General features: G+C 70.9%; 48 protein-coding genes, 3 pseudogenes and 2 riboswitches (1 of these 53 running past the window's edge). Of the genes and pseudogenes, 25 read left to right on the forward strand and 26 right to left on the reverse strand.

What is annotated here, in order from left to right:
- On the reverse strand, positions 1-752 hold a 752-nt coding region (locus tag ACWC5O_RS26465; protein ID WP_450781087.1), incomplete at its 3' end, for a maltotransferase domain-containing protein.
- A gap of 338 nt (positions 753-1090) precedes the next feature.
- Here ACWC5O_RS26465 and ACWC5O_RS26470 point away from each other — a divergent pair.
- Positions 1091-3709, forward strand: coding sequence for a glycosyltransferase family 1 protein (locus ACWC5O_RS26470; protein WP_450592433.1), 2619 nt, complete (start codon positions 1091-1093; stop codon positions 3707-3709).
- Positions 3710-3712: 3 nt separating this feature from the next.
- Here the strand turns inward: ACWC5O_RS26470 and ACWC5O_RS26475 are convergent, their stop codons facing one another.
- The 6 genes and pseudogenes from ACWC5O_RS26475 to ACWC5O_RS26500 form a co-directional block, all read right to left on the reverse strand.
- Positions 3713-4234 carry a DUF1990 domain-containing protein gene (locus ACWC5O_RS26475; RefSeq protein WP_450592435.1) on the reverse strand — a complete coding sequence of 174 codons (522 nt, stop codon included), beginning with the start codon at positions 4232-4234 and terminating at the stop codon, positions 3713-3715.
- 71 nt (positions 4235-4305) lie between these two features.
- On the reverse strand, positions 4306-5970 hold the full coding sequence (locus tag ACWC5O_RS26480) for a M4 family metallopeptidase (protein ID WP_450592437.1): 1665 nt from the start codon (positions 5968-5970) through the stop codon (positions 4306-4308).
- A 252-nt stretch (positions 5971-6222) separates the two neighbouring features.
- Positions 6223-8262 (reverse strand): M4 family metallopeptidase, encoded by a 2040-nt coding sequence (locus ACWC5O_RS26485; RefSeq protein ID WP_450781089.1) that lies wholly within the window; start codon positions 8260-8262, stop codon positions 6223-6225.
- 263 nt (positions 8263-8525) lie between these two features.
- Complete coding sequence (locus ACWC5O_RS26490; RefSeq protein WP_450592316.1) at positions 8526-10289, reverse strand: ABC transporter ATP-binding protein; 1764 nt, start codon at positions 10287-10289, stop codon at positions 8526-8528.
- A complete protein-coding gene (locus ACWC5O_RS26495) occupies positions 10286-12022 on the reverse strand; it encodes an ABC transporter transmembrane domain-containing protein (protein WP_450592314.1) in 1737 nt (578 codons plus the stop codon). Before ACWC5O_RS26495 ends, ACWC5O_RS26490 begins: the two co-directional genes overlap by 4 nt.
- 103 nt (positions 12023-12125) lie before the next feature.
- Positions 12126-12284: pseudogene (locus ACWC5O_RS26500) on the reverse strand (ATP-binding cassette domain-containing protein); the annotation flags it as partial.
- A 208-nt stretch (positions 12285-12492) separates the two neighbouring features.
- Between ACWC5O_RS26500 and ACWC5O_RS26505 the strand changes: the two are divergent.
- A complete protein-coding gene (locus ACWC5O_RS26505) occupies positions 12493-14319 on the forward strand; it encodes an ABC transporter ATP-binding protein (RefSeq protein ID WP_450592313.1) in 1827 nt (608 codons plus the stop codon).
- A complete protein-coding gene (locus ACWC5O_RS26510) occupies positions 14316-16190 on the forward strand; it encodes an ABC transporter ATP-binding protein (RefSeq protein WP_450592312.1) in 1875 nt (624 codons plus the stop codon). The genes ACWC5O_RS26505 and ACWC5O_RS26510 overlap by 4 nt, the downstream gene beginning before the upstream one ends.
- 21 nt (positions 16191-16211) lie before the next feature.
- Here the strand turns inward: ACWC5O_RS26510 and ACWC5O_RS26515 are convergent, their stop codons facing one another.
- From ACWC5O_RS26515 to glgX, 5 genes and pseudogenes are all read right to left on the reverse strand, one after another.
- On the reverse strand, positions 16212-17456 hold the full coding sequence (locus ACWC5O_RS26515) for a hypothetical protein (protein WP_450592311.1): 1245 nt from the start codon (positions 17454-17456) through the stop codon (positions 16212-16214).
- 23 nt (positions 17457-17479) lie between these two features.
- A pseudogene (locus ACWC5O_RS26520) lies at positions 17480-18205 on the reverse strand (dolichyl-phosphate beta-glucosyltransferase); the annotation flags it as partial.
- 140 nt (positions 18206-18345) lie between these two features.
- A complete protein-coding gene (locus ACWC5O_RS26525; protein WP_450592309.1) occupies positions 18346-18876 on the reverse strand; it encodes a hypothetical protein in 531 nt (176 codons plus the stop codon).
- A gap of 11 nt (positions 18877-18887) precedes the next feature.
- A complete protein-coding gene (locus tag ACWC5O_RS26530) occupies positions 18888-19394 on the reverse strand; it encodes a SigE family RNA polymerase sigma factor (protein ID WP_450592307.1) in 507 nt (168 codons plus the stop codon).
- A 112-nt stretch (positions 19395-19506) separates the two neighbouring features.
- Positions 19507-21762, reverse strand: a complete 2256-nt coding sequence (gene glgX, locus ACWC5O_RS26535; RefSeq protein WP_450592306.1) for a glycogen debranching protein GlgX — start codon at positions 21760-21762, stop codon at positions 19507-19509.
- Between the two features lie 247 nt (positions 21763-22009).
- On the opposite strand from glgX, the gene ACWC5O_RS26540 reads away from it, so the two are divergent.
- The 6 genes from ACWC5O_RS26540 to ACWC5O_RS26565 all read left to right on the forward strand — a co-directional run bounded on the left by ACWC5O_RS26540 (position 22010) and on the right by ACWC5O_RS26565 (position 28827).
- A complete protein-coding gene (locus ACWC5O_RS26540; RefSeq protein ID WP_450590506.1) occupies positions 22010-23233 on the forward strand; it encodes a L,D-transpeptidase in 1224 nt (407 codons plus the stop codon).
- A gap of 155 nt (positions 23234-23388) precedes the next feature.
- Positions 23389-24630: a L,D-transpeptidase gene (locus ACWC5O_RS26545; protein WP_450590505.1), complete on the forward strand. Its 1242-nt coding sequence runs from the start codon at positions 23389-23391 to the stop codon at positions 24628-24630.
- Positions 24631-25043: 413 nt separating this feature from the next.
- On the forward strand, positions 25044-25811 hold the full coding sequence (locus ACWC5O_RS26550; RefSeq protein ID WP_450590504.1) for an enoyl-CoA hydratase/isomerase family protein: 768 nt from the start codon (positions 25044-25046) through the stop codon (positions 25809-25811).
- A 286-nt stretch (positions 25812-26097) separates the two neighbouring features.
- Positions 26098-26601 (forward strand): ATP-binding protein, encoded by a 504-nt coding sequence (locus tag ACWC5O_RS26555; protein ID WP_450590503.1) that lies wholly within the window; start codon positions 26098-26100, stop codon positions 26599-26601.
- A gap of 223 nt (positions 26602-26824) precedes the next feature.
- A complete protein-coding gene (locus tag ACWC5O_RS26560) occupies positions 26825-27640 on the forward strand; it encodes a polysaccharide deacetylase family protein (RefSeq protein WP_450590502.1) in 816 nt (271 codons plus the stop codon).
- The gene (locus ACWC5O_RS26565) at positions 27640-28827 is read left to right on the forward strand and encodes a YVTN family beta-propeller repeat protein (protein ID WP_450590501.1); all 1188 of its coding nucleotides are present in this window, start codon (positions 27640-27642) and stop codon (positions 28825-28827) included. Before ACWC5O_RS26560 ends, ACWC5O_RS26565 begins: the two co-directional genes overlap by 1 nt.
- Here the strand turns inward: ACWC5O_RS26565 and ACWC5O_RS26570 are convergent.
- Entirely contained in the window at positions 28794-29453 is a 660-nt protein-coding gene (locus ACWC5O_RS26570) for a GNAT family N-acetyltransferase (protein WP_450590500.1), read from the reverse strand. The genes ACWC5O_RS26565 and ACWC5O_RS26570 overlap by 34 nt on opposite strands.
- 236 nt (positions 29454-29689) lie before the next feature.
- On the opposite strand from ACWC5O_RS26570, the gene ACWC5O_RS26575 reads away from it, so the two are divergent.
- Positions 29690-29902, forward strand: coding sequence for an EF-hand domain-containing protein (locus tag ACWC5O_RS26575; protein ID WP_450590510.1), 213 nt, complete (start codon positions 29690-29692; stop codon positions 29900-29902).
- Positions 29903-30000: 98 nt separating this feature from the next.
- On the opposite strand, the gene ACWC5O_RS26580 is transcribed toward ACWC5O_RS26575, so the two are convergent.
- On the reverse strand, positions 30001-30924 hold the full coding sequence (locus ACWC5O_RS26580; RefSeq protein ID WP_450590499.1) for an AraC family transcriptional regulator: 924 nt from the start codon (positions 30922-30924) through the stop codon (positions 30001-30003).
- A 102-nt stretch (positions 30925-31026) separates the two neighbouring features.
- Between ACWC5O_RS26580 and ACWC5O_RS26585 the strand changes: the two genes are divergently transcribed.
- Together ACWC5O_RS26585 and ACWC5O_RS26590 are read left to right on the forward strand one after the other, a co-directional pair.
- Positions 31027-32019 carry a zinc-dependent alcohol dehydrogenase family protein gene (locus ACWC5O_RS26585; protein WP_450590498.1) on the forward strand — a complete coding sequence of 331 codons (993 nt, stop codon included), beginning with the start codon at positions 31027-31029 and terminating at the stop codon, positions 32017-32019.
- Between the two features lie 100 nt (positions 32020-32119).
- Positions 32120-32797, forward strand: a complete 678-nt coding sequence (locus ACWC5O_RS26590; RefSeq protein WP_450590509.1) for an NADPH-dependent F420 reductase — start codon at positions 32120-32122, stop codon at positions 32795-32797.
- A 3-nt stretch (positions 32798-32800) separates the two neighbouring features.
- On the opposite strand, the gene ACWC5O_RS26595 is transcribed toward ACWC5O_RS26590, so the two are convergent.
- The 6 genes from ACWC5O_RS26595 to ACWC5O_RS26620 form a co-directional block, all read right to left on the reverse strand.
- Positions 32801-33358: a GH25 family lysozyme gene (locus tag ACWC5O_RS26595; RefSeq protein ID WP_450590497.1), complete on the reverse strand. Its 558-nt coding sequence runs from the start codon at positions 33356-33358 to the stop codon at positions 32801-32803.
- Positions 33359-33449: 91 nt separating this feature from the next.
- Positions 33450-34490 (reverse strand): phosphatidylinositol-specific phospholipase C domain-containing protein, encoded by a 1041-nt coding sequence (locus ACWC5O_RS26600; RefSeq protein ID WP_450590496.1) that lies wholly within the window; start codon positions 34488-34490, stop codon positions 33450-33452.
- A 195-nt stretch (positions 34491-34685) separates the two neighbouring features.
- Positions 34686-35669, reverse strand: a complete 984-nt coding sequence (locus ACWC5O_RS26605) for a hypothetical protein (protein WP_450590495.1) — start codon at positions 35667-35669, stop codon at positions 34686-34688.
- Positions 35670-35760: 91 nt separating this feature from the next.
- Positions 35761-35949, reverse strand: coding sequence for a YbdD/YjiX family protein (locus tag ACWC5O_RS26610; protein WP_450590494.1), 189 nt, complete (start codon positions 35947-35949; stop codon positions 35761-35763).
- Positions 35946-38114: a carbon starvation CstA family protein gene (locus tag ACWC5O_RS26615; protein WP_450590493.1), complete on the reverse strand. Its 2169-nt coding sequence runs from the start codon at positions 38112-38114 to the stop codon at positions 35946-35948. Before ACWC5O_RS26615 ends, ACWC5O_RS26610 begins: the two co-directional genes overlap by 4 nt.
- A gap of 50 nt (positions 38115-38164) precedes the next feature.
- Positions 38165-38386, reverse strand: a complete 222-nt coding sequence (locus tag ACWC5O_RS26620; protein WP_450590492.1) for a DUF3311 domain-containing protein — start codon at positions 38384-38386, stop codon at positions 38165-38167.
- A gap of 168 nt (positions 38387-38554) precedes the next feature.
- On the opposite strand from ACWC5O_RS26620, the gene ACWC5O_RS26625 reads away from it, so the two are divergent.
- From ACWC5O_RS26625 to ACWC5O_RS26635, 3 genes are read left to right on the forward strand one after another with little or no spacing between them, the layout of a single operon-like run.
- Positions 38555-40117, forward strand: coding sequence for a sodium:solute symporter family protein (locus ACWC5O_RS26625; protein WP_450590491.1), 1563 nt, complete (start codon positions 38555-38557; stop codon positions 40115-40117).
- Positions 40114-40746: a sigma-70 family RNA polymerase sigma factor gene (locus ACWC5O_RS26630; protein ID WP_450590490.1), complete on the forward strand. Its 633-nt coding sequence runs from the start codon at positions 40114-40116 to the stop codon at positions 40744-40746. Before ACWC5O_RS26625 ends, ACWC5O_RS26630 begins: the two co-directional genes overlap by 4 nt.
- Complete coding sequence (locus ACWC5O_RS26635; protein ID WP_450590489.1) at positions 40743-41063, forward strand: hypothetical protein; 321 nt, start codon at positions 40743-40745, stop codon at positions 41061-41063. The genes ACWC5O_RS26630 and ACWC5O_RS26635 overlap by 4 nt, the downstream gene beginning before the upstream one ends.
- 4 nt (positions 41064-41067) lie before the next feature.
- On the opposite strand, the pseudogene ACWC5O_RS26640 reads toward ACWC5O_RS26635, so the two are convergent.
- The 5 genes and pseudogenes from ACWC5O_RS26640 to gcvT all read right to left on the reverse strand — a co-directional run.
- Positions 41068-41223, reverse strand: a pseudogene (locus ACWC5O_RS26640) (DNA-binding protein); the annotation flags it as partial.
- Between the two features lie 132 nt (positions 41224-41355).
- Positions 41356-42723: an L-serine ammonia-lyase gene (locus ACWC5O_RS26645; protein WP_450590488.1), complete on the reverse strand. Its 1368-nt coding sequence runs from the start codon at positions 42721-42723 to the stop codon at positions 41356-41358.
- Positions 42724-42836: 113 nt separating this feature from the next.
- Positions 42837-44117 (reverse strand): serine hydroxymethyltransferase, encoded by a 1281-nt coding sequence (gene glyA / locus ACWC5O_RS26650; protein WP_450590487.1) that lies wholly within the window; start codon positions 44115-44117, stop codon positions 42837-42839.
- A 14-nt stretch (positions 44118-44131) separates the two neighbouring features.
- Positions 44132-44509 carry a glycine cleavage system protein GcvH gene (gene gcvH / locus ACWC5O_RS26655; RefSeq protein WP_450590486.1) on the reverse strand — a complete coding sequence of 126 codons (378 nt, stop codon included), beginning with the start codon at positions 44507-44509 and terminating at the stop codon, positions 44132-44134.
- A gap of 116 nt (positions 44510-44625) precedes the next feature.
- On the reverse strand, positions 44626-45744 hold the full coding sequence (gcvT, locus tag ACWC5O_RS26660; protein WP_450590485.1) for a glycine cleavage system aminomethyltransferase GcvT: 1119 nt from the start codon (positions 45742-45744) through the stop codon (positions 44626-44628).
- 41 nt (positions 45745-45785) lie between these two features.
- Positions 45786-45898, reverse strand: a riboswitch (glycine riboswitch).
- Positions 45899-45996, reverse strand: a riboswitch (glycine riboswitch). It lies immediately after the preceding riboswitch.
- A gap of 177 nt (positions 45997-46173) precedes the next feature.
- On the opposite strand from gcvT, the gene ACWC5O_RS26665 reads away from it, so the two are divergent.
- The 10 genes from ACWC5O_RS26665 to ACWC5O_RS26710 all read left to right on the forward strand — a co-directional run bounded on the left by ACWC5O_RS26665 (position 46174) and on the right by ACWC5O_RS26710 (position 57442).
- A complete protein-coding gene (locus ACWC5O_RS26665) occupies positions 46174-46842 on the forward strand; it encodes an AAA family ATPase (protein ID WP_450590484.1) in 669 nt (222 codons plus the stop codon).
- A gap of 73 nt (positions 46843-46915) precedes the next feature.
- The gene (locus tag ACWC5O_RS26670) at positions 46916-47707 is read left to right on the forward strand and encodes an enhanced serine sensitivity protein SseB (RefSeq protein WP_450590483.1); all 792 of its coding nucleotides are present in this window, start codon (positions 46916-46918) and stop codon (positions 47705-47707) included.
- A gap of 228 nt (positions 47708-47935) precedes the next feature.
- Positions 47936-48697 carry an enhanced serine sensitivity protein SseB C-terminal domain-containing protein gene (locus tag ACWC5O_RS26675; protein WP_450590508.1) on the forward strand — a complete coding sequence of 254 codons (762 nt, stop codon included), beginning with the start codon at positions 47936-47938 and terminating at the stop codon, positions 48695-48697.
- Between the two features lie 298 nt (positions 48698-48995).
- Positions 48996-49994, forward strand: a complete 999-nt coding sequence (locus tag ACWC5O_RS26680) for an ABC transporter permease (RefSeq protein WP_450590482.1) — start codon at positions 48996-48998, stop codon at positions 49992-49994.
- A gap of 56 nt (positions 49995-50050) precedes the next feature.
- On the forward strand, positions 50051-51769 hold the full coding sequence (locus ACWC5O_RS26685) for an ABC transporter substrate-binding protein (protein WP_450590481.1): 1719 nt from the start codon (positions 50051-50053) through the stop codon (positions 51767-51769).
- 90 nt (positions 51770-51859) lie between these two features.
- Positions 51860-52870, forward strand: coding sequence for an ABC transporter permease (locus ACWC5O_RS26690; protein ID WP_450590480.1), 1011 nt, complete (start codon positions 51860-51862; stop codon positions 52868-52870).
- Positions 52867-53952, forward strand: a complete 1086-nt coding sequence (locus ACWC5O_RS26695; protein WP_450590479.1) for an ABC transporter ATP-binding protein — start codon at positions 52867-52869, stop codon at positions 53950-53952. The genes ACWC5O_RS26690 and ACWC5O_RS26695 overlap by 4 nt, the downstream gene beginning before the upstream one ends.
- Positions 53949-55244, forward strand: a complete 1296-nt coding sequence (locus ACWC5O_RS26700; protein WP_450590478.1) for an ABC transporter ATP-binding protein — start codon at positions 53949-53951, stop codon at positions 55242-55244. The genes ACWC5O_RS26695 and ACWC5O_RS26700 overlap by 4 nt, the downstream gene beginning before the upstream one ends.
- A 99-nt stretch (positions 55245-55343) precedes the next feature.
- On the forward strand, positions 55344-56735 hold the full coding sequence (locus ACWC5O_RS26705; RefSeq protein ID WP_450590477.1) for a M1 family metallopeptidase: 1392 nt from the start codon (positions 55344-55346) through the stop codon (positions 56733-56735).
- A gap of 47 nt (positions 56736-56782) precedes the next feature.
- Entirely contained in the window at positions 56783-57442 is a 660-nt protein-coding gene (locus ACWC5O_RS26710) for a trimeric intracellular cation channel family protein (RefSeq protein ID WP_450590476.1), read from the forward strand.
- Here ACWC5O_RS26710 and ACWC5O_RS26715 read toward each other — a convergent pair.
- Positions 57351-57671, reverse strand: the end of a protein-coding gene (locus ACWC5O_RS26715) for an alpha/beta hydrolase (protein ID WP_450590475.1). 945 nt of this gene lie beyond the right edge of the window; 321 of the gene's 1266 nt are visible here — the last part of the coding sequence; its start codon lies beyond the right edge, outside the window — the gene reads right to left on this strand; the stop codon is at positions 57351-57353. The genes ACWC5O_RS26710 and ACWC5O_RS26715 overlap by 92 nt on opposite strands.

Below are 57671 nucleotides of genomic sequence, written 5' to 3' on the forward strand. Positions count from 1 at the left end.
AACTCGTACCACGACCCGTACAGGGCCCGCTCCCGCTCCACGAGCAGCGGCATCGCGTCGGACGCGGTGACCAACTCCCGCAACGGGTGACGGGAAAGCACCGCGTCCACCTCCGGCGACAGAGCCGCCGCGAGCCGCCACGCGGCCGGGCGGTCCTCCTCCCGCAGCGCGGCGGCGGCCGTAAGGACGACGCCCCGCTGCTCCTCGGGGACTCCGGCGGCCGCCCGCTCGTGCAGCCGTGCGCCCTCCTCCAGGACCAGGCCGGTGTCGATGCCCGCCGGGATCTTGATCCGTGCGTGGTGCCGCCAGGTGGCGACCGGGTCCGACCAGGCCTCCACCGTGTAGGTCCAGCGTCCGGGCGCGTCCGGGGTGACGGTGGCGCCCAGCCGGTCGGTGCCCGGGGCGAGTTCACGCATCGGGGTCCAGGGGCCCGGTCGGCCCTGGGGGTCCCGCAGGACGACGTTCGCGGCGACGGCGTCGTGCCCCTCCCGGAACACGGTGGCCGACACCTCGAACGACTCACCGGCCACCGCCTTGGCGGGCCTGCGCCCGTGCTGGACCACCGGGCGCACGTCGAGGACGGGGATACGGCCGAGAGTGGTCGGCTCCGGCGGGGCGGGACGCCGCCGGGGCGGGGCCGGAGCCTCCTCGAGGAGTTCCTCGGCCGGCTTTCCGGTTTTCTTGCCCGAAGTTTTCCTTCCGGCTGCCTTGCTGGGTGTCGTGGGTGCTGACGAGTGGTGCGTGGCGGGCATGACCGCTCCTGTCCGCTTCAACGTGGGTGTGGGCGGATGGCTGTGGGGAGGTGGGTCCTGCAGGTGGGGCGTGGTGCTGCAGTGGGGCGTACCGGAGGAGCCTTCCCACCCTGTTCGGGTGGGCAATCCGGCACTTTGTTAACTACTCACGCGTATGTCTACGCACAAGACCGGCCCCTTTTTCCGGTTTCCCGCCAGGGTGGCGATTACGCCCCCGCGCGCCCCGACACCCGCGCCTGCTACGTCCCCACCGACGCCCCGGTAACCACTAACGTCGACCCTGACGACGAGACGTACGGCGCCGTGCGTCTCACCCCGTAACGCGTCCGAGGTGGAATGTGAAGGCGATCCGTCGGTTCACCGTCCGTCCCGTTCTCCCCGAACCCCTCCGGCCGCTGAGCGACCTGGCGCGCAATCTGCGCTGGTCCTGGCATGCGGAAACGCGCGACCTGTTCCAGTCCGTCGACCCCGAACGCTGGGCCGGCGCCGGAGGCGACCCGGTGCGGCTGCTGGGCGGGGTGCGCCCGGCCCGGCTCACCGAGCTGGCCGGGGACCGGCGGTTCCTGCGCCGGCTGACCGCGGCCGTCGACGACCTCAACGACTATGTGACCGGCGACCGCTGGTACCAGCAGCAGGACGACGGGCTGCCCGCCGCCGTCGCCTACTTCTCGCCCGAGTTCGGCATCACGGCCGCGCTGCCCCAGTACTCCGGCGGTCTCGGCATCCTCGCCGGCGACCATCTCAAGGCGGCCAGCGACCTCGGGGTCCCGCTGATCGGTGTCGGCCTGCTCTACCGGCACGGGTACTTCCGCCAGACCCTGTCCCGGGACGGCTGGCAGCAGGAGCACTACCCGGTGCTCGACCCCCATGAGCTGCCCGTCAGCCTGCTGAAGGAGGCGGACGGCAGCCCCGCCCGGGTCTCCCTCGCGCTGCCCGGCGGCCGGGCGCTGCACGCCCGGATCTGGCTGGCGCAGGTGGGCCGGGTGCCACTGCTGATGCTCGACTCGGACGTGGAGGAGAACGACCTCGGCGAACGCGGGGTGACCGACCGGCTGTACGGCGGCGGCAGCGAGCACCGGCTGCTGCAGGAGATGCTGCTGGGGATAGGGGGTGTCCGGGCCGTGCGGACGTACTGCCGGCTCACCGGGCACCCGGAGCCCGAGGTGTTCCACACCAACGAGGGACACGCCGGCTTCCTCGGCCTGGAGCGGATCGCCGAACTGTGTGACCGGGAACTCGACTTCGACTCGGCGCTGGAGGCCGTACGCGGCGGGACCGTGTTCACCACGCACACCCCGGTCCCGGCCGGGATCGACCGGTTCGACCGGGAGCTGGTCGCCCGGCACTTCGGGCCGGACGCCGAACTCCCGCGCATCGACGTGCAGCGGATCCTGGCGCTCGGCATGGAGACCTACCCGGGCGGCGAGCCGAACCTGTTCAACATGGCCGTGATGGGGCTCAGGCTGGCCCAGCGGGCGAACGGGGTCTCGCTGCTGCACGGGCAGGTCAGCCGCGAGATGTTCGCCGGTCTTTGGCCGGGATTCGACGCCGAGGAGGTGCCGATCACCTCCGTGACCAACGGGGTGCACGCCCCGACCTGGGTGGCCCCCGAGGTGCTCCGGCTCGGCGCCCGGGAGATCGGCGCCCAGCGGGCCGAGGACGCGCTGAGCGTCGGCGGCTCCGAGCGCTGGGACTCGGTCGCGGACATCGCGGACCAGGAGATCTGGGAGCTGCGCCGCACCCTGCGCGAACAGCTGGTGCTGGAGGTGCGGGAGCGGCTGCGCGCATCCTGGCGGCAACGCGGTGCCGGGGACGCGGAGCTGGGCTGGATCGACGGTGTGCTCGACCCCGAGGTGCTGACGATCGGGTTCGCGCGGCGCGTGCCGTCGTACAAGCGGCTCACGCTGATGCTGCGCGACCGGGACCGGCTGATGGAGCTGCTGCTGCACCCGGAGCGGCCGATCCAGATCGTCGTCGCGGGCAAGGCGCACCCGGCGGACGACGGCGGCAAGCGGCTGGTGCAGGAGCTGGTGCGGTTCGCCGACGACCCGCGGGTGCGGCACCGGATCGTCTTCCTGCCCGACTACGGCATGGCGATGGCGCAGAAGCTCTACCCCGGCTGCGACGTCTGGCTGAACAACCCCCTGCGCCCGCTGGAGGCCTGCGGCACCTCCGGGATGAAGGCCGCGCTCAACGGCTGCCTCAACCTCTCGGTGCTGGACGGCTGGTGGGACGAGTGGTTCCAGCCGGACTTCGGGTGGGCCGTCCCGACCGCCGACGGCGCGGGCACCGACCCGGACCGCCGTGACGACATCGAGGCCGCTGCCCTGTACGACCTCCTCGAACAGCGGGTCACCCCGCGCTTCTACGAGCGCGGCCGGGGCGGGCTGCCCGACCGCTGGATCGACATGGTCCGCCAGACCCTCACCCTGCTGGGCCCGAAGGTGCTGGCGGGCCGGATGGTCCGTGAGTACGTCGACCGTCTGTACGCGCCCGCCGCCCAGTCCCACCGCGCGCTGACCGAGGACACGGCCCGCGAACTGGCCGTCTGGAAAGCCAGGGTGCGGGCCGCCTGGCCCCGGGTGAGCGTCGACCACGTGGAGACGACGGCCACGCCGGCCACCGCGGAACTGGGCTCGACCGTGGGGCTGCGGGTGCGGGTGGGGCTCGGCGACCTCGGCCCGGACGACGTGGAGGTGCAGGCGGTCTCCGGCCGGGTCGACGCGCAGGACCGCATCACGGACGCCACGGTGGTCCCGCTGAAGGCGACCGGCGCCCCGGACCTGGAGGGCCGCCGCCTCTACGAGGGCCCGCTCTCCCTGGACCGCACCGGCCCCTACGGCTACACGATCCGCATCCTCCCGACCCACCGCCTGCTCGCCTCGGGCGCGGAACTGGGCCTGGTGTCGGTGCCGTCGGAGGACGCGGTGGAGGGGGCGGGGGTGCTGATGCGGTGAGCGTCAGTCCTTGAGGTCCCGGGTGGCCAGCTCCCTCAGGACCTTGCCGCACCTGCGGGCGTAGGCGTGCTGGAGCCCGCGTGTCGCGGCCCCGCCCGCGCGGGCGTACCACTTGTGGGCGCGGCTGAAGGCGGCCACCGTCAGCCAGACGGTGCCGTCGCCGGTGCGGTCGACCACGAAGGCCTCCTCGCCGCACTCGGGGTGGCCTTCCAGGGTGCCGTAGGCCCAGCCGGCGCGGCGGGGCTCCTCGACGGTCCAGACGACGCGGCAGGGGGCCTTGATGAGGCCGGCCAGGGTGACCGTGACGTCGACGTCGGGGGCCGCGCGGTCGGCGGTGGCGTCGATGCCCACGCCCGTCACGCGGTGCATCTCCCAGGTCAGGACCGCCTCGGCGGCCCGGCGGAAGACCTCGGGGCCCTCGCCGAGACGGGTGCGTTCGAGTAGCGGGCGGTAGCCGGGCGGGCAGAAGGTCAGGTCGTCGCGGGTCGCGCCGACCGGCTCGTAGGTGAAGGGCGCCGGGGACATGGGTCACAAGGGTAGGGCGGTACCCGGGACGCCTTACGCCCGGGTACCGCCCTACCTCAAGTGAGGTGTGACTAGCTGACGTTGACCGCCGACCAGGCCGCCGCCACCGCGTTGTACTCGGTGCTGCCGGAGCCGTACAGCGCCGACGCCGCGCTCAGGGTCGCCGTACGGGCGCCCTTGTAGTTCGTCGTCGAGGTCATGTACGTCGTCAGCGCCTTGTACCAGATCTGCAGCGCCTTGGCGCGGCCGATGCCGGTGACCGTGGAGCCGTTGGACGTCGGCGAGTTGTAGGTCACGCCGTTGATCGTCTTCGAGCCGCTGCCCTCGGACAGCAGGTAGAAGAAGTGGTTGGCGACACCGGACGAGTAGTGGACGTCCAGGTTGCCGACCGAGGAGGACCAGTAGTCCGCCGAGCCGCCGTCCTTGCTGGGCTTGTCCATGTAGCGCAGCGGGGTGCCGTCGCCGTTGATGTCGATCTTCTCGCCGATGAGGTAGTCACCGGGGTCCGAGGCGTTGTTCGCGTAGAACTCCACACCCGTGCCGAAGATGTCCGAGGTGGCCTCGTTCAGGCCGCCGGACTCGCCCGAGTAGTCCAGACCGGCGGTGTTCGAGGTGACACCGTGGCTCATCTCGTGGCCGGCCACGTCCAGCGAGGTCAGCGGGCTGGTGTTGCCGGTGCCGTCGCCGTAGGTCATGCAGAAGCAGCTGTCGTCCCAGAACGCGTTGACGTACTGGTTGCCGTAGTGCACGCGGGAGTAGGCGGCGGTGCCGTCGTTCTTGATGCCGCTGCGGCCGAAGGTGTTCTTGTAGAAGTCCCAGGTCACCTGGGCGCCGTAGGCGGCGTCGACGGCCGCGGTCTGGTCGGCGGTGGAGCTGGAGGCCGAGCCGGTGCCCCACGTGTTGTCCGAGTCGGTGAACAGCGTGCCCGCGGACGAGGTGGTGGTGTGCTTCTTGTTGTACGTCTTGTGGCCGCCACGCGTGGTGTCGTACAGCTGGTACGTCGAACCCGACAGCGTGGTGTTCAGGCTGACCGTGCCGGAGTAGAGGCTCTTGCCGGTGCCGGTCGCGTTCTCGACGCCCTGGTACTCGAAGAGCTTCTTGCCGGTGGCGGCGTCGGTGATGACGTGCAGCTGGTTCGGGGTGCCGTCGTCCTGCAGGCCGCCGACGACCGTCTCGTAGGCGAGGACGGGCTTGCCGGAGCCGGCCCAGATCACCTTGCGGGCGCCGTCCGCGGCGGTCTTGGCGGAGCCGAGGGTCTTCGCGGCGCCCAGCGCCTGCTTCTCCGCCTTGGCGGCGGTGATCTGCGGCTTGAGCGAGGCCACCTTGATGGCGGACTTGTTCGCCTTGGTGACGCCTTCGGCCTTGCCCGACTTGGCGGTGTGGACGACCAGGTCGCCGCCGAGCACCGGCAGGCCCGCGTAGGTGCGCTCGTAGCGGGTGTGGACGGTGCCGTCGGCGTCCTTGACGACGTCCTTGACGACGAGCTTCTCCTTGGCGCCGAGGCCTATGTGCTGCGCGGTCTGAGCCGCGTCGGCCTGCGCCTGCTGGATCAGGGTGGTACGGGCAGCGGCGGACAGCGCGGTCGGGGCGGCGGCCGGCGACTTGGCGGCGGCGGCCTCGGCCGGGGTCTGGGCGTGGGCGCTGGTGGTCAGACCGGTGGAGAGCAGGGCTCCGGCCGCGACAGCGGTGGCGATGGCCAGAGTGGTGCGCTTGTGACGCGCGTAGAGGGGGCTCACAGAAGCTCCTTCTCGTGGGGGAGTCCGGGCAGTGTGGGGTTACTGGCCGGAGTGTGTGGCGTTGCGAAGTTGCTGTGCTGCTGCGGCGGGTGGAGAGAGAGTGACATCAGGGGCGCGTACATGTCAGGACCCCAAAGTGATGTTGGCCGAAATTCGACTGTCTGGTGAACGTTTCAGGAATGTAAAACGGGCGCCGTCCGAGGGGGTCGAACCCCCGGACGGCGCCCTGTTCCGGTGCTGGTGGCGTGCCGTTTACGGGAACGTCAGCTTCCAGCTGTTGATCGTGCCGACGTCCTGCGCGGCCTGGTCCTGGACCTTCAACTTCCAGGTGCCATTGGCCGATTCGGAGGAAGCGTTGACCGTGTAGGTCTCGTTGACGTTGTCCGCCGAGTCGGAGGACGAGAAGTTCTTCAGGCGGTACGAGGTACCCGACGGACCGACCAGGTCGATCACCAGGTCACCGCGCCAGGTGTGCGTGATGTCCACGCTCACCTGAAGGTTGCTTGGCGCGTTTCCGCTCCTGCCGGAGACGGTGATGCTCGAGGTGACCGCGGGCCCGTTGTCCGGGATCGACACCGGCGAGGTGTTCTCGTACGAGGTGCCGCCGCCCCCGCCGCCACCGGAGCGCGAACCGACCGCCACGCCTGCCCAGGCGTCCTGCACCGCCTTGTACTCGGCGCTGGAGGTGCCGTACAGCTCGCCGGCCGCCGCGAGGGTGCCGGTGCGGGCGCCCGCGTAGTTGGTGGTGGAGGTCCACTTGGTGGTCAGCGCCCGGTACCAGATCTGCAGCGCCTTGTCGCGGCCGATGCCGGTGACCGGAAGGCCGTCCGCGGTGGGCGAGTTGTAGGTGACACCGTTGATGACCTTGGTGCCGCTGCCCTCGCTCAGCAGGTAGAAGAAGTGGTTCGCGGGGCCCGAGGAGTAGTGCACGTCGAGGTTGCCGAGCCCCGAGTACCAGCTGTCCTTGGACGCGCCGTCCTTGCTGGGCTTGTCCATGTAGCGCAGCGGGGTGCCGTCGCCGTTGATGTCGATCTTCTCGCCGATGAGGTAGTCGCCGACGTCCGAGCTGTTGTTGGCGTAGAACTCCACGCCGGTGCCCATGATGTCGGAGGTGGCCTCGTTCAGGCCGCCGGACTCACCGCTGTAGTCGAGGCCGGCGGTGTTGGAGGTGACACCGTGGCTCATCTCGTGGCCCGCGACGTCGAGGGAGGTCAGCGGGTCGGCGTTGCCGGAGCCGTCGCCGTAGGTCATGCAGAAGCAGCTGTCGTCCCAGAACGCGTTCACGTACGCGTTGCCGTAGTGGACGCGGGAGTAGGCGCCGACGCCGTTGTTCTTGATGCCGCTGCGGCCGAAGGTGTTCTTGTAGAAGTCCCAGGTGACCGCGGCGCCGTAGTGGGCGTCCGCGCCCGCGGTGGCCGCGTTGGACGTGGTGCCGTTGCCCCAGGTGTCGTTGGTCTGGGAGAACAGCGTGCCGGTGCCCGAGGTGCCGTGGTTGAGGTTGTACGTCTTGTGGCTGCCGCGCGCCCCGTCGTTCAGCGTGTAGGTCGAGCCCGACTGGGTCGTGGTCAGCGTCACCTGGCCGCTGTACTGGGTGTTGCCGACGCCGGTCCTGATGCCCTGGTACTCGAAGAGTTTCTTGCCGGTGGCGGCGTCGGTGACGACGTGCAGCTGGTTCGGGGTGCCGTCGTCCTGGAGCCCGCCGACGACGGTCTCGTACGCGAGGACAGGCTTGCCGTTGCCCGCCCAGATCACCTTGCGCACGCTGTCCGCGGCCGACTTGCTGCCACCGAGGGCCTTGGCCCGCTGCACGGCCTGCTTCTCGACCGAGGCCTTCGACACGGCCGGGGTGAGGTCGGTGACCTTCAGCGAGGCGTTGTCGGCCTTGATGACGGACTTCGTCGCGCCGGACTTGGCGGTGTCGACGACGAGGTCGCCGCCCAGCACGGGCAGACCCGCGTAGGTCCGCTCGTAGCGGGTGTGCACAGTCCCGTCGGCGTCCTTGACGACGTCACGGACGACCAGCTTCTCCTTGGCCCCGAGGCCTATGGACCGCGCCGTGGCGGCCTTCTCGGCGTCCGCGTGCCGGATCAGCTCGGCGCGCTGCGAGGGCGTGAGCTTGAGGGCCACATGGGCGGGGTTGACCTTGCCGGCCTGCGGCTTCGCCGGGGCGGCGCTCGCGGCGCCGGACTGGACGGCCGCGGCGATCAGGGCGGCGACACCCGCGAGGGCGACGGTGGCGGTGCGGCGGTGCGCTGTGTGGGAGGTGCGTCTGCGAGAGGTGCTACTCAACACTGACTCCTTCTGCGTGACCGCGGGTCGCGCGGCCAGGGGAGACCGGACGGTGGGTTGGGACGTCCGGGCAGAACAGGGCATTACGCGAAACCACGTGCAGGTGCAGAGCCGGCTCACGCGAGCATGGGGAACTGTGGGGTTGCTGTGAGTCGGCCGTGGGAAGAGTGGCAGGGGATCACGGCATCTGTCAGGACCGCGTCAGAAACTTGGCTGGAAATGGTTCGTTGACCGGATGTTCATGTTCGGTATGCGGACTGTTCCTTTCAGTCCGATGCCTCCCCGTGCCAGGTGCGCCACAACGCCGCGTACGCCCCGTTCGCGGCCACCAGTTCCTCGTGGGTGCCCAGTTCGGTGAGGTGGCCGTTTTCCATCACCGCCACACGGTCCGCGTCGTGGGCCGTGTGGAGGCGGTGGGCGATGGCGATGACCGTGCGGGACTCCAGGACCGCGGCCAGGGCACGTTCGGTGTGGCGGGCCGTGGTGGGGTCGAGGAGGGCCGTGGCCTCGTCGAGGATGAGGGTGTGGGGGTCGGCCAGCACGACCCGGGCCAGGGCGAGTTGCTGGGCCTGGGAGCCGTCGGTGGGGTGGCCGTTCGGGCCGAGCGGGGTGTCGAGGGCGGAGGGGAGGGCGCGGACCCAGTCGTCCGCGCCCACTGCCGTCAGGGCGGCCCACAGGTCGGCGTCCGTGGCGGTGGGTTCCGCGATCAGGAGGTTGTCGCGGACCGTGCCGAGGAAGACGTGGTGCTCCTGGGTGACCAGCACGACCTGGCGGCGCAGGCGTTCCGGTTCCAGAGACGCGATCGGTACGCCGCCCACCGTCACCGTGCCCGCCCCGGGCGTGTCGATGCCCGCAAGGAGCCTGCTGAGCGTGGTCTTGCCGGCGCCCGACGGGCCCACCACGGCGAGTCGTTCACCGGGGCGCACCGTCAGGTCCACCCCGCGCAGCACCTCACCGCCCCGCTCGTACGCGTACCGCACCCCGCGCACGTCGATCCGGTCGTCCGCCGGCTCCGGACAGCCGCCCTCCGCCTCCGCCCGGGGCGCCTGCGCCAGCCCCTCGACCCGCGCGAACGAGGCACCGCTGCTCTGCAGTTGCTCCACCCGCATCAGGATCTGGTCCAGCGGTTCCGTGAACTGCCGCAGATACAGCGCCGCGGCCACCACCGCCCCGACACCCACCGCACCCCGCTCGTGCAGCCACCCGCCGAGCAGCAGCACACCCACCACCGGGACGCTGTACGTCACCTCGACCGCGGGGAAGAACACCGACCGCAGACGGAGGGTGTAGAAGCGGGTCCGGCGGGACTTCTCCAGCGCGTCCCGGTTCGCCGTGATCCGCCGCCGCCGGAGCCGGAACGCCTCGACCGTCCGCGCCCCGGCCGCGGTCGCCGCCACGATCTCGGCGACCTCCGAGGTGGCCGCGCCCTCGGCGAGGTAACCGTCCCTGGCCCGGCGCAGATACCAGCGCAGCGCCAGCCAGATCGGGGTCAGACCCAGCACGCCGAACAGCCCCAGCACCGGGTCGAGCGCGAACACCGCACCGAGCACGAACAGCGCCTGCACGGTGCACACCAGCAGCTCCGGTCCGACGTCCCGCAGCGTGGTGCCGACGGTCGTCACGTCGGCCGTGCCGCGCGCGGTCAGGTCGCCGGTGCCGGCCCGCTCCACCGTCGAGGCGGGCAGCGCCAGCACCCGGTCGACGTACTCCTCGCGCACCCGGGCCAGCGTCCGCTCCCCGAACCGGTGCCCCACGTACCGCGCCCAGCGCGCCAGCAGCAGCTGGGCCAGCGAGCAGAGCAGGATCCACAGCGCCAGCCGGTCCACCGCCCCGACCCCGTGTCCCGCCCGCACCTCGTCGATGATCCGCCCGACCAGCCACGGCCCGGCGAGCCCCGCCCCGGCCGACAGCGCGTTGAGCACCAGCGCGGCGCCGAACGCCGGCCGGTCCGCCCGCAGCAGCCGCCCGGTCGCCCGCCGCACCCCGGCCCGGTCCGCGACCGGCAGCAGCCCCGTGTCCGTCGTCGTCACCGTACGGCCTCCTCGGCAGCGTCAGCAGTGTCAGCAGCGTCATCGGGGTCCCGCGCCACCAGCGCCCGATACCCGGGCTCCGCCACGAGCAGCCGCTGATGCGGGCCGCTCGCCGTCACCTTGCCGTCGACCAGGAACAGCACCGTGTCCACACGGTCCAGCACCAGCGGCGACGTGCTCACCACCACCGTCGTACGGCCCTCCCGCGCCGTCCGCAGCCGCTCGGCGACCGTGGCCTCCGTGTGCGCGTCCAGCGCCGAGGTCGGCTCGACGGCCAGCAGTACCTCGGGGTCCGCCAGCAGCGCCCGCACCAGCCGGATCCGCTGCCGCTGCCCACCGGAGAGGCTGCGCCCCTGCCCGGTCACGGCCGAGTCCAGCCCGTCCGGCAGCCCGCGTACGACATCCTCGGCCGCGGCCGCGTACACCGCCCGGCGCAGCGCGGTCTCCTCGGCCGGGTGCTCGGCGGCCACGACCTCCCTCAACGGTCCGGCGAACAGGTCCGCCTCGTTGTCCGCGACCAGGATCCGGTCCCGCACGTCGGCCAGCGGAACCGCGTCGAGCCGTACCCCGCCCCAGGTCGCCTCGGTGGGCCCGTACCGGCCCAGGCGGTCGACCACGGCGGCGGCCTCCGCGGGCCGGACGGCGGCCAGCGCGACCAGCCGGCCCGGCGCCACCCGCACCCCGGACGCCGGATCGCACAGCTCGGCCGGCCCGTCCGGTGCGGCCAGCGTGCCCGTGTCCGGCTCCGGTTCCAGCCGCAGCAGCCGTACGACCCGGCGGGCGGCCACCACGCCCCGGTTCAGCTCGTAGGCCATCTGCACGAAGAACGCCACCGGCCCGATCAGCACCGCCACATAGCCGTACACCGCCACCAACTCGCCCACGCTGATGGACCTCTCGGCCGCCAGCCGGGCCGCGAGCCAGGTCACCACGGCCAGGAACAGCGTGGGCAGCCCGACCCCGAGCGCCTGCACCCAGCTGGCCACCGCGCCCACCCGATAGCCCTGCGCGCGCAACCGCTGCGAGTCCTTCCGGAAGGCGTCCGAGAACAGCCCCTTGCCGCCCAGCCCGTTCAGGACACGCAGCCCGCCCGCGAGGTCGCCGATGCGCGCCGCCAGCACGCCCTGCCGCTCCCGGTACTCGCTCTCCGCACCCTGCAGCCGCAGCGTCAGCGGCCCGGTGAGCAGCGCGATCACCGGCACCCCGAGCAGCACCACGGCGGCGAGCGGCGCCGAGATCGCCAACAGCAGCCCCGCCACGACGACGTACACCACGATCGAGCCCACCCCGGGCCCGACCACCGTCAGCGCCTGCGCGAGGGTCGCCACGTCACCGACCCCGATGGTGACGACCTCCCCGGCCCCGGCCCGGCGCGACAAGACCGCCCCCAGCCGGGCCGCCTGCCCGACGACCAGCTTGACTGTACGGAAGTTGGCGTCCATCCGCACCCGCGTCATCGTGCGGTGCCGCATGATGCTCAGCCAGGCGTTCAGCGCCCCGACCCCGAACATCGCAGCGGTCCACCAGCCGAGTACCCCCAACCGCCCCGGTACCAGCCCGTCGTCCACGGCCCGCGCCATCATGTACGGCTGCGCCGCCATCAGTACCATCCACGTACTGCCCAGCAACGCCCCGGCCAACGACCGCACCGGCTGACGCAACACCAGCCACCACAGGTAGTGCCACCCGCCCCGAATGTCGGGCGTGCCGGGATCCTCGTAGGCGTCGATCATCCGTCCCCCGTTCCGCTCGACACTCGCGGACAGCGGTCCTGACCGGAGACGTCGAACGTACTCAGCGTAAGGATGGTTGCTCCATCGAATAAACCGCGGGCGCGGTCGGCTCGTCCGGTACGACGATCCGGGGGGTGCCGATCAGGGCCAGTGCGATGAACAGGCGCTGCTGCTGTCCTCCGGAGAGCTTGGCGAAGCGCGTGTCCGACTTCGGGGCCAGCCCCAGCCGTTCGGCCGGCGTCCGCCGGTCGGCGGGGTCCGGCACATCGGCCGTCGCGCTCGAAGCGGCATCGTCCGATCGGCTGACGGCGGGCTACGACCCCCCTGTGCACGGACCGTCGACTCCCGCGTACGGCTCCTCGGATCCCTTGTACGGCTCCTCGAACGCGCAGGTCGTAGGACCAGCGACCGACCGGGGTCCGGCCAAAACTCGGTGGGCGATGTCAGTGCGGATCCGTAGGCTCGCGATGATGCCCACGACACGTGCAACCACCGAGGACCGCTCCGCCGTACGCACCCTTCTGCGGCTGTGGCCGTACGTCCGCCCCGTGCGGGCCCGGCTGTTCACGGCCGCGTTCGTCGCGATCGTCGCCTCCTGTACCGGACTGGTGATCCCGCTCGTCCTGAAATGGCTGGTCGACGGACCGGTCGCCGACCGGGATCCGGCGGGGGTGTGGCTCGGCGCGTTGTACCTGTTGCTGCTCGGGTTCGCCGAGGCCGTCCTGTTCGGCATACGGCGCTGGCTGGTGGCCCGGCCGTTGTCGCACGTCGAGGCGGAGATGCGGGCGGGCCTGTACGGCCGTCTGCAGCGGCTGCCCGTGTCCTTCCACGACCGCTGGGCGTCCGGCCAGTTGCTCTCCCGGGGCACCACCGACCTGATGCTGCTGCGCATGTTCCTCGCCTTCCCGCTGACCTTCCTGCTGGTCAACGGGGTGACGATTCTCGTCGGCGTGGTGATCATGCTGATGCAGGACTGGGTGCTCGGGCTGGTCATCCTCGGGCCGGCCGTCCCGGTCATGTGGACCTGCGTGGTCTTCGAGCGGCGCTACGCCGAGGTGGCGCGGCGCGCCCAGGACCAGGTCGGGGACCTGACCACGGTGGTCGAGGAGAGCGTGCTCGGCATCCGCATCATCAAGGGCTTCGGCCGGCACCGCAGCCAGGCGCGGGCGTTCCGGGAGCTGTCGGGCACGCTGCGCGGCACGGAGCTGCGCAAGGCGCGGCTGCTGGCGACCATCTGGGGCGTCATCGTGACGCTTCCCGAGGCGGCGATCGGGGCGGCGCTGGCGCTCGGCGCGGTGCGGGTGGCCGACGGGGACCTGTCCGCGGGCACGCTGGTCGCCTTTCTGAGTACGGCACTCGCGCTGCGCTGGCCGGTGGACTCGATCGGCTTCCTGCTGGCGATGAGTCAGGAGGCGGCGACGGCGACCGAGCGGTACTTCGAGGTGATGGACGAGGTGCCGGAAGACGGGTCGGCCGGGGGTGGGGCGCGCGACTCGGCGCTGCGAGGTGTCGCCGCGCAGGGACTGCGTTTCGAGAACGTACGGTTCCGCTACCCCGACGCCGCCCCGGACTCCCGACCCCTCCTCGACCACATCGACCTCCACATCCGCCCCGGCGAGTCCATGGCCCTCGTCGGAGCCACCGGCAGCGGAAAGACGACCCTCACCGCCCTCATCCCCCGTCTCCACGAGCTGACCTCCGGCCACATCACCCTGGACGGAGTCGACATCACCGCGATGTCCCGGGAGGAACTGCGTGCCAAGGTCGCCGTAGCCTTCGAGGAGCCCACCCTGTTCTCGGCGAGCGTCGGTGAGAACGTGCTCATGGGAGCCGGGGACGACGCCGCAGAGGCCGACCTGGACCGTGCCCTCGCCGTGGCGCAGGCCGAGTTCGCGCACGCGCTCCCGCAGGGCACCGGCACCCAGGTCGGCGAACAGGGCCTGAGCCTGTCCGGCGGCCAGCGCCAGCGCCTCGCGCTGGCCCGCGCGGTCGTCGGCCGGCCGCAGTTCCTCGTGCTGGACGACCCGCTGTCCGCCCTGGACGTGCACACGGAGGCCGCCGTGGAGGCCGCGCTGCGGCACGTCCTCGCGGACACCACCGCGCTGATCGTGGCCCACCGCCCGTCCACGGTGCTGCTCGCCGACCGGGTCGCCCTGCTGTCGGGCGGCCGGATCACCGCCGTCGGCACGCACCAGGAACTGCTGCGCACCAACGCCGAGTACGCACACCTGATGTCCGGTGAACACGGTGAACACGGCGAACACGGCCAAGAAGGGGAACGAGGGGACCTCCGATGACCACCACCACGACCGCCGCCCCCGCCACGGACAACGACGACGAACTCCCCCGCCCCAAGGACACCGGCGGCGCAGGCGATCCCTTTGACCAGGACGTCCTGCCCGCCCCGCCCGGCGCCACCGCCTCCCTCCTGCGCTCACTGCTCGCGCCCATGAGGGGCCGGGTCGCGCTCACCACCGTCCTGCTGCTGCTGCTGCTGCAGCAGGCGGCGGTGCAGGCGGGCCCGCTGCTGGTGGCGTACGCCCTCGACACCGCCGTACCGGCGTTCCGGGACCACGACCACGGCCCGCTGGTCGCGGTCGGCGTCGGCTATCTGCTGTGCGCGCTGCTCTCCGGCGGGCTGCAGTTCGCGTTCATCGAGGCCTCGGCCCGGGTGAGCCAGGACGTGCTGCTGGACCTGCGCGGCCGCATCTTCCGGCACGCGCAGGCGCTGAGCGTCGACTTCCACGAGCGATACACGAGCGGTCGCCTGATCTCCCGCTCCACGACGGACGTCGAGTCGCTGCGCGAACTCCTCAACGAGGGGCTCCAGGAGCTGGTGACCGTCGTGCTGTCCTTCCTCTACATCTCTGCGATGCTGCTGTGGCTGGATCTCGGCCTCGGCGCGGTCGCGGTGGCCTCCTTCGTGCCGCTGTACCTGCTGGTACGGATCTACCAGCGGCGCGCGGGGCGGGTGTACCGCGCGCGCTCCACGGCGATCGCGGCGGTGATCGTGAAGTTCGTGGAGACGATGAACGGCATCCGCCCGGTGCGCGCGTTCCGCCGGGAGGCCGCCAACGACGCCGAGTTCGCCGTCCTCAACAGGCGCCACGAGCGGTCGAACGGGGACGCCCTGCTGGAGATGGCCCGGTACGTGGTCGGGTCCCGCCTGGTGGCCAACGCGGCGGTCGCCGCGATCGTCCTGTGGGGTGCCTACCGGGTGGCGTCCGGCTCGCTGGCGCTGGGTGTGCTGGCGGCGGCGGTGCTGTATCTGCGGCGGCTGTACGACCCCATCGACCGGCTCGGCATGTTCCTGAACTCCTACCAGTCGGCGGCCGCCTCCCTGGAGAAGATCGCCGGGCTGCTGGCGCAGACGCCGTCCGTGCCGGAGTCGTCGGCGCCCCGTGAACTCCCGCCGCCGAAGAGCGAGTTGCCGGGGCGCGAGGTCGTCTTCGACGGGGTCCGCTTCGCCTACCGCACCGGCGGCGAGGTGCTGCCCCGCTTCGACCTGACCCTCCCGGCCGGGCAGACCGTCGCCGTCGTCGGCTCCACCGGCGCCGGCAAGTCGACCCTGGCCAAGCTGCTCGCCCGCTTCTACGACCCCTCCGACGGCCGAGTGCTGCTGGACGGCGTCGACCTGCGCGAGCTGGCCGTGCCCGAACTGCGCCGCGGGGTCGTCATGGTGACCCAGGAGGCCTTCCTGTTCTCCGGCACGGTGGCGGACAACATCGCGATCGGCCGGCCCGACGCCACCCGCGAGGAGATCGAGCGGGCCGCGAAGGCGATCGGCGCGCACGAGTTCATCCGCGCCCTGCCCGACGGGTACGACACCGACGTACGCAAACGCGGCGGGCGCATCTCGGCCGGACAGCGCCAACTGGTCTCCTTCGCCCGGGCGTTGCTCGCCGACCCGGCGGTCCTGATCCTGGACGAGGCGACCAGCTCCCTGGACGTCCCGGGCGAACGGGCCGTCCAGCGGGCGATGTCGACGGTCCTGCGGGGCCGTACCTCCGTGGTGATCGCCCACCGCCTCTCCACCGTGGAGATCGCCGACCGCGTCCTGGTCATGGAGCACGGCCGGATCGTCGAGGACGGTCGCCCCGACGAACTCATCGCGGGCACGGGCCGGTTCGCGGACCTGCACCGGGCGTGGCGGGACAGCCTGGCTTAGCTGTGCAAGCCGGACCGGCGGTTACGGCACCCCGAGTTCGAACAGCGCGTACCCCGCGTACGAGCCGGAGGCCACGGCGGCGATGCCGAGGAGGACGCACTGCATGCGCAGGCTGAGGCGGCGCATGGCGACGGCGAGGGGGATGAACAGGGGGAAGCAGGGGAGCAGGTAGCGGGAGACGTTGGCGAAGATCTGCTGACTGCCGAGGACCAGGGCGATGGTGAGGACGGTGTGGACGACCAGCACCGCCGGTGGGCGCAGCCGCAGGAGGAGGGGGAGGAGGGCGAACGCCAGCAGGACGACCCCGACACCGATCACGTCGGCGAAGGGCCAGGCGGACAGGTACGTGAAGTGGCCCACGGGGACGGACGTCAGGACGTCGAAGGTCTGCTCGCCGTAGTCGAAGCTGTGCGCCCACGCGCCCGACTGGAGCTTGAAGTAGCCGCCGTAGTCGCCCATCCGGTGGCCCACCCAGCCCAGGTAGCCGAGCAGGCCGAGGGGGGCCAGGGCCATGGCGAGCAGTGGGCGCAGGACGCCGTCGCGGCGGTCGCGCAGCGCGCACAGCGCGGCGACGCCGAGCGCCGCGATCAGCGCGGCGGCCGTGGGACGGTTGAGTCCGGCCGCGAAGGTGAGGGCCCCGGCGGTGAGCCAGCGGCGGGTCATGACCGCGTAGCAGGCCCAGGCGGCGAGGGCGACGTAGAGGGAGTCGGAGTAGACCGCCCACTCCACGCCGGAGCCGGGCCAGACCGCCCACAGCCCGGCCGCCGCGAGACCGGCCCGCCGGCCGCCGAACCGGTCGGCGACCGCGTAGATGCCGAGGGCGGCGACGAAGGAAGCGAGGATGGAGACCAGGAGGCCTGCGCCGAAGGGGCCCAGCCCGGTGACCGCGGATGTCAGGCGCATCAGGGCCGGGTAGAGAGGGAAGAACGCCGCCGAGTTGCCCTCCAGGGTGATCAGGCCGGTGGCGCCGGGGATGTGGACGAGCTTCGGGTCGTAGCCGTGCAGCGCGATCTGCTGGTACCACCAGCCGTCCCAGGTGGCCAGGACGTCCCAGGTGTGCGCTCCGCCGCCGAAGCGGGGGTGTTTGGTGCGGAAGTCACCGGCCGAGTCCAGCAGGTACATGAAGGAGCAGAAGCCGGCCAGCTTCAGGGCGCCGTAGAAGGCGAGGACCGGGCCGTGGTGGCGGGCGGCGGCGCGCAGGCGCTCGCGGAGGCCGGGCGGGCGGGTCGGGACCGGCGTGGGTATGCGGTCGAGGGTCACGGTCATGCGGCGCTCGATCCCGTACGGCGGCCGCGGACCAGTGCGCGGCGCATCCGGGCGATCCCGCGCAGGTCGGCCAGCGCGGTGGCGAGGATGTCGACCCGGCTGTCGGGGTCGTCCACCCAGTCCACCGGCACCTCGTGGATCCTGAGGCCCGCCCGCTCGGCGAGCACCAGCAGTTCGGTGTCGAAGAACCACTCCCCGTCCCGCACCAGCGGCAGCAGCCGCTCGGCGACATCGCGCCGCACCGCCTTGAACCCGCACTGCGCGTCGGAGAAGCCGACGGAGAGCGTGCAGCGCAGCAGGACGTTGTAGCAGCGGGAGATGACCTCACGCTTCGGGCCGCGCACCACCTGGGCGCCGGGCGCGAGGCGGGTCCCGATGGCCAGGTCGGAGTGGCCCGAGATGAGCGGTGCGACCAGCGGCAGCAGCGCCGCGAGCCCGGTGGACAGGTCCACGTCGGTGTACGCCAGCACGGGCGCCCGCGAGCCCGACCAGGCCGCGCGCAGAGCCCGCCCGCGCCCCTTCTCGGGCAGCCGTATGCACTCGACCTCGGCCAGCTCGTCCGCGAGCCGGGCGGCGATGCGCGGGGTGCGGTCGGTGCTGGCGTTGTCGGCCACGGTGATCCGGAACGGGTAGGGAAACGTGTCCCGCAGGTGCGCGTGCAGCCGCCGGACGTTCGGCTCCAGGTCCTGCTCCTCGTTGAACACCGGCACGGCCAGGTCCAGGACGGGCTCCTCATGATGGGTCGGCAGCGGGGCGCGGCGGGGCAGGGGAGTCCTTGCCGGTGTCGCCCGACGCGGGCGGAGATTTATCACGTAGGTCCCTTGTGTCCTCGAGTGCGAGGCGCGCCGAGGGGGCGCGCGGCGGTGAAGTGACGCAGGAAGGCGGCGCGTTATCCGGTCGGGCCGGCCGTCTGGGAAGGGGAGTCCGACGAGTCGCCCGCGGGGCTCGCGGTGTCCGTGGGCGGCGGTGCGGTCTCCGTGGCCCGGTTCGTGGGGGTCGCCGTGGCCGTGCCGGTGGCCGGCGGGTCGGAGGCCGGGGCGGTGGTCGTCGACGTCGCGGGCGGTACGGAGGTCTCCATGGTCCCGCCGGGATTCGGTGCCCCCGTGGTCGCGGTCGAACTGGGCGGCGGGCTGGGCGAGTCGTCCGGTGAGGGGGACGTGCTCGGGGTGGGCGCCGGGCTGACGACGGGCCGTGGGTGGGGCGCGCTGGGCCGGTCCGTGGCCGGTGTGTGCGGCCACAGGAACAGGCCGAGGCCGAGGCCGGCGACCGCCAGCACGGACCCGGCGGCCCGGCGCGCCGCCCGCACCCGGCGCCGGGTGCGCACGCCGGCGTACAGCCGGTCCTGGTGCCTGGCCTCGAAGGGGCTGTGTTCCTGGGTGCTGTGCATCAGCTGCGTCAGCTGCCGTTCGAAGTGATCCATGGCTTCTTTCCTCACCCCACCGGCTCGATGACGTCGGCCAGGAGCCGGCGCAGCCGGGCCACCCCGCGCGCGGCGTGGGACCGGGCCGTGCCCACCGGGCAGCCCAGGGTCTGAGCGACCTGCCGGTCGGGCAGGTCCTGGTAGTAGCGCAGGACGACGGCGGCCCGCTGCTGCGGCGTCAGCTGGGCGAGCGCCGCCTCCAGCCGGGAGCGCTCGGCGACGGTCGCGGACATGTCGCCGGCCGTCGCCACCTCGGGCAGCTCCTCGACCGGCCGCTCGCCCCACCAGCGCCGGCGGGCCGAGCGGGCCGCGGCCCGGGCCAGTACCTTGCGCACATACGCCTCCGGCGCCTCGTCGGCGACCTTCGGCCAGACGAACCAGAGCTTGACCAGGGACTCCTGCAACAGGTCCTCGGCGCGATGCCGGTCGCCTCCGGTGAGCAGACGTGCGAGATGGAGCAACACCGACCAGCGGGCCGTCACGAACGCGTCGTACTCACCTGCCCGAGCCTGCTCCATTCCCGCGGTCCCCGTTCTCGCCGACTGTCTCCACAGGGGGAAAGGCCCTGGGCTGCCTCCGGCGCTGCACCCGGCAGACGTGATCCGCGTCACGCACAGGGTTCACACAGCGTCAGCCGACGCGCAGCAGCAGCACGGCCCGCGCCGGCACCGTGATCTCCGTACCGGCCGGGTGGACCGTGCCCGGCGCCTCGGCCTGCTCCTCGCGCGAGGTGTCGACCACGACCTCGTACCGCTCCGCCCAGGGCGCGCCCGGCAGGACGAAGCCCGTGGGGCGGTCGCCCGCGTGCAGCACGGTGAGGAAGCTGTCGTCCAGGACCGGCGCGCCCCGCTCGTCCCGTCCCGGGATGTCCCGTCCGGACAGATACATGCCAAGCGTGGCGGCGGGTGCGTACCAGTCGCCCTCGGTCATCTCCTCGCCCCGGGAGGTGAACCAGGCCAGGTCCCGCAGTCCGTCCGCCGAGTGGGCGCGGCCGGAGAAGAAGGCGCGGCGGCGCAGTACGGGGTGCCGGTGGCGCAGGGCGATCAGCCGCGAGGCCAGGTCGAACAGGGGGCGCCAGGCCGGGTCGTCCAGCAGGGACCAGTCCAGCCAGCTGATCTCGTTGTCCTGGCAGTAGGCGTTGTTGTTGCCGCCCTGGGTGCGGCCGAGTTCGTCACCGGCGACCAGCATGGGCACACCCGTGGACAGCAGCAGGGTCGTCAGGAGGTTCCTGAGCTGCCGGCGCCGCAGTGCCCGTACCCGCTCGTCGTCCGTCTCCCCCTCCGCCCCGCCGTTCCAGGAGCGGTTGTCGTCCGTGCCGTCCCGGTTGTCCTCGCCGTTCGCCTCGTTGTGCTTGGTCTCGTACGACACCAGGTCGCGCAGGGTGAAACCGTCGTGTGCGGTGACGAAGTTGACCGAGGCGTAGGGGCGGCGGCCGCCCCAGGCGTACAGGTCGCTGGAGCCGGACAGGCGGTACCCCATCTCCCGTACGTCGGGCAGGGCGTGGCGCCAGAAGTCCCGCACGGCGTTGCGGTAGCGGTCGTTCCACTCCGTCCACAGCGGCGGGAAGGCGCCCACCTGGTAGCCGCCCGAGCCGATGTCCCACGGCTCGGCGATGAGCTTGACCCGGCGCAGCACGGGGTCCTGGGAGATGACCGCCAGAAAGGGCGACAGCATGTCGACGTCGTGCATCGAGCGGGCGAGGGCCGCCGCCAGGTCGAAGCGGAAGCCGTCCACGCCCATCTCCGTCACCCAGTAGCGCAGCGAGTCCGTGATCAGCCGCAGGACCTGGGGCTGGACCACGTGCAGGGTATTGCCGCAGCCGGTGTAGTCGGCGAACCGGCGGGCGTCGTCCTGGAGGCGGTAGTAGCCGCGGTTGTCGATGCCCTTCAGGGAGAGCGTGGGACCCAGCTCGCCCGCCTCGGCGGTGTGGTTGTAGACCACGTCGAGGACGACCTCGATGCCCGCCGCGTGCAGCGCGCGGACCATCCGCTTGAACTCGCCGACCTGCTGGCCCGTCGTACCGGAGGCCGCGTAGGCCGCGTGCGGGGCGAAGTAGCCGATGGAGTTGTAGCCCCAGTAGTTCTTCAGGCCGCGGCGCAGCAGATGGTCCTCATGGGCGAACTGGTGCACGGGGAGCAGCTCGACGGCCGTGACGCCCAGCTTCACCAGGTGCTCGATCGCGGCCGGGTGCGCCAGACCCGCGTACGTGCCGCGCAGTTCCTCGGGAACGCCGGGGTGCAGCTTGGTGAAGCCGCGCACGTGCAGCTCGTAGATGACCGAGTCCGCCCAGGGCGTCTTGGGGCGCCGGTCGTCGGCCCAGTCGTCGTCATCGTGGACCACGACGCCCTTGGGGACGTACGGCGCCGAGTCCCGGTCGTCGCGCACGGTGTCGGCGATGTGCTGCTCCGGCCAGTCCCGGACGTGCCCGTACAACTCGGGTGACAACCCAAAAACGGCGTACTCGCCGTCCACCGCCCGCGCGTACGGGTCCAGCAGCAGCTTGGCCGGGTTCCAGCGGGCGCCGGTCCACGGGTCCCAGCGGCCGTCGACGCGGTAGCCGTAGCGCTGCCCCGGCATCACGCCCGGGACGAAGCCGTGCCAGATCTCGTGCGTCAGTTCGGTCAGCGGGACCTGCGTCTCCCGGCCCCGCTCGTCGAACAGACACAGCCGGACCGCCTCCGCCCCGCCCGCCCACAGCGCGAAGTTGGTGCCCGCGACCCCGTCCGGGCCGACCCGGAACCGGGCCCCCAGCGGAGTCGGCGCACCCGGCCACGCGGGCGGGGCGGCCGGCAGGGCGCGACGGGCGCCGTCCACCACGGCCGCCGGGTGCCCGCTCTCGGCGGCCCGCCCCTCGGCCAGTGCCCGCTGCTCGGCTGCGCTCGTCACCTGGCGGCCCCTCTTTCAGTGGCTCGCCCCCGGGGCGCGGTCGGCCGCGCCGAAGGGCCGGGCGTGCCCGGGACCGGAAGGGTCCCGGGCACGCCCGGCCGCCCGGTACGGCTGCGCCCCGACGGCTCCGACGTGGGCTGGGGGTGCCCCCTCTGGGGGAGGCTCCCCGTCGTCCTCCCCACTGTTCTGCCCAGCCCTGGCGTCGCACTCACGTTTCCCCGGAGCGTGCCCGGTCGTTGAGTCCCACGTGAGGCACGTACAAGGGCGCGCACGGCGCGCGGGGGCCGCACTGGCCGCCGTACTGACATGGGCGGGTCTGCTGGCCGGCTGTACCTCGGGCAGCCCCGGCGGACTGGACATCGACCGGGTCCTCGGCAAACACCCGGGCCCCGAGGACGTCATCCGGGTCACCCCCGACGACGGTGGCACGGCCGTCAAACCCGGCGAGCGGCTGCGGGTACGGGTGCCCGACGGGCGCCTGGAGAAGGTGAAGGTCGTCAAGTCCCAGGACGCGCAGGACTCCCCGGTCCCCGGGCACGTCAGCGCCGACGGGCTCAGCTGGGAACCGGACGACAAACGGCTGGCGCTCGCCGCCAAGTACACCGTGGACGCGGTCGCGCTGGACGCCCAGGGCCGCCGCTCGGCCCGGCACACCACGTTCACCACACTCGTCCCCGCGGAGCGGTTCATCGGCTACGTCACCCCCGAGAACCGCTCCACCGTCGGCACCGGGATGATCGTCTCCCTCTCCTTCAGCCGGGAGATCACCCACCGCGCCGCCGTCGAACGGGCCGTACGGGTCACCGCGAAGCCGCCCGTGGAGATCCGCCCGCACTGGTTCGGGAACAACCGCCTGGACTTCCGCCCCGAGCGCTACTGGAAGCCCGGCACCGAGGTCACCGTCGACCTCGGCCTCAGGGACGTCGAAGGGGCGCCCGGCGCCTTCGGCCTGCAGGACAGGACGTTCACCTTCACCGTCGGCCGCAGCCAGGTCTCCCTGGTGGACGCGGCCGAGCACATGATGCAGGTGCGGCGCGACGGGCAGCTGCTGGCCACCGTGCCGATCACCGCGGGTGCCCCCAAGACCACCACCTACAACGGGAAGATGGTGGTGATGGAGATGCTCGAGGTCACCCGCATGAACAGCCGGACGGTCGGCTTCGGCGGCGAGTACGACATCCCCGACGTCCCGCACGCCATGAGACTCACCGACTCCGGCACCTTCCTGCACGGCAACTACTGGTCCCCGGACGCCCCCGGCCGGGTCAACGTGAGCCACGGCTGCGTCGGGCTGAGGGACGTCAAGGGCGGCGGTTCGGACACTCCGGCGGGCTGGTTCTTCGACCGCAGCCTGGTCGGAGACGTCATCGAGGTCGTCAACAGCAAGGACAAAACAGTCTCTCCCGACAATGGCCTCGGAGGGTGGAACATGGCCTGGAAGGAGTGGAAAGCGGGCAGCGCGGTCAAGTAACCCGATGAGGGGCGGGGTTGCGGGCGAGGCGGTCGGTTGAATTTGCGACGGAACGGTGACATTCACCTGACACCTCGCTCAAAACCCTGCGGTTAACATGCGCACACCAAGTGTGGTGGGGAGCGGGCTGACCTGGCCCGGCGAGGGGAGAGCAAGTGAACGTGCGGCCTGTTTCGGGGGCGTCGGTGGGGGGCCGGGGGAGAGGCCGTAAGGGGCTGGCGCTCATAGCCGGCGCCCTGCTCGTGACCCTCACCGCGTGCGGCGGCGGTGACTCGGGGTCCGGGTCCGGTTCCGGCGACGGAAAGGGCAAGGACCCCAGCACGCAGCAGGGCAAGCAGTCGACGGCCGCCGTCAGCATCTCGCCCAAGTCCGGTGCCACGGGAGTCGACACCAGCGGCGCACTGAAGGTGAACGTCAGCAAGGGCAAGCTGACCGAGGTCACCGTCAAGGACACCAAGGGCACGAAGGTCGACGGCGCCATCGCCGCCGGCGGCGCCTCGTGGACGCCGTCGACGCATCTGGCGGGCGGCACCAAGTACACGGTGCACGCGGTCGCCAAGGACTCCGAGGGCCGCGAGGCCGCCGAGGACTCCAGCTTCACGACGCTCACCCCGCAGAACACCTTCGTCGGCTACTTCACCCCCGAGGACGGCTCCACCGTCGGCGTGGGCATGCCGTTCTCGGTGCACTTCACCCGGGGCATCACCAACCCCGACGACGTCGAGAAGGCCATCAGGATCAAGACCGAGCCGGCCGTCGACGTCGAGGGCCACTGGTTTGGCAACGACCGCCTGGACTTCCGCCCCGAGAAGTACTGGAAGTCCGGCACGAAGGTCACCGTCGACCTCAACCTCGACGGCGTCGAGGGCCGCGACGGTGTCTACGGCAAGCAGCGCAAGACGGTGAAGTTCACCATCGGCCGCAACCAGGTCTCCGTCGTGGACGCCAAGAAGCACACGATGAAGGTCACCCAGGACGGCAAGGTCATCAGGACCATCCCGGTCACCACCGGCAAGTCCGGCTACGACACCTGGAACGGTCAGATGGTCATGAGCGAGAAGCTCGCCGTGACCCGGATGAACGGCGAGACCGTCGGCTACGGCGGCGAGTACGACATCAAGGACGTCCCGCACGCCATCCGCCTCACCAATTCCGGCACCTTCATCCACGGCAACTACTGGGGCGGCGGCGCCTTCGGCAACTACAACGCCAGCCACGGCTGCGTGGGCCTGCGTGACGTGCGCGGCGGCTACAGCAAGTCAGTGCCGGCGGCCTGGTTCTTCAACCACTCCATCATCGGCGACGTGGTCGTCGTCAAGAACTCCCACGACCGCACGGTGGACCCGGCCAACGGCCTCAACGGCTGGAACATGTCCTGGGCCGACTGGAAGAAGTGAGCCCTCTCTGACCTACGGGCCCGGTGCTGTGACCTACGGCACCGGGCCCGCTGCCATTGGTCCCCGTAGTCCCCGTGCTGTGCCTGCCTGGGGGCAACCCCCAGACCCCTGGCCGGGTGTGATCGACCGCACCGACCCAGTTGCCGTTAGTCCCCGTGCTGTGCCTGCCTGGGGGCAACCCCCAGACCCCTGGCCGGGTGTGATCGACCGCACCGACCCAGTTGCCGTTAGTCCCCGTGCTGTGCCTGCCTGGGGGCAACCCCCAGACCCCCGGCCGGGTGTGATCGACCGCACCGACCCAGTTGCCGTTAGTCCCCGTGCTGTGCCTGCCTGGGGGCAACCCCCAGACCCCTGGCCGGGTGTGATCGACCGCACCGACCCAGTTGCCGTTAGTCCCCGTTAACCTGCTGCGCATGACCGTGAATCTCGAAGTCGCCGAAGGTGTCGGAACGCTGCGGCTGGACCGGCCGCCGATGAACGCGCTGGATGTCGCCACGCAGGACCGGCTCAAGGAGCTCGCCGAGGAGGCCACGCGCCGCGAGGACGTGCGCGCCGTGGTGATCTACGGTGGCGAGCGGGTGTTCGCGGCGGGTGCGGACGTCAAGGAGATGCAGGCCATGGACCACACCGCGATGGTCCTGCGCGCCCGCGCCCTGCAGGACTCCTTCACCGCCGTGGCCCGCATCCCCAAGCCCGTCGTCGCGGCCGTCACCGGGTACGCGCTCGGCGGCGGCTGCGAGCTGGCCCTGTGCGCGGACTACCGCATCGCCGCCGACAACGCCAAGCTCGGCCAGCCGGAGATCCTGCTCGGTCTCGTCCCGGGCGCGGGCGGCACTCAGCGGCTGCCCCGCCTCATCGGCCCCTCCAAGGCCAAGGACCTGATCTTCACGGGCCGGATGGTGAAGGCCGACGAGGCCCTCGCGATCGGCCTGGTGGACCGGGTCGTCCCGGCCGCCGAGGTCTACGAGCAGGCGCACGCCTGGGCCGCCCGGCTGGCCCAGGGGCCGGCGATCGCGCTACGTGCGGCGAAGGAGTCGATCGACACCGGCCTGGAGACCGACATCGACACCGGGCTCGCCGTCGAGCGGAACTGGTTCGCGGGTCTGTTCGCCACCGAGGACCGCGAGCGGGGCATGCGCAGCTTCGTCGAGGAGGGGCCGGGCAAGGCGAAGTTCCTGTGAAGTTCACCGCTGAACTTCCCCGGTAGGACTTGCAGTTGACGCCTTGTCTGATCCGGGTCCCTCGATGGGGCGGTTTATGGGAGCCTTAAGACAGCCTTAAACCTGTCTCGTCGAGGGGGCCCGTCGATTGCCCGGAAGCGAGCCGTCGCCGCAGGTCGGATGGGCTGTTCCAAGATCGGAGATGCCCTCGGCATATGCCGTCAGGCCGGAGCGCGGCGGGGGCGTGCGGGGGGCGTATTCCTCCGGAACGGCCACGGAGACGGCTGCGGACGGCCATCATGGGGGCATGGCGGGGCTGGAGGGCATCGAACAGCCGCGGGGACACAGCCGTGCGGCCGCGGCGCGCTGGTCGCCCGCGGTGGAGGACGAGCAGGCGCTCAAGGCGCTCGAACTGTTCGGCAACCCGACGGAGGCGGAGGTGCCGCTGCCGTCCCGCCCGGAGTCCGCGGCCACGGCGCGCCGGCTGGCCCAGGTCGTCGTACTGCGGCAGTGGGGGCTGCCCCCCAAGATGACCGAGGACGCGGTCTTACTCGTCTCCGAACTCGTCGGCAACGCCGTACGGCACACCGGGGCCCGGGTCTTCGGCCTCCGGATGCGGCGCCGCCGCGGCTGGATCCGCGTCGAGGTCCGCGATCCCTCGCGCGGCCTGCCCTGTCTGATGCCGGTTCAGGAACTGGACGTCAGCGGCCGCGGCCTGTTCCTGGTGGACAAGCTGTCCGACCGCTGGGGCGTCGACCTCCTGCCGCGCGGCAAGACCACCTGGTTCGAGATGCGGGTCGCCGACCGCTAGGCCCTGTGGATGAATCCTCCGTCACGCCCTCTTGGCGTGCCGATGATGTGACTGTCAGTCACCAGGATGGCCCGCGTCCGTCGCTCCCCGCCACCGACGGCCGCCGGGTCTGACCCTCCACGGGGTCGGGCGCGCCCGTGTGCGCGGGATCCGGTGGTGACTGCGACCCGAAATCGTCCCTCGATTGGCGCAATCGGCCGTTTTCTTACCCAACGCCCCTTAAATGGTGCGGGTGACCACGACCAACCGACGCGGGGTGCTGCGCGCGGGTGCCGGGCTCGTCACCGGGGGCGCGTTCGCCGCCGGTTGCGGCGCAGGCCAGGACGCCGGGCCCGGCACCGCGACCGCCGCGCACCCCGGGTCCGCCCCACCCGCCCACGCGTCCGGCCGTCCCGCGACCACGTCGCACGCCGCCCCCGCCCCCCGCGCCTACGCCGGCCTGCCCTCCCAGATCACGCACGGCCCGCGCACCCGCCCCCAGGTCGCCCTCACCTTCCACGGTCAGGGCGACCCCGACATCGCCGAGTCGTTGCTCAGCACGGCCGAGCAGCACGGCGCCGGGCTGACCGTGCTCGCCGTCGGCACCTGGCTGGACCAACACCCGGGCCTGGCCCGCCGCATCCTCGACGGCGGCCACGACCTCGGCAACCACACCCAGCGGCACATCTCCATCAACGCCATGGCCGAGGCGGAGGCCCGCAAGGAGATCACCGACTGCGCGGACCGGCTGAAGCGGCTCACCGGGTCGATCGGCACCTGGTTCCGGCCCTCCCGCTCCCCGACGGCCTCCCCTCTGGTCACCAGGCTCGCCCGTACCGCGGGCTACCCGCACGTGCTGTCCTACGACGTCGACTCGCTCGACTACACCCGACCCGGCGCCGACGCCGTCACCCGCAAGGTTCTCGCCGAAGTACGCAACGGATCGGTGGTGAGCCTGCACTTCGGGTATCCGGACACGGTCGCCGCCCTCCCCGCCGTCCTCCACGAACTCGACCGCCGCCACCTGCGCGCGGTCACCACCACGGAGCTGCTGAGCTGATGCGAACCACGAAAGCCGCCCGCCTCCTGGCCGCCGGAGCCGCCCTCACCGCCCTGGCGCTGCTGTCCGCGTGCAGCGGTGGCGCCCAGCACAAGGAGAGCGAGGCCCTCGGCAGCAAGGCGCCTGCCCGGCCGCAGGTGAACAAGCAGCAGGTGGACGGGTTGCCCGGGATGCCCCCGGTGCTGGACCCGACCGACGTCTACGCGGCCGACCGCCCCAACCAACTCTCCCCGGCCGTACGGGACTTCCCGTCCCGGGTGTACGTCCCCAACACCAACTCCGACACCGTCACGGTCATCGACCCGCAGACCTACCGGATCCTCGAGACCATCCCGGTCGGCCGGCAGCCCCAGCACGTGGTGCCGTCCTGGGACCTGAAGACCCTCTGGGTCAACAACGACCTCGGCAACAGCCTCACCCCCATCGACCCGAGGACCGGGAAGGCCGGCCGGCCGGTCGCCGTGCACGACCCGTACAACCTGTACTTCACGCCCGACGGCAAGTACGCGATCGTCATGGCCTCCATGGACCGGCAGCTCGTCTTCCGCGACGCACACAGCATGAAGGTCGTGAAGGCCGTCCCGGTCAGCTGCTACGGCGTCAACCACGCCGACTTCTCCCTCGACGGCCGCTACTTCATCGTCTCCTGCGAGTTCAACGGCGAACTGCTCAAGGTCGACACCGCGCGGATGGAGGTCGTCGCCCAGCAGAAGCTGCCGTTGCACGGCGCGATGCCGCAGGACGTCAAGGTCTCCCCGGACGGCAAGCTGTTCTACATCGCCGACATGGTGGCCAACGGCCTGTGGATCGTGAAAGGGGACGCCTTCGACAAGCCGGAGTTCCTCGCGACCGGCAAGGGCGCCCACGGGCTGTACATCAGCCGGGACTCCCGGGAGATGTACGTCTCCAACCGCGGCGAGGGCACCATCTCCGTCTTCGACTTCACCGAGAACCGGCTCACCAAGAAGTGGCACCTGCCCGGCGGCGGCAGCCCCGACATGGGCGGGGTCTCCTCCGACGGCAAGGTGCTGTGGCTCTCCGGCCGCTACAACTCCGAGGTGTACGCCATCGACACGCGCACCGGCACCGAACTGGCCCGCATCAGGGTCGGCAGCGGCCCGCACGGCCTCGCCGTCTACCCGCAGCCGGGCCGCTACTCACTGGGGCACACCGGTATCTTCCGCTGAAGCAGCACCTCCGAGCCCACCGGACGGTACCCGGCCGCCTGGAACGCCCGCATGCTGCGGGCGTTCCCCGCCGACACCTGGGCCCACACCGGCTCGTCGGCCAGCTGCCGCGCCGCCGTCACCAGGGCCCGGCCAAGACCCCGGTGCCGTACCGCGTCGTCCACCTCGACCGCCGCCTCCAGCCGGCCCGCCACCCCGCGCCCCAGCACCAGCACCCCGCCGTCGGCGGCCCACACCCGGACGTCGTCGCGCCGCCGGCGCGAGCTGACCACGCGCGGGTGGGACGGGTCGGCGATCTCCCGCAGCGCGAGCGCCGGACGGCCCGGCAGCGGGGACCCGACGACCATCACGTCGATCGTGTCCGTACGGCGCCCCGTGCGGTCCATCAGCGCGGTCAGGAAGCGCGCGTTCATCGTGGCGGCGAGCGCGTCGCACTCCTCGGTGACCGCGCGCAGCGTCTCGTGCACCCAGTCCGGATCCTCGTCGGTGAACACGACCGAGTGGGCGGTGAAGGCCAGGACGCCGGCGTCCCGGGGTGAGGGCTGGGGAACGACCGTCGTGCCGCCGTCCGCCGGCGGGAAGACGCCCTGCGCCGCCGCGTCCAGTATGTCCCGCAAGGTCTCCAAGACCGTGCTCCTTGAGTCTCTACTTACTGGAAGGCCCAGACTCGCAGACGTGATCGACAACGGCACCGGACTTTTCACCATCGTCGAGCCGGCCCGGGCCACCGGCAGCCCGCGCCCCCGCACGCCGAGGACTTCACCCGGGTGGTCGCCGCACTCCGTGCTCGCGCGGGCCGTTAATCTGACCAGCGACAGTACGCCGACACGGCATGAGAAACACGAACAAAAGGGGCGGACCGGTGGCCGACATCGAGGAAGCACGCAAGCAGTTCCAGCGGATCGACGCGGACGGTGACGGTGTCATCACCGCTGCCGAGTTCAAGCACGCCCTGGCGCAGGGGGGCGACTGGAACGTCACCGAGGCGGTCGCCGAGGCCGTTATCAAGACCCGCGACCTCAACGGCGACAAGGTCCTGTCGTTCGACGAGTTCTGGGCCTACCTGAGCAAGTGACCCACCCGAAGGGGGTGCCCGTCCCGTGCGGAGGGCACCCCCTTCGTCACGCGGTGCGCCGCCGGCGGATCCGGCCCCTGTGCGTCCCGGCGGCCCGCCTACGCCACCCCACGCCGGTACTGCCCCGGCGCCACCCCGTACTCCCGCTTGAACGCCTTGGCGAAGGCGAACTCCGAGGTGTAGCCGGTGCGGGCGGCCACCTGGCGCAGGGACAGGTCGTCGTGGCGCAGCAGCCGTCCGGCGATCGTCATGCGCCACCAGGTCAGATATGTCAGAGGCGGCTCGCCCACCAGTGCGGTGAAGCGGCGGGCGAAGGCCGCGCGGGACAGGCCGCCGGTCGCGGCGAGCTGCGCCACCGTCCAGGCCTGCGCCGGGTCGCCGTGGAGCGCGCGCAGCGCCGCCGCGACCGCCGGGTCGGCCAGCGCGGCCGACCAGCCCCGTGCCCGCCCGGCCGCGCGCTCGCTCTCCCACCAGGCCCGCAGGATGTACAGCAGCAGGGTGTCCAGCAGCGAGGTGACGATCGCGTCCGTGCCCGGCCGCAGTTCCTCCAGCTCCATCCCGAGCAGCTCCACCGCCGCCCGCAGCGAGCGGTGGCTGCCGACACGGGCGGGCAGGTGCACGACCTGAGGCAGTTCGGCCAGCAGCCGGTGGGCGCGGTCGCGGTCGAGCCGGTAGGTGCCGCACAGGGTGACCGTGTCCGGGCAGCAGCCCTCCCGCGGCTCGCCCGGCGGCGGGCCGCTCCAGGTGCCGTCCGGCAGCAGCCGTACCTCCTGCAGGGGTACGTCCAAGCCGCTGGCCAGCGCGTGCCCCTGGCCGTGCGCGAGGAAGACCACGTCCCCTGGGGCCAGCGCCACCGGCTCGCCGCCGTCCGGGATCAGCCAGGCCGAGCCGCGCAGCACCACATGGAAGCCGGCCTCGTCGGCGGCGCCGAAGTGCAGGCCCCAGGGCGCGTACTTGTACCGCCGCGCGGAGTGCGGGCGGCCGGTACGCATGGCGGCGACGACGTCGCTGAGCACGTCCATGGGGCCACCGTAGCCCGGGAGTTCGCCGGAAAAGACGTACGGACATGAAAACGAGACCGGAGGACATGGAGCGTATCCCGCACGGGACCTAGCGTCGACGGCATGACAACTTCCGCACGCACAGTGCTCTTTCACGAACTCGGCGGCCCCGACGTGCTCACGGTCGAGGAGGTCGAGCTGCCGGATCCCGGGCCGGGCGAGGTGCTGGTGAAGGTCGAGGCGCTCGGCCTCAACCGCGCCGAGGCGCTCTTCCGCGCGGGCACCTACTACTACCGGCCGACCCTGCCCGCCTCCCGCAACGGCTACGAGGCGGCGGGCGAGGTGGAGGCGGTCGGCGAGGGAGTCACCGCCTTCGCACCGGGCGACCCGGTCCTCTCGGCCGCCAACTTCGAACTCAGTGCCCACGGCGTCTACGGCGACCGGGTGGTCCTTCCGGAGAGCGCGCTCTTCCCGCGCCCCGCGGGGGTCGACGCCGTGACGGGCGCGGCCGCCTGGGTGACGTACACGACGGCGTACGGCGCGCTGGTGGAGCGGGCCGGCCTGGTCCCGGGACATCAGGTGCTGATCACCGGCGCGTCCAGCGGGGTCGGCACCGCGGCGATCCAGGTCGTCCGCCGGGCGGGAGCCGTCCCGATCGTCACCACCCGCACCGAGGCCAAGCGCCGGCAACTGCTCGACCTCGGCGCGGAGCACGTGATCGTCAGTGCCGGCGAGGACGTGGTCAAGGAAGCCAGGCGGCTGACCGGCGGGCGGGGTGCGGACATCGTCCTCGACGCGATCGGTGGCGCCGGTTTCGCGGAGCTGGGCGGCGCGGTCGTCCAGGACGGGACCCTGGTCTCCTACGGCTGGCTGGACGAGCGGCCCATCCTGCTGCCCCGGCAGTGGCCGCTCACCGTCCACGGCTACGCCAACAGCGCCCTCACCGGCACCGCCGAAGGCCGCCACCGCGCCGCCCACTACCTCGCCTCCGGCCTTGCCGACGGCACCCTCCGCCCGGTCGTCGGCGAGGTCTTCGACGGCCTCGGGCGGATGCGGGACGCCCACCGCCTGATGGAGTCCAACCGGCACACGGGCAAGATCGTCGTACGGGTCTGAGGACGTTCCGCGAGCGGTCGTCCGCGTGCCGTAGCCACCGGAATACTCCCGTTCCCCCTGAGGTTGTCGCCGACGACGGACGCATGCACATGCATCGACCCTGAAAGGTTCTGTCATGAAGATCGGCATCATCGGCGCGGGCAACATCGGCGGCAACCTCACCCGGCGGCTCACCGCCCTCGGCCACGACGTGTCCGTGGCCAACTCCCGCGGCCCCGAGACCCTGAAGGAGCTGGCCGAGGAGACGGGCGCGACCCCGGTCCCGGCGACGGAGGCCGCCAAGGGCGCCCAGGTCGTCGTGGTCACCATCCCCCTGAACCGGGTCCCCGACCTCCCCGCAGGCCTGCTGGACGGCGCGGCCGAGGGCGTCGCCGTGATCGACACCAACAACTACTACCCGCAGCAGCGCGACGGCCGGATCGCCGGCATCGAGGACGAGGGCCTGACCGAGAGCCGCTGGACCGAACGGCACCTCGGACATCCCGTGATCAAGGCCTTCAACGGCACCTACGCCCAGGACATCCTGGACCGCCCGCGCCCGGCCGGCGACCCCGGGCGCATGGCCCTCCCGGTGGCCGGCGACGACCCGGCCGCCAAGCAGGTCGTCCGTGACCTCATCGACGAACTGGGCTTCGACACCGTCGACACGGGCGGCCTCGACGACTCCTGGCGCCAGCAGCCGGGCACCCCGGTGTACGGCCTGCAGGCGGGCCTGGAAGCCGTGAAGAAGGCCCTGGCGGCGGCATCCCCGGAACGGCCGGCGGAGTTCCGCGGCTGACCCTCAGTCCCCGGCGGCCCACTGCCGCAGAGCGGCCCGGTCCGCGAAGGCGGCCACGTCCTTGTCGTGCGGCTCGCTGCTGTACTGGTGGAAGCGCCACTTGGCCTTGATGCGGGGGTGGCCCGCGCTCACGTAGTCGGCGATCCAGAGGCCGTCGCCGGCGTACGAGGTGACGTCCACGTTCAGCCAGTACTCCCGGTTGGCGTAGAGCAACACCTTGTTGTGGGGGCGGAGTTCCTTCAGCGTCCGGATGAACAGGTCCTTCTCCGCGTTGCTGGCGTGCGTGCCGTCGCTGGTCGTCTCCCAGTCGACGGCGAGTAGGTCGCCCGCCCGCTCGGGGGTGTGCCTGACGAAGTACTGGGCCTGGGCGGCGATGTGACCCGGCCACAGGAAGTGGTAGAAGCCGACGACGAGTCCCGCGTCGCGGCCGTGCCTGGCCTGGGCCGCGAGTCTCGGGTTCACGTACGAACGCCCCTCCGTCGCCTTGATGAAGACGAATGAGAGGCCGTTCGTGTCGTACGACGACGACTGGTACGCGCTGACGTCGATGCCGTGCAGCATGGGGGACTCCCTTGAGTGCCAGTGGGGGGACAGGAGTTGACGTGTTTATGCCCCACATTGGCACGGGAGATCCGCCGGTGCACTCGAAATGTCAGCCCCGGGTCGCCACCGCCCCCAGGACCGAAGCAGGCTTGGCCGACCAGTCCGAGGTGATGATGCTCGCGTGGTCCTTGGCCAGCAGGGCGAGCCGGGCGGCGACTTCGGCGTCCGTGGGATCGGTCGAGGAGATCGCGGGGGATACGCCGTCGGCGCCCGTGGTGATCAGGATGTAGTGGTTCGCGGAGTAGAGCGAGGTGTCGTAGCCGTTGTTCACGTACGTCGCCGCATCACCGTCGAAGAACACGAACCAGGGTCTGATCGAGGCGTCGTAACGGCTGGTGCGCGGGTCTCCGTTCGCGGCGCCGAGCACGGCCGGGAAGGCCTGCGCCTCGCCGATCCTCCCCGCCGCGTACAGGTCGCGGAGATGGTCGCCGTACTCCTCGTCCGTCCAGTAGCTGTCGAACGGGTTGGCCTGCTCCACCGTGCCCGGGATCAGCTCGAAGAGGAACTTGCCCTTGAGGGAGTCACGGGAGGGCCAGGCGCCGGCCTTGGCCGCCGCGTCCAGGGAGGAGTACGTCCCGCCCAGCAGGTCGGACGGCTTGTACACGCTGCCGCCGAGCTTCTGCGACACCAGGGTGTCGAACTCGTCCGGGCCGAGGCCTGCCTTGTTGTTGAAGCCGACCTTCATCTCGACCTTGAACACGATCGGCGCGTGATCGGGGTGCAGCTGGTTCCAGGCCGCGATGTTGTCCAGGCAGCTGCCCAGATCCTGGTTCCGGTTCTTGCTGTACAGCTCGCCCGGCGTCTTCGCGGCCTCGCAGTTGTTGTTGTCGCCGAACGGATTGCTGTGACTGACGCGCCAGCGATGGCTGATGCTGTCCACGTACACGTCCAGTTCGAGCAGCGAGGCACCCGAGTCCAACGCCTGTGCGAAGTAGGTGTACTTGGCCTTGTCGTAGGCGTTGTGCGTCCCGATGGCCGTCGTCTCGGAGAACTTCGGCCCCGCCGCGTGGGCATTCGTCGGCACCGCCGTCAGCAGGGCGGCGGCACCCAGGAACGCCCCCACCCGTCTCACCACACGAACCGCGCGCATGTATGAACTCCCCTACGTTGTCGCTGAGTTGGCGGCAGCGTAGGAGCAATCAGTTACTGAACGGTAGCCCCTGGAGGAACATCGGTCTTTCCCACAGGGGTCACCGCATGTCAACAAGCCCAAGACGGCTGACGTCCCGCGGTCAGCACTCGATGATGTTGACCGCGAGTCCGCCCCGTGCCGTCTCCTTGTACTTCACGGAGAGGGAAGGGATGGCCCCTCCGACCTGATCCGGTGCCGGTCGGCCAGGCTGTCGCGCCAGTACAGGAACGTGCGCCTCGGGTTCGGCAGGAGGTCCCAGGGATGGGGCGTCATGTGGCGTCCGATGCGACGGAAGACGGGGGCGGCTTCGGCCGTGCGGTGGGTTCGGATCAGGGCGAAGGCGAGGAAGTTGAGGTCGGTGACCGCTTCTGCATGCGGCGGAGCGGCGGTGTGGAACCAGTCGGCGAGCGCCGCGTCGATCTCTTCGGCGGCCCGTGGCTCGTGCCAGTGGCCGTCCGCGCCGATCGCGGCGAGCGAGGACCGGCGCCGGAGATGGGCCACGAGTTCCACGCGCGCCGCCACGGTCAGCAGGGCGAGTGGTGAGCCGTGCGGTGCGCGAGTGGCGCTCTGCCGGGCGAAGTCCAGCATGTCGAGGGCCGTTCCATGTCCGCGTGGGGACAGGTGGCGCAGCATCAGGTGGTAAGCGGTCCGGTGCCATGGGGCACGGGTGACGGCCTCGGTCCACACGGGCACGGCAACGTGGACCGGGACGGCGAACGCGTGCATCAGGTTGAGCAGCGCGAGCCATGGAGCCGGATCCTCGGGGCAGGCCGCGGCGGCATGCAGACATGCCTGCTCGGCCTGGCGGGCGGCGTCCCGCCCCTCGTCCGCCGCCCGGGCCGACCGTGCCCAGGCCCGCAGCATCAGGGCGTCCCCGTCACCGGGTCGGTCGGCGGCCCAGCGTTCGGAGACCGAGGGCGGAAGGTTCTGTGCCAGTACGGAGATCCGGTGGGTCCGGCGGTCCCAGTCACGCCCCGTGCCGCGCAGCAGTTCGGCGGCCGGTTCCCAGATGCGCTGGGTACGGGCCGCGCCGAGACCGTGGAGCTGCTGGGCGGGGCGGAGTTCGGTCAGGGTCGAGTGGAGCGCGTGGTCGTCGAGTTCGGGTCGGATCAGCAGGGCTGGGCGGCGTCTGAGCATTTCGGTCCGGGGGTGCGGGCGGACGGGGGCGGGGCGGGCGCGGGCGTCAGGGCTCGGATGGCGCACCGCCCCGCGGTCTTCTCCGTGGGCCTCAGCAGCAGCGGCCCTGCGGGTGAGTCTCCCGGTGCAGCGTGCGCAGCACCTCGTACTCCCGTCGGGTCGGTACCGGCGCGAGGGGGTGGTGGCGCCGATGACGTTCGCAGTAGCGGTCGTACTCCGCCTCCCCGGTCAGCTCGCGCAGGTACCAGTGCACCGTCCGCGCCCACCGAGGGGTGTTCACGAGCGGGCTCCGACCAGCGATTCGGCGGCCTGCCCGGGCACGTCGAGGCGGGATTCGACGTACGGCGCCTCGGTCGTCGGCAGCGCGCTCGGGGAACGGACGGCCCGTACGCACACCGCCGCCGCGTTGATGATCACCACCGCGACCAGCAGCAGGAAGAGCGCCATCAGCACGCCGTCGACCGTGGAGTTGGTGACCACGGTGTGCATGTCGTCGAGGCTCTTGGCGGGCGGCAGGACCTGCCCCGCGTCGACGGCGTCGGCGTACTTGGCCCGCTGGGCGAAGAAGCCGACCTTCGGATCGCCGGAGAAGATCTTCTGCCAGCCGGCGGTGAAGGTGACTGCGGTCACCCAGGCCAGTGGGGCGCCGGTGACCCAGGCCCAGCGCAGCCGCCCGGACTTGATCAGGATCGTGGTGCAGACGGTGAGGGCGACGGCGGCGAGGAGCTGGTTGGCGATCCCGAAGAGGGGGAACAGCTGGTTGATTCCGCCCAGCGGGTCGGTGGCGCCGGTGTAGAGGAAGTAGCCCCAGGCGGCCACGACGAGTCCGCTGCACAGCCAGATGCCCGGCTTCCAGTTGACGCGGCCGATGGGCTTGTAGACGTTGCCGAGCATGTCCTGGAGCATGAACCGTCCGACCCGGGTGCCCGCGTCGACCGTCGTCAGGATGAACAGAGCCTCGAACATGATCGCGAAGTGGTACCAGAAGGCCTTCATCGCGGTGCCGCCGAAGATCCCGGAGAAGATCTCCGACATGCCCACGGCGAGGGTCGGCGCGCCGCCGGAGCGGGCGATCAGCGTTTGTTCCTGCACGGTCTGCGCCGCACGTGTGAGCTGGTCGGGGGTGATGGTGAAGCCGAGGCCGGCCACCGCGTGCGAGGCGGACTCGGCCGTCGTACCGAGCAGGCCGGCGGGCGCGTTCATCGCGTAGTACAGGCCGGGTTCGAGCGTGGCGGCGGCAATCAGCGCCATGATCGCCACGAACGACTCCATCAGCATGGCCCCGTAGCCGATCATCCGGACCTGGGACTCCTTCTGAATCAGCTTCGGGGTCGTCCCGGAGGAGACCAGCGCGTGGAAGCCGGACAAGGCGCCGCAGGCGATGGTGATGAAGAGGAAGGGGAAGAGGGAGCCGGCGAAGACCGGGCCCGCGCCCGAAGTGGCGAACTTGCTGACCGCGTCCGCGTGCAGCACGGGCGCGGCGACCACGACGCCGGCCGCGAGCAGGGCGATGGTGCCGATCTTCATGAAGGTGGAGAGGTAGTCGCGGGGCGCGAGCAGCATCCACACCGGCAGGACGGAGGCGACGAAGCCGTATCCGGCCAGACAGAAGACGAGGGTCGTCGGGCTCAGCGTGAAGGCACCGGCGAGCGAGGAGTTCTGGATCCAGCTGCCGCCGACGATCGCGAGGAGCAGCAGCGCCACGCCGATGAGGCTGGTCTCGAGGATGCGGCCGGGGCGGATGCGGTGCATCCAGAAGCCCATGAAGAGGGCGATGGGGATGGTCATGGCGACGGAGAAGGTGCCCCACGGGGAGTGGGCGAGCGCGTTGACCACGACCAGGGCGAGCACCCCGAGCAGGATGATCATGATGGCGAAGACGGCGATCAGCGCCGCCGCCCCGCCCGCCCGGCCGATCTCGTCACGGGCCATCTGCCCGAGCGACGTGCCGTCCCGCCGCATGGACAGGAACAGCACCACCATGTCCTGCACCGCCCCGGCGAAGATCACCCCGGCGACGATCCACAGCGTGCCGGGCAGATAGCCCATCTGCGCCGCGAGCACCGGGCCCACCAGCGGCCCGGCGCCGGCGATCGCGGCGAAGTGGTGGCCCAGGAGCACCCGGCGGTCGGTGGGCTGGAAGTCGACGCCGTCCTTGAGGCGTTCGGCGGGGGTGGCCCGGTGGTCGTCCGGCTTCAGCACGCGGCGGGCGATGAAGCGGGAGTAGAAGCGGTAGGCGATGGCGTACGAGCCGAGCGCGGCCACCACCAGCCAGACCGCGGAGATCCGCTCGCCGCGGGCCAGTGCGAGGACGCCCCAGGCCGCGGCTCCGAGCAGGGCGACGGCAGTCCACGAAAGGACCGCCCGCGGAGTCGTACGGGACCGGGTCGGCGGCGGCCCTTGTGGCGCCGTCCGACCGGATTCGGGCATGGCTGACGTAGGCATGGCGGCTCCTCACCTGGACGGTGGTGTGTGGTGGTACGGATGCGTACGGATCAGGGGGCGTGGCGTTCGTGCCTGGTCAGCGCGTACGCGGCAAGCAGACAGAGGCCGCACCCCGGCACCCAGGCGAGCTGGTACCAGTAGAAGAACGGCGTCCCCGCGAGCCGGGGGCTCGCACCGGCGTACCAGGGAACCCACAGCAGCCCCGCCGCGGGAGCGAGGAGCAGTACGGCGATCGCGACGTGCCGCAGCCCGTGATGACCGGTCCGTGCCATGACCTGCGCTCCTCTCCCGCTCGCTGTCGGTCTGTGCAAGAGTTGCCCACCCGCCGGAACCGGTTGACAGCGAATTTCCGGACGATTTCCCGCCGGTTCCCTGTCATCGGAACCGCCCGGCCGCGCAACTCTCGGGCGAGGGTTCAGGTACACCAAGGACGGTGACGCATGGCTGACGGCGCCATGACCGCGACGTTCCTCACCGTGATTGGCGGGGCGTCACTGCTCGCCGTCACCGCGCGCCGGCTTCGTCCGGACGACCGGCTTCCCTCCCTGGAGGGCTGGGCCCTCGCCGACCGAAGCCTCGGCCCCGTGTGGACCTGGCTGCTGCTCGGCGGCACGATCTTCACCGCCTACACCTTCACCGCCGTACCGGGACTGGCCTACGGCAACGGGGCGCCGGCCTTCTTCGCCGTGCCCTACACGGTGGTCGTCTGCCCGCTCGCCTTCGTCCTGCTGACCCGCCTGTGGACCGTGGCCCGCCGGCACGGCTATGTCACCGCCGCCGACTTCGTACGCGGGCGATACGGTTCACCGCCGCTGGCTCTGGTGGTCGCGCTGACCGGGATCCTGGCGACGATGCCGTACCTGGCGCTGCAACTGCTCGGCATACGCGCGGTGTTGACGGCCGGGGGCGTCTATCCACGGGGTGCGACCGGTGACGTGGTGATGGTGGCGCTCTTCGCGGGGCTCGCGGTGGCGACGTACCGGCACGGGCTGCGCGCACCCACCGTCATCTCCGCGCTCAAGGCGGTGGCCGTGTTCGTCTCGCTGACCGCCGTCTGCTGGCTGGTCCTCGACCGGCTCGGCGGCCCCGGCCCGGTCTTCGACGGCGCGGCGCGGCGGCTCGGCGGGACGGACGCGGCCCACTCCGCCCTGCTCCTGTCCCCGGCCCAGCAGCCTGCTTACGCCACCCTCGCGCTGGGCTCCGCACTGGCCCTGCTGATGTACCCACACGTGCTCACCGCCGGTTTCGCCGCCGACGGCCCCCGCACCCTGCGCAAGGTCTCGGTGGCCCTGCCCGCCTGGACGGGACTGCTCGCGCTCTTCGGCTTCCTCGGCGTTGCGGCCCTCGCGGCGGGGGTGCGGGCCCCGAAGGGCAACGCCGAGGCCGCCGTGCCGATGCTGGTCGACCGGCTGATGCCGGCGCCGCTGGCCGGGCTGGTGTTTGCCGCGATCACCGTGGGGGCGCTCGTCCCGGCCGCCGTGATGTCGATCGCGGCCGCCACCGGCTTCGTACGGAACGTCTACGTCGAGTACGTCCATCCGACGGCCACTCCCAAGCGGCAGGTGCGCGTCGCCAAGGTGGTGTCACTGACCGCGAAGGTGGGGGCGGTCGCGTTCGTGTTCGGGTTGCGGGACCAGGACGCCATCAACCTCCAGCTCCTCGGCGGCGTGTGGATCCTGCAGATCTTCCCGGCCGTCGCCGTCGGGCTCTTCACCGGCCGGCTGCACCCCCGGGCGCTGCTCGCCGGGTGGACCGTGGGCATGGCGGCAGGAACGTTCCTGGTGGTGCGGGAGGGCTTCTCGTCGATCGTGCCGCTCGGCGTCGGGCGGCAGCCGCTGGAGATCTATGCCGGGCTCGCGGCCCTGCTCCTCAATCTGACCGTCGCCGTGGCCGGGACCGCTGCCCTCGAACGCCTCGGGGTCCCGCGCGGCGCCGACGTCACCGACCTGCCGTCCCGCCTGACCGTCAGGCGGCGCCCCGAGACGGGAGCGACCAACCCATGAGACGCAGACAGCCCACGCGCGTACCGGTGCCGCAGACCGCCCCGGCCACCGCCGAGCCGCCGCCGCTGCCCTCCGCGCCGATTTCGCGTCAAGCCGCCGACATCGGATCGCTCGCCCCGGCGGCGGGCGATCCGGCCGAGCTGGAGCGGGAGGCGGCTCTGGCCCGCCTGTTCGAGCTGCACTACGCCTCGATGCTGCGCCTCGCCGTCCTGCTCGGCGCCGACGACCCGGAGAACGTGGTGGCCGAGGCCTACTACCAGATCTACCGCAAGTGGCGGCGGCTGCGGGACGCCGAGGCGGCGGAGGCATATCTGCGCTCCACGGTCTGCAACCTGACCCGGATGCGGATCCGCCACCTCCAGGTGGCCCGCAAACATGCCGAGACCCCGCCCCGTGATGTCGTCGCCTCCGCCGAGAGCACCGCCCTGCTCCACGACGACCAGCGCGTCCTGATCGACGCCCTCCAGCAACTGCCCGCCCGGCAGCGCGAAGCGCTCGTCCTGCGCCACTGGCTCGGTCTCAAGGAGGGGGAGATAGCCGCCGCGATGGGAATCTCCTGCGGGTCGGTCAAGACACACACCGCGCGCGGCATCGCCGCCCTGACCCAGGCGATGGAGGCCCGGCGATGAACGACACCTTCCCGAACCGGACGGGAAACGCGGAAAAGGCCGAGAAGGACATGGTCCAGGACCGGACCGAACAGGAACTGCGCGCAGCGCTGGAGAGGCTGGCCGACGGGGTGCGAGCCGCCCCCGACGCCTATCGCACGGCCCGCGGTGACTGGTTGCGCCGAGAACGGCGTCGACGACTGGTCCTCGCCGTCCTGATCGCGGTCGTCTTCACGCTCGCGACACTGATCGGCCTGTGGGTCCTCAACCAGACCCCGTCCGGCTCCGGCGTGGTCTTCTCGGGTGCCCCGGGCACGGTCGCCACCGACGTTCGGTAGGCCTCGGCGGGATGATGTTCACGCGGGAGACGGCGTCGTCAAAGCGGGCCTGGCTGATCCTGGGGTCACGTGCTTCGACGAGGGTGACGGAGCTGATGACGACGCGGACGTCCTCCGCCTCGGTGGTGGCCGGCCACTCAGTGAGTTCGGGTGTGCGTCGTGGCGTCCGCCGAGCCGGCCGAGTCGCCGGGCAGGACGGCTCGTTCGGCTTCGACCGCGGCCTGGTCTACAGGGCCGTGTTCCGATTCGGCGTCTTCGCAAGACACGAACGCGCTGGGCAGGGCCTACATCCTCAGCACTCGATGATGTTGACCGCGAGTCCGCCCCGCGCCGTCTCCTTGTACTTCACGCTCATGTCCGCGCCCGTGTCCTTCATGGTCTTGATGACCTTGTCCAGGGACACCTTGTGGGAGCCGTCGCCGCGCATCGCCATCTTCGCGGCCGTGACCGCCTTCACCGCGGCCATGCCGTTGCGCTCGATGCAGGGGATCTGGACCAGGCCGCCGACCGGGTCGCAGGTGAGGCCGAGGTTGTGCTCCATGCCGATCTCGGCGGCGTTCTCGACCTGCTCCGGGCTGCCGCCGAGGACCTCGGCGAGGGCGCCGGCCGCCATCGAGCAGGCGGAGCCCACCTCGCCCTGGCAGCCGACCTCGGCGCCGGAGATGGAGGCGTTCTCCTTGAAGAGCATGCCGATCGCGCCGGCGGCCAGGAGGAAGCGGACCACGCCGTCCTCGTCGGCGCCGGGCACGAAGTCGATGTAGTAGTGCAGGACCGCCGGGATGATGCCGGCCGCGCCGTTCGTGGGGGCGGTGACCACGCGGCCGCCCGCCGCGTTCTCCTCGTTCACGGCCATCGCGTACAGCGTGAGCCACTCCATGGCGTGCGCGAGCGGGTCGCCCTCGGCGCGCAGCTGGCGGGCCGTGACGGACGCGCGGCGGCGGACCTTCAGACCGCCGGGCAGGATGCCCTCGCGGGACATGCCGCGCCGCACGCACTCGCGCATCACGCGCCAGATCTCCAGCAGGCCCGCCCGGATCTCCTCCTCCGTGCGCCAGGCCCGCTCGTTCTCCAGCATCAGGGAGGAGATCGACAGGCCGGTCTCCTTCGTGAGGCGGAGCAGCTCGTCGCCGGTGCGGAAGGGATACTTCAGGACCGTGTCGTCCAGCACGATGCGGTCCGCGCCGACCGCGTCCTCGTCCACGACGAAGCCGCCGCCGACCGAGTAGTACGTCTTGGAGAGCAGTTCCGTGCCCGCGGCGTCGTACGCCCACAGCGTCATGCCGTTGGCGTGGTACGGGAGCGCCTTGCGGCGGTGCAGCTTCAGGTCGGCGTCGAAGTCGAACGCGATCTCGTGCTCGCCGAGCAGGCTCAGCCGCTTGTTCGCCTTGATGTCCGCCACCCGCTGGTCCGCCGTCTCCACGTCCACCGTGCGCGGCGAGGCGCCCTCCAGGCCGAGCAGCACCGCCTTGGGCGTTCCGTGGCCGTGGCCGGTCGCGCCGAGTGAGCCGTACAGCTCGGAGCGTATCGACGTGACGGATTCCAGCAGCCCTTCGTTGCGCAGTCGCCGCGCGAACATGCGCGCCGCGCGCATCGGGCCGACCGTGTGGGAGCTGGACGGGCCGATGCCGATCGAGAACAGGTCGAAGACCGAGATGGCCACGGGGAACTCCTCAATACGGGGGTGGTGCTCAGGGGTGTGGTGCGGGGTGGGCACCCCCCGGCACCGCGCGCACTTCTGGTGTCCAGTGTGCGCGGTGCCGGGGTACTTCGGACTTACTTGTTGAGACCGGGGTACAGCGGGTGCTTGTCGGCCAGGGCCTTGACCCGGGCCTTGAGAGCTTCCGCGTCGGCCTCCCCGAAGGGGGAAGGCGCCTTGAGTGCCTCGGCGATCACGTCCGCGACCTCGGCGAAGTCCTCGGCCGTGAAGCCGCGGGTCGCCAGGGCGGGCGTGCCGATCCGCAGGCCCGACGTGACCATCGGGGGACGCGGGTCGTTCGGGACGGCGTTGCGGTTGACCGTGATGCCGACCTCGTGGAGGCGGTCCTCGGCCTGCTGGCCGTCCAGCTCGGACTCGCGCAGGTCGACCAGGATCAGGTGCACGTCCGTGCCGCCGGAGAGCACGTTCACGCCGGCCTCGCGGGCGTCGGCCGCGGTCAGCCGCTCGGCGAGGATCTGCGCGCCCTCCACCGTACGGCGCTGGCGCTCCTTGAAGTCCTCCGAGGCGGCGACCTTGAAGGAGACCGCCTTGGCCGCGATCACGTGCTCCAGGGGGCCGCCCTGGAAGCCCGGGAAGACGGACGAGTTCAGCTTCTTCGCGAAGTCCTTCTTCGCGAGGATGATGCCGCCGCGCGGGCCGCCGAGCGTCTTGTGGGTCGTGGAGGTGACCACGTCCGCGTACTCGACCGGGTTCGGGTGGAGACCGGCGGCGACCAGGCCCGCGAAGTGCGCCATGTCGACCCACAGGTAGGCCTCGACCTCGTCGGCGATCCGGCGGAACTCGGCGAAGTCCAGCTGACGCGGGTACGCCGACCAGCCCGCGATGATCACCTTCGGGCGGTGCTCCTTGGCCAGGCGCTCGACCTCGGCCATGTCGACCAGGCCGGTCTCGACGTCCACGTGGTAGGCGACCACGTTGAACTGCTTGCCGGAGAAGTTCAGCCGCATCCCGTGGGTCAGGTGGCCGCCGTGCGCCAGGTCCAGGCCGAGGATGGTGTCCCCGGGCTGGGCCAGCGCGAACAGGGCCGCCTGGTTCGCGGACGCGCCGGAGTGGGGCTGCACGTTGGCGTACTCGGCGCCGAACAGCTCCTTGATCCGGTCGATGGCGATCTGCTCGGCGACGTCGACGTGCTCGCAGCCGCCGTAGTAGCGGCGGCCCGGGTAGCCCTCGGCGTACTTGTTGGTGAGGACCGAGCCCTGGGCCTCCATCACCGCGAGCGGCGCGAAGTTCTCAGAGGCGATCATCTCCAGGGTCGACTGCTGGCGGTTCAGCTCGGCGTCGACCGCGGCGGCGATCTCCGGGTCCAGCTCGTGCAGGGACGTGTTCAGGACAGTCATACGGCTACGACTCCTCAGCCGGCGGTGAAGGCGGTGTACTCGTCGGCGGAGAGCAGGTCGGCCGGCTCGTCCGTGATGCGTACCTTGAACAGCCAGCCGCCCTCGAAGGGGGCCGAGTTGACCAGCGACGGGTCGTCGACGACGTCCTGGTTGATCTCGGTGATCTCACCGGTCACGGGTGCGTACAGGTCGCTGACCGACTTGGTCGACTCCAGCTCGCCGCAGGACTCGCCCGCGGACACCGTGTCACCGACCTCCGGGAGCTGGACGAAGACGACATCGCCGAGCGCGTTGGCCGCGTGCTCCGTGATGCCGACCGTCGACACGCCGTCCTCGGCGGCCGACAGCCACTCGTGCTCCTTGCTGTAGCGCAGCTGCTGGGGGTTGCTCATGGCCTGAATTCTCCTGTACGCGCGGGAGTGCTGATGAATGGGGGACTGCTGAACCTGCTGATGAGCAGGTGAAGTGTGCGCAGGGTCACGTTCTGGGTACGGACCGCGCCCAGTGTCTACTTCTGGCGCTTGTAGAACGGCAGCGCCACGACCTCGTACGGCTCGTGGCTCCCGCGGATGTCCACACCAACGCCCGCGGTGCCCGGCGCCGCGTGCGCAGCGTCGACGTAGGCGATGGCGATCGGCTTGCCCAGGGTGGGGGAGGGGGCGCCGGAGGTGACCTCGCCGATGACCTCGCCGCCGGCGACGACGGCGTACCCGGCGCGCGGCACCCGGCGGCCCTCGGCGATCAGGCCGACGAGCACCCGCGGCGGGTTCTGCTCGGCCTTGGCGGCGGCCTCGGTGAGCGCCTCGCGGCCCACGAAGTCGCCCTCCTTCTCGAACTTCACCACGCGGCCGAGCCCGGCGTCGAACGGTGTCAGGGACGTGGTCAGCTCGTGCCCGTACAGCGGCATGCCCGCCTCCAGGCGCAGGGTGTCCCGGCAGGACAGGCCGCAGGGCACCAGACCGACGCCCTCGCCGGCCTTGGTCAGCGCCTGCCACAGCTCCACGGCGTGCTCGGGCTTCACGAACAGCTCGAAGCCGTCCTCGCCGGTGTAGCCGGTGCGGGCGATCAGGGCGGGGACGCCGGCGACCGTGCCGGGCAGGCCCGCGTAGTACTTCAGGCCGTCCAGGTCGGCGTCCGTGAGGGACTTCAGGATGCCGGGGGACTCGGGGCCCTGGACCGCGATCAGCGCGTACGCGTCACGGTCGTCGCGCACCTCGGCGTCGAAGCCCGCGGCGCGCTCGGTCAGCGCGTCCAGCACCACCTGGGCGTTGGAGGCGTTGGCGACGACCATGTACTCGGTCTCGGCGAGGCGGTAGACGATCAGGTCGTCCAGGATGCCGCCGTCGGCCTGGCAGATCATGGTGTAGCGGGCGCGGCCGACGCCGACGGAGGCGATGTTGCCGACCAGGGCGAAGTTCAGCAGGGCCGCCGCCTCCGCGCCGGTCACGGTGATCTCACCCATGTGGGAGAGGTCGAAAAGGCCGGCCTTGGTCCGCACGGCCACGTGCTCGTCGCGCTCGGAGCCGTAGCGCAGGGGCATGTCCCAGCCCGCGAAGTCGGTCATCGTCGCACCGAGCGAGCGATGGAGCGCGTCCAACGCGGTGTGACGGAGTTCGGTACTGCTCATCGGTCGGTCGTCTCCCAGGGCAGGCTGACGGGCGAGGTAGTTCCTCCCCATCTGTCATCGGAACCTGAGAGGTTCGCCGAGACCGCCACAGGGACGATCACGGCTTGCACCTTGGGTGGAGCCACTGACACAGCGGCCCGCTTTTCAGATGTGCCTCGCCCGCGCGGTAACGGGGCCTGAGAGATTCAAGGGAGGGACTTGCTCCTTCGGCGCCCCAGCGAAGGCTGCTGGGAACTCTCCCGCGCGGATTCAAACGGCCGGTATGCAGTTGGCGCGCACATCATTGCACGCCTCACCCCCACCCGTCAGGGCCGCATCTGTAACCGACCTGTGGCAGTACGCGCACCGAACCACTGGACGCGGCGCATTACCTTCTCTTTACATGTGATGGGCATGGGATTACCAGGCCCACAGGGGAGGACGATCACGGTGAACAGGACCACGGCCTACGCCGCCACCACCGGCATCGCGGTGGCGAAGCAGCCCTCCGCCCCGGCCCGCGAGCGCTGCGCCGACCGCCCGGCCCCGGTCGTCCGCGACCTGCGCGACCGAGAGGGCCGCAGCCCGCGCGCCCTGCACTTCGGGCCCGCCGACCTGGTGGTGATCACCGGCCTGCCCGGCAGCGGCAAGTCCACGCTGATGCACCGCGCGGTCACCGGCCACCGCGTCGACTCCCAGGACACCCGCGACCGCTGGGACGCCCGCGCGCCCCGCTTCCTTCCCTACGCGCTCTACCGTCCCCTGGTCCGGCTCGCCCACTACGCCGGACTGCGCCGCGTCCTGCGCACCGGCGAGGGTGTCGTCGTGCACGACTGCGGCACCCAGTCCTGGGTGCGCGCCTGGCTGGCCCGCGAGGCCCGCCGCCGCGGCGGCACCCTGCACCTGCTCCTCCTCGACGTCACCCCCGGCACCGCCCGCGAGGGCCAGCGCGAGCGCGGCCGCGGCGTGTCCCGCTACGCCTTCAGCCGCCACCGCCGTACGACCGCCCGGCTGCTGCGCGCGGTGGAGCGCGGCGAGCTGCCCGCCGGCTGCGACTCGGCGGTGCTGCTGGACCGGGACGCGGCGGACGTCCTGCACCGCATAGCCTTCACCGGCTGATCGGACCGGCCGCTGTCACAGGCACCCGCTAGCCTTCTGATCCACAGCATGGTTCCCAGCAGGCGGTAGGCAGATGGACTTCCCGGCGGACACTCCCGCGGACTTCCCGGCACAGACGCACCCCCACCCGCACGGCGGTTGGCCCGGCAACGAGCTGGAGGAGGTGCTCTCGGCCTCCCTCGGCATACCCTCCGCGGGCGGCCGGATCATCGAGGTGCTGGGCCGGAGCTTCCTCTGGATCCCCCTGCCGAGCGGCGGCGGCCCGCAGAGCGGCCCCCTGGACCTGCCCACGATGGACATCGAGGGCCAGGTGTACGTCCCGGTCTTCAGCTCCGAGGAACAGCTCCGCCAGGCGACCGGCTCCCACATGTCGTACACCATCGCCCCGGCGGTGGAGTTCGCCCGCGGCCTGCCTCCGCAGGTCGGTATCGCCGTCAACCCCGACGGCGTGGTCGGCATACCGCTGCCGCCGGAGGCGGTGGCCGAGCTGTGCCGCGCGGGCCGCACCCCGCTGGACGGCCCCGGCTCAGGCGGCCGGGTCCGCCTCTTCGAGCCCGACTGGCAGGACGACCCGGTCGACTTCCTGACCGCCGCCTCCGCCGAGTTCGCCGCGACCGGCGTGGTCCTCACCGCCCGCCGGTGCCTCGCCGCCGTCGAGACGGCCGACCCCGTGATGTTCGTGGGTGTCGAACTCTCCCAGTGGGAAGGCGACCTACGAGCCGTCCCCCTGGACGCCCTCGGCAAGGCCCTCGGCAAAGTCCCGGTCAAGTGGCCGGTCAACCTGGTCCTCCTGGACGTGGCCCAGGACCCGGTGGCCGACTGGCTCAGGACGAACGTGCGCCCTTTCTACCAGTACGGGCATTAGCTTCTACGGCCACTGGAAGCCAACCCAGGGGCAGCCAACCCAGGGGTGCGGGGCTGTGTCCGATATGCGGCTCCGCCGCGGGACCCGACAAGCCACCACGCACCCGCACCCGCCGACGGACACGAGGCCCCGAGCCCCTAGGCGCTTAAGCTGTTCCCAAACGCGGGGCAACTCCCAGAAGGGCCGGTACGACAGGTGAGCGCGAGCCACAGCGGCAGCGTCGAGCACATGCTGCGCCAGGTCACCCCAGGGCGCTACGACGCCTACGAGGCACTGCTGCGCGCCCTCGCCACCCCGTCCTCCGGCCAGATCTGGATGCTCCTGTGGCACGGCCAGGCCGGCTCGCCCGACGCCCAGTACGGAAACATGGAGGTCGACGGCTTCAGCTACGCCCCCTGTGTGACCTCCGCCCAGGAACTCTCGGCGAGCGGCTGGAACCGCTCCTACGAGGTGGTCGACGGACTGGACGTGGCCCGCACCCTCTATCCCGACCACTACGGTCTCTGGCTCAATCCGCACGCTCCGGGCGGCGGCGTCGGGATCCCCTGGCTGGACCTGCGCCGCATCGCCACCGGCCTGGACCGCCAGCCGGCCGGCCCCCTGCGGCTGTCCGAACCCGGCATCGAGATCCCGCAGTTCTACGCCCTGCTCGCGCAGAACGCCCACCGCACCCCGGCCCTGCGCTCCCTGCGCCGCGCCTGGGTCCAGCCCGCGCTCGGGGCGCCGTACCTCGCCATCGGTCTGGATGTGTACGACACCTCGCCGGCCGCGGTGGACTCGGTGCGCGCGATGATGCAGCAGTCGGTCGGCGCGGTCCCGGACGGGCTTCCGGTGTCGACGGTCGCGATGACCGACGACTACGACCCGGTCGTGATGTGGATGCGGGCCAGCGCCCGTCCGTTCTACGACCGCGAGGCCCACGCGGCCGCCCCGCAGCCGCAGGCCCCGGCTGCCGGCTACGGATACCCGCCCGTGCACGGCGCCTACTGAGCGGGCACACCCCGCGCTGCCGTGTGCGATGGGTTGATGGCGACGAATGAGTGGTCACCGGGTGTGATGAGCGCGTCCGAGGGCCGGTTCCGTAGGTTCGGATAACGGAACCCCCATGGCTGTATCACGGTTATGCATACTTTCGCCTTGGACTCTGGCGGGTGATCGCAGCCACGCTGAAGACTCCCCACTCAGACACGAGGTGCTCACCTCGTGGTCGAGTGCAAGTCGATAAAGCCGCAAACCTTCGCGGCAGACGCGGGCCGGGCAACAACCGGCTAGAGGGGTCGGGTTCACAGTGACCGCACCGATCGAGACCACCGGAGCCGAGGCCGAGACCCCGCCCGAGGCTGTGCTCGCCGGGGTCAAGAAATCCCAGATCGAAGGGCGTTCACTCTCGCAGATCGCCTGGACCCGGTTCAAACGGGACAAACTGGCCGTGGCGGGCGGGGTCGTCGTCATCCTGCTCGTGCTGATGGCGGTGTTCGCGAAGCCGATCGAGTGGGCTTTCGGGCTGGACCCCAACCAGTTCCACCAGGACCTCATCGATCCGGCTCGACTGGCCCCCAAGGGCAGCTGGGGCGGTATGAGTTGGAGCCACCCGCTGGGCGTGGAGCCGCAGTACGGCCGTGACATGCTCGCCCGCATCATCGAGGGCTCCTGGGTATCGCTGCTGGTCGCCGGCGGCGCCACCCTGCTGTCCGTGCTCATCGGTACCGTGCTCGGCGTCGTCGCCGGCTACTACGGCGGCTGGGTCGACAGCGTCATCAGCCGGCTGATGGACACCTTCCTGGCGTTCCCGCTGCTGCTGTTCGCCATCGCCATCTCGGCGTCGGTGCAGGATGGTTTCTTCGGTTTCAACGGCCTGCCGCTGCGCATCGGCGTGCTGATCTTCGTGATCGGCTTCTTCAGCTGGCCGTACATCGGCCGTATCGTGCGCGCCCAGACGATGAGCCTCGCGCGGCGCGAGTTCGTGGAGGCCGCAACCAGCCTGGGCGCCCGCGGCCCGTACATCCTGTTCCGCGAACTGCTCCCCAACCTCGTCGCGCCGGTCCTCGTCTACTCGACGCTGATCATCCCGACGAACATCCTCTTCGAGGCCGCGCTGAGCTTCCTCGGAGTCGGTATCGCGCCGCCGCAGGCTTCTTGGGGCGGAATGCTCAGCAACGCCGTGGATCTCTACACCGCAGATCCGCAGTTCATGTTCGTGCCCGGACTGGCGATCTTCATCACCGTCCTGGCATTCAACCTGCTGGGTGACGGGCTGCGTGACGCGCTCGACCCTCGCAGCAAGTGATCCACATCGATCGAGGGGGCATTCCTCACGTGAAGACGAGAAGGGTTACCGCCGCCGTGGCGACGGTCCTGGCGGTCTCGCTCGGCGCTGCCGCGTGCGGCGGCGGTAATGACAGCAACAACAACGGTGGCGGTTCCGCCAAGAAGGACGCGGCGCTGGACTCCATCGTCAACGCGTCGAGCAAGAAGGGGGGGACGGTCAACCTCGAGGACTCAGACGTTCCGGACTCCCTGGACCCGGGCAACACGTACTACGGCTTCGTGCAGAACTTCTCGCGTCTGTACGCCCGTACGCTCGTCACCTTCAAGCCGGCCGCCGGCAAGGACGGCCTCACCGTCGTCCCCGACCTCGCCGACTCCCTCGGCAAGGCCAGCGCCGACGCCAAGACCTGGACGTACCACCTGCGTTCGGGCCTGAAGTTCGACGACGGCACGCCGATCACGTCCAAGGACGTCAAGTACGCGATCGAGCGCTCCAACTTCGCGCCCGAGGCCCTGTCCAACGGTCCCACGTACTTCAAGGCGTACCTGAAGGGCGGCGACAAGTACAAGGGCCCCTACAAGGACAAGAAGGGTCTCGACTCGATCGCGACCCCGGACGACCAGACGATCGTCTTCCACCTGGCCAAGCCCTTCGCCGACTTCGACTACCTGGCGACCTTCTCCCAGACGGCCCCCGTGCCGCAGGCGAAGGACGACGGCGCGAAGTACGTCCAGCACATCGTGTCCTCCGGCCCCTACAAGTTCGCCTCGTACGAGGAGGGCGCCAGCGCCTCCCTCGTCCGCAACCCGAACTGGGACCCGAAGTCGGACCCGATCCGCAAGGCGCTGCCGGACAAGATCAACGTCAAGTTCAAGGTCAACCCGGTCACGGTCGACAACGACCTGCTCGCCGACAAGATCACGGCCGACATCACGGGCGCCGGCGTGCAGCCGCAGACCCAGCCGCGCATCCTGGACGGCAAGTACGCCAAGCAGACGGACAACTCGTACGCGGGCGCCACGGGTTACATGGCCCTGAACCTGCACGTCGCTCCGTTCGACAACGTCCACTGCCGCAAGGCCGTCCAGTGGGCCCTCGACAAGCAGTCGGTCATCGACGCCATGGGCGGCTCGCCCAAGGGCGACGTGGCCACCACGCTGCTGCCGCCGTCGGTCAACGGCTACACCAAGTTCGACACCTACGCCACGCCGGGCCACAAGGGTGACGCGGCCAAGGCCAAGGACGAGCTGAAGCAGTGCGGCAAGCCGAGCGGCTTCTCCACCACGCTGACGGCCCGCGCCGACCGCCCCGCCGAGGTGGCGGCCGCCACGGCCATCCAGAACTCGCTGAAGGGCGTCGGCATCAAGGTCGACATCAAGCAGTTCCCCTCCGGCAAGTACTTCTCCAACTTCGCCGGTGTCCCGAGCTACGTCCACCAGCACAAGCTCGGCATGATGATGATGGCGTGGGGCGCCGACTGGCCGACCGGCTACGGCTTCCTGGACCAGATCATCGACGGTTCGGCCATCAAGCCCTCGGGCGGCAACAACCTGATGGAGCTGAACGACCCGAAGATCAACAAGGCCCTGTCCGACGCCATCTCCAACACCGACTCCTCGGCCCGCACCAAGGCCTGGGGCGACATCGACAAGATGGTCCTGGACAACGCCTCGGTCGTCCCGCTGATCTACCGCAAGAACCTGCTGATCAGGCCTACGTCCGCGACCAACGTCACGGTCACGCAGGCGTACCTCGGCATGTACGACTACACGCTGCTGGGCTCCTCGAAGTAACAGCAGGCCGGATACCCCTGAAAGGCAGGTGAAGGCACCGGGCGGCCGGGACGGACACACTCCGTCCCGGCCCCCCGGAGCCGCACAGCTGTGGCTGCGTACATCATCCGACGCGTCTTCGGCGCCGTGGTGCTGCTGCTGGTGGTCAGCGCAGTCACCTTCGCAATCTTCTTCCTGGTCCCCCGCCTGGGCGGCCAGACGGCCACCCAGCTGGCCACCCAGTACGTCGGCAAGGACGCCAACCCCGAGTCCATCGCCGCGATCAAGAAGAACCTGGGCTTCGACCAGCCCATCTACATCCAGTACTGGGACTACATCAAGGGCCTGTTCGTAGGCGCCGACTACAAGTTCGGTCCCGACGCGACACACTGCAGCGCCCCCTGCTTCGGGTACTCCTTCAAGAGTCACGTCGAGGTGTGGCCGCAGCTCACGCAGCGCATCCCGGTCTCCTTCTCGCTGGCCGTCGGCGCGGCCGTGATCTGGCTGATCTTCGGTGTGACCACCGGCGTCGTCTCGGCGCTGCGCAAGGGCAAGCCCGTCGACCGCATCTCGATGTTCATCGCGCTCGCCGGCGTCTCGCTCCCGATCTTCTTCACCGGCCAGGTCATCAACGTCCTGTTCATCTACCAGTGGTCCATCTGGGACAGCACCGACTACGTGCCCTTCACCCAGAACCCGGGTGAGTGGGCCTGGCACCTGTTCCTGCCCTGGGTCAGCCTCGCGTTCCTCTTCTCCGCCACCTACGCCCGGCTCACCCGGGCGGGCATGCTCGAGACGATGAGCGAGGACTACATCCGGACGGCCCGGGCCAAGGGCCTGCGGGAGAGCACGGTCGTCACCAAGCACGGCCTGCGCGCCACCCTCACCCCGATCGTCACCATCTTCGGCATGGACTTCGGCACCCTCATCGGTACCGCGGTGCTCACCGAGACGGTCTTCTCCCTCCAGGGCATCGGCGCGTACTCGATCCAGGCCATCAAGGACAACGACCTGCCCATCGTGATGGCCGTGACCCTGGTCGCCGCCTTCTTCATCGTCTTCTCCAATCTGGTCGTCGACCTGGTGTACGCAGCCATCGACCCCCGCGTGAGGTACTCGTGAGCAAGCTCGAAAAGGCGGCGCTGGGCGAACCGGCCGCGGACGCCGCCCCTTCCGATGCCGAGGACGTGTTCCTCTCCGTTCGCGATCTGCGCATCCACTTCAACACCGACGACGGCCTGGTCAAGTCCGTGGACGGCGTCAGCTTCGACGTGCGGCGCGGCCAGACCCTGGGCATCGTGGGCGAGTCGGGTTCCGGCAAGTCCGTGACGTCGCTCGGCGTCATGGGGCTGCACCGCGCGGCGAACGCCAAGGTCTCCGGCGAGGTGTGGCTGGACGGGCAGGAGCTGATCGGTGCCGACCCGGACGAGGTGCGCCGGCTGCGCGGCCGGAAGATGGCGATGATCTTCCAGGACCCGCTGTCCGCGATGCACCCCTACTACAAGGTCGGCGACCAGATCGTCGAGGCCTACCGGGTCCACAACAACGTCACCAAGAAGGTGGCCCGCCAGCGCGCCATCGAGATGCTCGACCGGGTCGGCATCCCCGAGCCCGCCAAGCGCATCGACGGCTACCCGCACGAGTTCTCCGGCGGTATGCGCCAGCGCGCCATGATCGCGATGGCACTGGTCAACAACCCCGAACTGCTCATCGCGGACGAGCCGACCACCGCCCTCGACGTCACCGTCCAGGCGCAGATCCTCGACCTGATCCGGGATCTGCAGAAGGAGTTCGGCTCCGCGGTCATCATGATCACGCACGATCTCGGCGTGGTCGCCGAGATCGCCGACGACGTCCTGGTGATGTACGGCGGCCGGTGCGTGGAGCGCGGACCGGTCGGGGAGATCTTCGACAAGCCGCAGCACCCGTACACCTGGGGTCTGCTCGGCTCGATGCCGCGCATCGACCGCGACACCGCCGACCGGCTCATCCCGGTCATGGGCCAGCCGCCGAGCCTCATCAACGTCCCCTCGGGCTGTGCCTTCCACCCGCGCTGCCCGTACGCGGACCTCCCCAAGGGGAACGTCACCCGCACGGTGCGCCCCGAGCTGCAGCAGGTGGAGGGCGGCCACTGGTCCGCCTGTCACCTCTCGGCCGAGGACCGCACGCGGATCTGGACCGAAGAGATTGCGCCGAAGCTGTGAGTGAGACGAAGAAGACAGACACCGTCGAGGACGCCGCCGGCAAGGCGGAGGTCCCGCAGCAGGCGTCGGCTCCCGAGGGCGGCTCCGCCGAGCGTGAGGTGCTGCTCCGGGTCAAGGGCCTGACGAAGCACTTCCCGATCAAGAAGGGCCTCCTGCAGCGCCAGGTCGGCGCCGTGAAGGCGGTCGACGGCATCGACTTCGAGGTGCGCAAGGGCGAAACCCTGGGCGTCGTCGGCGAGTCGGGCTGCGGCAAGTCGACCATGGGCCGGGTCATCACCCGCCTTCAGGACCCGACCGGCGGCACGATCGAGTTCGAGGGCCGGGACATCACGCGGCTGAGCACCGGGAAGATGCGCCCGATGCGCCGCGACATCCAGATGATCTTCCAGGACCCGTACGGCTCCCTGAACCCCCGGCACACCATCGGCTCGATCGTCTCGGCGCCCTTCCGGCTCCAGGGCGTGGAGCCCGAGGGCGGGGTGAAGAAGGAGGTCCAGCGGCTCCTGGAGCTGGTCGGCCTCAACCCCGAGCACTACAACCGCTATCCGCACGAGTTCTCCGGCGGTCAGCGCCAGCGCATCGGCATCGCCCGCGCGCTCGCCCTGAAGCCGAAGCTGGTGGTCGCCGACGAGCCGGTGTCCGCGCTGGACGTGTCGATCCAGGCCCAGGTCGTCAACCTCATGGACGACCTTCAGGAGGAGCTGGGCCTGACGTATGTGATCATCGCGCACGACCTGTCCGTCGTCCGGCACGTCTCGGACCGGATCGCGGTGATGTACCTCGGCAAGATCGTCGAGCTGGCCGACCGCGCCTCGCTGTACGAGGCTCCGATGCACCCGTACACCAAGGCGCTGATGTCGGCCGTGCCGATTCCCGACCCGAAGCGGCGGGGCACCAAGAGCGAGCGCATCCTGCTGCGCGGTGACGTCCCGTCGCCGATCGCGCCGCCCTCCGGCTGCCGTTTCCACACCCGGTGCTGGAAGGCGACGCAGATCTGCAAGACGACCGAGCCGCAGCTGCTGGAGCTGAGGCCCGGTCAGCGGGTCGCCTGCCACCACCCGGAGAACTTCGCCGACCAGGCTCCGCAGGACACGGTCCTGCTCACGGCGGCGAAGGAGGCCTCCGAACTGGTCGGTGAAGCGGTCCTGGAGGAGTCGGCGGAGACGTCGGCGGCGCTCGCCGCCGAGGTCGCGGCGGCGGAGCCGGCCGAGGCGGCTGAGGAGGCGCCGGCCGAGGCCGAGGCTGAATCCGAGGCTCCGGCCCCCAAGTCCCAGGAGTCAACCGACAAGTAGCACATGACAACTGGGCAAAGTCATGTACATGCCCGAACGGGAGAGTGCAGAGTCGTCCGTGTCCGTCCACCGACAGGCACACGCTCGAAAGGGACGACCATGGCACTCTCCCGTTCGGCACGCTTAGGGGCGGTCGCCACCGCGGCGGCCTCCTTCCTCGTCATCGCTGCCTCTCCCGCCCCCACCGCGGGCGCACCCGGCATCGGCGACTCCTACTTCCCGCAGCTCGGCAACGGCGGCTTCGACGCCCGCCACTACGACCTGGACATCGCCTACGACCCGGGCACCGGCCGCCTGGACGGCCGTACGACCCTCACCGCGCGCGCGACCCAGAACCTCTCCTCCTTCGACCTCGACCTGCAGCAGCTGGAGATCACGAAGGTCGAGGTCGACGGCAGACGCGCACAGTTCACGCGCGACGGCGACGAGGTCACCGTCACCCCGCGCCGCTCCCTGGCCAAGGGCCGCGAGTTCACCGTGTCCGTCACCTACGGCGGCATACCCGAGCCGCTCGGCGGGCCCATCGTCTTCGGCTCGAAGTACGGCTGGATGAAGACCGCCGACGGCGTCTTCGTCGCCTGTGAGCCCAACGCCGCCTCCACCTGGTTCCCGTCCAGCGACCACCCCGCCGACAAGGCCACCTACGACATCCGGATCAAGGCACCCGAGGGCCTGACCGGCGTCTCCAACGGCCGGCTCGTGTCGACGTACGACTGGGGCGGCTCGACGTACACGCACTGGCGCGAGAGCCGGCCCATGGCCACCTACCTCGCCACCGCCACCATCGGGAAGTTCGACGTGCAGACCGGCCGTACCCCGGGCGGCATCCCGATCTACGTCGCCGTCGACCCCGTCCTGAAGAACAGCAACAACGTCGACGTGTACGCCGTCACGGCCGCCGCCACCGACTACTGGTCGCAGGTCTTCGGGCCGTACCCCTTCGAGGAGACCGGCGCGATCGTCGACGACATGCCCGAGGCCGGGTTCTCGCTGGAGGTGCAGAGCAAGCCCGCCTACTCGGCGGTGCGCAACGAGACGACCATCGTGCACGAGCTGGCCCACCAGTGGTTCGGCGACTCGGTGAGCGTGGACCGGTGGAAGGACATCTGGCTCAACGAGGGCTTCGCCAGCTACGCCCAGTGGCTGTGGGCGGAGCATCAGGGCACCCGCTCGGCCCACGACTCCTTCCGCGCCGCCTACGACGCCCGCCCCGCCGACGCGGCCTTCTGGCAGATCAAGGTGGCCGACCCGCAGCGCGACACGATGTTCGCCTCCGCCGTCTACCAGCGCGGCGCGATGACCCTCCAGGCGCTGCGGGAGCGCATCGGCGACGAGGCGTTCTTCCGGCTGCTGCCCACCTGGACCCGGCTCCACCGGTACGGCAACGCGGACACGGCCGACTTCATCCGCCTCGCCGAGCGGATCAGCGGGCAGCAGCTGGACGACCTCTTCGACACCTGGCTGTTCACGACAGGCAAGCCGACCCTCTAGGCCTGGCTTTGTAAGGTGCACGCGCCCTGACAGGTAAGAATGTCAGGGTGCAGCTCCAGCAACTCTTCAGTCCCTCTGTCCAGCACACGCTCGATGTCATCGGCATCTTCGTGTTCGCGATCTCCGGCGCGCTGCTGGCCGTCCGGAAGAACTTCGACGTGTTCGGCATCGCCGTGCTCGCCGAGGTCACCGCGCTGGGCGGAGGGCTGTTCCGCGACGTGATCATCGGGGCCGTGCCCCCGGCCGCCTTCACGGACCTCGGGTACTTCTTCACCCCGCTGTTCGCCGCGCTCGTGGTCTTCTTCCTGCATCCGCACGTGGAGCGCATCCAGTCGGCGGTCCTCGTCTTCGACGCGGCCGGCCTCGGCCTGTTCTCGGTCTCCGGTACGACGAAGGCGTACTCCTACGGCCTCAACCTGACCGCGTCCGCGACCCTGGGCCTCGCCACCGCGGTCGGCGGTGGCGTGCTCAGGGACGTGCTCGCCAACGAGGTCCCCTCGCTGCTGCGCTGGGACCGCGACCTGTACGCGGTCCCGGCGATCGTCGGCGCCACCATGGTGGTGCTGTGCATCCACTACGACGTCCTGACCTCGTTCACCAGCGGACTCGCGGTGGTCACCGCCTTCGTCCTGCGCCTGCTGGCGATGAAGTACCACTGGCGAGCGCCGCGCGCGTGGAACCGTCGCTCGACGGTGTCGGAGGAGTAGACCCGGCGGACCGACCGGTCCCGGTCAGGGACCGGTCCGCGCCCCTGGCGTGGTTCTGGCCCATCTCCAGGGTCAGCCAGCGGAACACCGTGGTGACCTGCGGCCGCCACAGCGCCATGGTGTGCCCGCCCGCGCTGCGCGGCAGGAACACCACGTGCACGGTCGTCGGCGCCTTGGCGACGGACTCCAGCGCCACGCCGGCCTGGTAGCCGTCGCCCGACTCGCCGGA

The organism is Streptomyces sp. NPDC001450, from assembly GCF_053597295.1.

Excerpts from the sequence above, each read along its gene's own strand:
- ACWC5O_RS26475 (WP_450592435.1), bottom strand. The coding sequence starts at position 4,234 with ATGTCCCCGGCGCCCTTCACCTACGAGCCGGTCGGCGCGACCCGCGAC.
- ACWC5O_RS26495 (WP_450592314.1), bottom strand. The coding sequence starts at position 12,022 with ATGATCGACGCCTACGAGGATCCCGGCACGCCCGACATTCGGGGCGGG.
- ACWC5O_RS26505 (WP_450592313.1), top strand. The coding sequence starts at position 12,493 with ATGCCCACGACACGTGCAACCACCGAGGACCGCTCCGCCGTACGCACC.
- ACWC5O_RS26510 (WP_450592312.1), top strand. The coding sequence starts at position 14,316 with ATGACCACCACCACGACCGCCGCCCCCGCCACGGACAACGACGACGAA.
- ACWC5O_RS26515 (WP_450592311.1), bottom strand. The coding sequence starts at position 17,456 with ATGACCGTGACCCTCGACCGCATACCCACGCCGGTCCCGACCCGCCCG.
- ACWC5O_RS26525 (WP_450592309.1), bottom strand. The coding sequence starts at position 18,876 with ATGGATCACTTCGAACGGCAGCTGACGCAGCTGATGCACAGCACCCAG.
- ACWC5O_RS26530 (WP_450592307.1), bottom strand. The coding sequence starts at position 19,394 with ATGGAGCAGGCTCGGGCAGGTGAGTACGACGCGTTCGTGACGGCCCGC.
- ACWC5O_RS26550 (WP_450590504.1), top strand. The coding sequence starts at position 25,044 with ATGACCGTGAATCTCGAAGTCGCCGAAGGTGTCGGAACGCTGCGGCTG.
- ACWC5O_RS26555 (WP_450590503.1), top strand. The coding sequence starts at position 26,098 with ATGGCGGGGCTGGAGGGCATCGAACAGCCGCGGGGACACAGCCGTGCG.
- ACWC5O_RS26560 (WP_450590502.1), top strand. The coding sequence starts at position 26,825 with ATGGTGCGGGTGACCACGACCAACCGACGCGGGGTGCTGCGCGCGGGT.
- ACWC5O_RS26565 (WP_450590501.1), top strand. The coding sequence starts at position 27,640 with ATGCGAACCACGAAAGCCGCCCGCCTCCTGGCCGCCGGAGCCGCCCTC.
- ACWC5O_RS26580 (WP_450590499.1), bottom strand. The coding sequence starts at position 30,924 with ATGGACGTGCTCAGCGACGTCGTCGCCGCCATGCGTACCGGCCGCCCG.
- ACWC5O_RS26585 (WP_450590498.1), top strand. The coding sequence starts at position 31,027 with ATGACAACTTCCGCACGCACAGTGCTCTTTCACGAACTCGGCGGCCCC.
- ACWC5O_RS26595 (WP_450590497.1), bottom strand. The coding sequence starts at position 33,358 with ATGCTGCACGGCATCGACGTCAGCGCGTACCAGTCGTCGTCGTACGAC.
- ACWC5O_RS26600 (WP_450590496.1), bottom strand. The coding sequence starts at position 34,490 with ATGCGCGCGGTTCGTGTGGTGAGACGGGTGGGGGCGTTCCTGGGTGCC.
- ACWC5O_RS26605 (WP_450590495.1), bottom strand. The coding sequence starts at position 35,669 with ATGCTCAGACGCCGCCCAGCCCTGCTGATCCGACCCGAACTCGACGAC.
- ACWC5O_RS26615 (WP_450590493.1), bottom strand. The coding sequence starts at position 38,114 with ATGCCTACGTCAGCCATGCCCGAATCCGGTCGGACGGCGCCACAAGGG.
- ACWC5O_RS26620 (WP_450590492.1), bottom strand. The coding sequence starts at position 38,386 with ATGGCACGGACCGGTCATCACGGGCTGCGGCACGTCGCGATCGCCGTA.
- ACWC5O_RS26625 (WP_450590491.1), top strand. The coding sequence starts at position 38,555 with ATGGCTGACGGCGCCATGACCGCGACGTTCCTCACCGTGATTGGCGGG.
- ACWC5O_RS26630 (WP_450590490.1), top strand. The coding sequence starts at position 40,114 with ATGAGACGCAGACAGCCCACGCGCGTACCGGTGCCGCAGACCGCCCCG.
- ACWC5O_RS26635 (WP_450590489.1), top strand. The coding sequence starts at position 40,743 with ATGAACGACACCTTCCCGAACCGGACGGGAAACGCGGAAAAGGCCGAG.
- glyA (WP_450590487.1), bottom strand. The coding sequence starts at position 44,117 with ATGACTGTCCTGAACACGTCCCTGCACGAGCTGGACCCGGAGATCGCC.
- gcvH (WP_450590486.1), bottom strand. The coding sequence starts at position 44,509 with ATGAGCAACCCCCAGCAGCTGCGCTACAGCAAGGAGCACGAGTGGCTG.
- gcvT (WP_450590485.1), bottom strand. The coding sequence starts at position 45,744 with ATGAGCAGTACCGAACTCCGTCACACCGCGTTGGACGCGCTCCATCGC.
- ACWC5O_RS26670 (WP_450590483.1), top strand. The coding sequence starts at position 46,916 with ATGGACTTCCCGGCGGACACTCCCGCGGACTTCCCGGCACAGACGCAC.
- ACWC5O_RS26675 (WP_450590508.1), top strand. The coding sequence starts at position 47,936 with ATGCTGCGCCAGGTCACCCCAGGGCGCTACGACGCCTACGAGGCACTG.
- ACWC5O_RS26705 (WP_450590477.1), top strand. The coding sequence starts at position 55,344 with ATGGCACTCTCCCGTTCGGCACGCTTAGGGGCGGTCGCCACCGCGGCG.